Origin of the sequence: Nonomuraea mangrovi, from assembly GCF_042681425.1 — a bacterium.
Taxonomy (GTDB): domain Bacteria; phylum Actinomycetota; class Actinomycetes; order Streptosporangiales; family Streptosporangiaceae; genus Nonomuraea; species Nonomuraea mangrovi.
This window is the reverse complement of record NZ_JBHUFV010000096.1, coordinates 57672-115342: the sequence shown is the minus strand read 5'-3', so window position 1 is coordinate 115342 and position 57671 is coordinate 57672. Positions and strand designations below refer to the sequence as shown.

Below are 57671 nucleotides of genomic sequence, written 5' to 3'. Positions count from 1 at the left end.
GGGTTCCAGATGCCCAGCACCCGGTCGTGCTCCACGTCGTGCAGGACCACTTCGGCGTAGGGGCCCAGCAGCAGGGCGATCGCCTGGCACACCGGCGCCCACGCCCGCACGCGCGGGTCCGCGCCGTCCGTCGCCATCTCCATGTTTGGACTTTACGTCCAGACTGGACAATTAGTCCACAGCGCGTGGGCCTTCTCTCGCGCCCGTCGGCCTGGCCGCCTCCTGTATCGGCGGGGGCCGGCGGGTAGGGCATCCGGGATGGCGCGTCGCCGGCCCGGCGGACGGTGCCCGGCGAGCCCGCGGACAGGCCGGGGCCTTCGGCGCAGGACAGGCTCGGGGCGTCGGGGGCGGAGGTGACGCCGATGAGCTCCCAGCGACCGCCCCGGCCGCGCTGGCGCTGGCGGCGGTCAGGGCCGAGGAGGTCAGCGCATCGGAGCTGTCGCCGTTCTCCAAGGGAATCGGCACGATCCTGCCGCAGATCTTCGAGCGCACCACTGAGAGAATGGACGCGCCGCTTCGGAAGCTAGGCGATGACGAGCAGGGGTCCATCGAGGATGCTCGGAGTGAACACCACACCTGTGATCTTGTCCGCCAGCCAGAACACCCGCGAGATCCCATCAGCGTAGCCGCGCCGTATAACCTCCCACTCCTCGTCTACCGCCTGTAGCGGCAACCCCACCTCATGGATGAGCTCGTTGAGCCGATCCGGATGACTGCCCCAGCGGGTGTCCGGCCAGTAAGGCGAGAAGCCGGTGACGACCTCGCCGTCGATGGCGTACACGAAGCTGTGCTCTGCGTAGTCGTGCCGCCCGACGACCACGACCTCGCACCCCTGAGACAGCCCAGCCAGGATCTCGGGCAGAGTCGCCTGCCAGCCCCACAGCTCGATGGCCACGCTCCAATCACCGGCCTGGATGACCCCGACGTACCCGCCGCCCCCACCCTCGGTCTCCTCCACGAACTGCGCGACCTTCTCGCGGAGCTCGTCGAAGGGCATCTCTGAGGGTTCAGCGGGACCGAAGCGGGCCAGTACCTCGACAGGGTCATGTCGGCGGAAAAAGGAGACGCAGAAGATGTCGCCAAGCAGGTTGTCGCGGCCTTCTGCCACGGCTTCCAGCCAGCGGTACGGGGCGAGGGGGTCGGTCACCGTAGCTCCCTTGATCGTTTCAGCGGAGCGTGGCATACGGCACCGACAGAAGGCAGCAGCATGGAGAACCGCTGCGGCTCGTGATGGAGGATCGGTAGCTGTCGATCGGGGGCCGCATGATCGGAATCGCCACCTCGACCCCGGAGACCGGCTCACCGGACGCTCCGACCCGCCTCGGCCCCTGTGGCGGTCCTCGTCGGCTGGGGAGCAGGAGGCGGATCGCGCAACGTCGCCGCTGGGTACAGTGACAAGATCTTTCACATTCTTCGGCTATGAGTGATAGAAAGATCCGCAACTTGTGAGGTTTGTGAGGTTTGTGAGGTCGATGGGATGAGCGAGGACGCGTTCCGGCTCGCCATGGAGGACATGGCTCGGGAGTACAACCGGCAGGCGGCGCAGCTCAAGCAGGCCTACACCCGGTTGCGTGAGATGAACGCGGTAGGGAAATCTGACGACGGCATGGTGACGGTGACGGTCGGCCCGCGAGGGCAGGTCCAGAACATCGAGCTCAACCCGCGCGTCTACGGGAAGCTGTCGCCCTCCCAACTGGCGCACTCGATCCTCGAGCAGATCTCAGCGGCCTCGGGCGAGGTGGCCGAGCGCACCAAGGAGCTCATGTCGCCGTTCGTGCCCGAAGGCCTGCCGTACGAGGAGTTCTTCGGCGACGAGTCCTCGCTCGACGCGCTCCTTCCCCAGCCGATCAATCTCGAGGGCCGCGAATGACCGCCAATCCGTCTGGCTTCACCGTGAGGACGTCAGGGCTTCGCGCGCGTGCGAGCTACGCCGACGGAGAGGCGGACACCCTGTGGTGGGAGAAGCGCGCGCTGCTGGACGTGTTCATGATCGAGGGCAATCCGCTGGGCAAGGACCAGTACGGCATCGAACTGGAAAGGAAGCTGTCCACGATCCAGGACGGGATCATGGACGCTTTCGATGCGTGCGTCACCGAGGCCGAAGGGATCCGCGACAAGCTCGCCGACACCGGCTCGACATACGACTCGGTCGAACCCGGATGGGAGCGGACAGCCCTCGAGCGGGGATCTGCCTCTTCCGTCCATCCCTCCGGCTTCGGAGTGGTCGGGCCAGTCGTCCAGGGCGTATCCGGCTGAGCAGTACCCGCCGGAGTTCTACCCGTCGGATCAGTCTTCAGGTGATCGTCCGTTGCTGCCCTAGCGGAGAGCTGGCATGGGATTTGATGGGTTTCTGGTGCCGGACTGGGCCAAGCCGTATGTGGGCTGGGTGGTCGGGACGGAGTGGCCGGAGGGTGATGAGTCGGGGTGCTTCCGGCTGGCTGACGCATGTGCGGCCACGGCAAAGAACGTCATGGCCGGAGAGGGGCTGACGCAGGCGGCGCGTCCTGGTGACGACTGGGATGGCGAGGCGCTGGAGGCGTTTCTGACGTTCGTGCGCCAGGTGTGGGGGGACAGGCGGGTCGAACTGGTTGAGCGGTTGGTGGCGGCGGCGCTGGAGTTCAACCGGGTTGGTGTGCAGGTCGAGTACACCAAGCGGATGATCGAGGTGGCGGTCTGGTTTCTGATCTTTCAGATCGGGTGGTTGCTCGCGGCGGCGGTGGGGCCTTGGGGTGGCGTTTCGCTGGCGATGATCGGGCCGCGTTTGCAGTTGACCCGGCTGGCGATCGCGCAGTTGGGCAAGCGGCTGCTGATCAATGTGGGGTTTTTCGGCGTGCTGCTGGGCGGTATGGATCTGGCGGTGCAGGCTTCGCAGAGTCGTCGTGACAACATCGATTGGCAGCAGGTGCTGACGTCGGCGGGTTCTGGCGCGTTGACAGGCGCGTTCTTGACGGCGTTCACGGGGTTTTTCCCCACGCGGTCGATGTGGGGTTTGATGACGCGGTCGGGGTTGGCCGGGGGTGCCACCGCGGCGACGATGGAGTTGTTCAGTGGCCGGCCGTTGGATGAGAAGACGTTGCGGACCGTCTTGATGAATGTGACGGCGGGTTTCCTGGGGGGTGCGGATGCCCATTGGGCTAGCTGGAATCCCTCGACCGGATCGATAGCGGGGACCGGGCCTGGGTTGAAGACGGGTGGAGACCTTTCTCCGACCTCGCACGACGGTCCCCACCCGCCCTCGAGCGGATCGGGGAACAGCGGCCTGCCGCCGTCGTGGCTGCAGAGCTCGACGCCCGGCGCCGTGGGCGGGCCGCACCCGACGATGGGCGCCCAGGCGTCTGGCGTAGCGCAGCACGGTACCCCAGGGGGCTACGACTTCCACTACACCTACGCCGAATCCCCCGTGCACGGCACATTGGACCTCAGCACGAGCTTGTCGCAGGCCACATACGTCACGAAGGGACCCGCCGACAGCACGTTAGGGCCCACCCCTCATCACGTGGACATCGACGCCGCGACGAGCGCCTCCCAACACCACGGCGGTGTCGTCAAGCCTGAGCCGGGCAAGCCGGGACCGGTCTTCCACGCGTTGGGGCAGTCGGACACCACTACCGGGCCGACGCCCAAGCCGAGCATCGATTCGCTGATCAACGGTGCGGGCACGCCGCACGCCCCTGCGCCTGCGTCGAAGGGCCCCGCCGGCGGGGCACCTCCTCTGCCGACGCATCCCGGCGGCTCCGGCACCACATCACCGGCCGGTGGGCAGCACACTGCCCCGTCGGTGGCTCCTCACCCTGTCTCCTCGACCAACGTCCACCCGTCGACCGTCTCTCCGGGCGCTCACCCGTCTTCCGCTTCCCCGTCTGTTGTCTCGCCGGTGGCCGACGGGCATGCCGGCGCCGCAGGCCCGTCGGCGGCCTCTCACACCGACGGCGGTGCCATGGTCGCCGGGCATGCCGACAGTGGCGGCGACACTTCGGTGGCCTGGCATGGCGACAGCGGCGGGCCGGTCGGCGGGGTCAAGGACGCCTCCTCCAGCCCGTTCAAGATCTTGGATGACACCGGCAGGTCCGGTGACGGTTGGGCCGGTCCCGGGCTGTGGGGCAAGTACGGCGCCGCCGGGGTGCTGATCAGGAACACCGACGCCACGGGTGTGGAGCGCTACCTGCTGGTGCAATGCGGTCCGGGTGTCAGCTCGAACGTGGGCAAGTGGCAGTTGCCCGGCGGGGCGTTGGACAGCAAGGAAACACCCGCGCAGGGCGCGGCGCGGGAGATCAGCGAAGAACTGGGCGTGAACCAGGGCTACCTCGACACGCTGGAGCTCACGGGAACCCATGTGGTGGAAGCCGCCAACGGCTGGAAATACACCAGTATCGCCGCCGAAGGCGAAATATTCACCCCCAAAGTCGACAAGATCGAGACTGCCGACCCCAAATGGGTGACGCTGTTCGAACTGCGTGACATGGCCTCCCAGGGCGAGCTGCACCCCGCTCTGGCCAAGTCTTTGAACGATGTGCTGTCGCTGTTCCACGCCGCCAAACACGGCAGTGACCCGGCCGGGCCGGCGGCGTTGTCCTCGACCGACACCTCCCCGAATCCCGCACACACCGGCGCGGACGCAGGCCCGGCCGGCACACACCCCTCCTCCGCCGATCTGGCCGACGGCCCACCGGCCATCAGGGACGCGCCTCCGAGCAAGGGCGAGCAGTACGTGACTGTGGTCAGGTGGGAGGACAGGTTCAACCGCTACGCCCTTGTACCCAAGCTCTCGATGTTGTCCCCGCAAGAGCAGGCGACGGTGCGGGCGAAGCTGCAGGACCCGTCCTGGGTGCGGATGCGGGCCGAGCAGCACATGAAAGGTGACACTAACCACACGCCGTTCATCTCGGTGGCCGTCAGCCAGCAGAGGGCCCTGGCCTCCACGGATGGGTGGCTCAGGGGGATCACCCGGGAAACGCCTGACATCGCCCTGCTCAGGATCCCCGCCAGCAAGCTCTTCGCGCCGGACCCAAGCAACTCGCTGTCCGTCAGGGAGACGGAGATGGTCTTCCTTGGCGAGGACCTGAACGAGCTCAAGAAGTACGTCGTCGGCTGGATACCGAACCCCTACAAGGGTCTCCCATGACCGTCCCGGATGACGTCGGCGAAAGCGCGTAGGCCAAGAAACAGATCACCGAGCTGACGCCTCCGCCGCGCCCGCGGCCTTTTGCGGGAACTGTCCGGCATTGCGCCTGCAGATAATGACGTCCGCCCAGGTCATGACCAGGGGGCGTTACTCCGTCGGTGCACAACACCGCCTGGGCCGGCGCGAACAGCTCATCACGCCGCGCGCGCGGTCTCCCAGTCAGGGTAAGGAGCGGCGGGTGTCACACCCGCCTGATCATCGGCCTTCATCCGTGTTCCAACGCCCGCAACGCGCCCAGATCGCCATCCAAGGCGTGCGAGTCCTGCCCGAAGCACTCTGGGCCGCCGGGCGACGAGACCTGTTGCACCGAGGTGACGAGAACCCCGTCGGCGGCATAGAAGAGCTCGTCAGCCTGGCGGGACGGGCTCGAGCGCCTTCGACGGCGCACGCGGTGCGCCCCGCCACCGACCGATGCGGGTGGAGGTGGCGGGGCGCGGTGATCGCGGAGCGGTCAGGTGCCGGTGTTGCCGGACGAGCCCGGTCGATCACGGTGGCTCGACCGGGCTCGTCGGGTGGAGACAGGTCAGGCGAGGTCGAACCGGTCGAGTTCCATGACCTTGGTCCAGGCTGCAACGAAGTCGGTCACGAACTTGTCGCGGGCGTCCTGGCTGGCGTAGACCTCCGCGAGGGCTCGTAGCTGGGAGTTGGAGCCGAAGATGAGGTCGACCGCGGTGGCGGTCCACTTCACCTCATCGGTGGCCACGTCGCGAATCTCGTACACGTGCTCCTCGGACTCCGATGCCTTCCACCGGGTGCCCGGGGAGAGCAGGTTGGTGAAGAAGTCGTTGGTGAGCGCGCCGGGCCGGTCGGTGAGGACGCCGTGCTGGATACCGCCGAAGTTGGCTCCGAGCGAACGCAGGCCGCCGATGAGGACGGTCATCTCGGGCGGGGTCAAGTTGAGCATGTAGGCGCGATCGACGAGCAGCACCTCCGGTTGGGTCTTCTCACCGGAACGCAGGTAGTTGCGGAACCCGTCGGCCCGCGGCTCGAGGACCCGGAAGGACTCGACGTCGGTCTGCTCCTGCGTGGCGTCGGTGCGGCCCGGACGGAACGGCACCGTCACCGCCAGGCCGGCCTCCTCTGCTGCCTTCTCGACGGCGGCCGAACCGGCCAGCACGATCAGGTCGGCGAGCGAGATCTTCGCGCCGCCGGCCTCGTTGAACTCACGCTGGATGCCCTCAAGGGCGTCCAAGACCGTCGCGAGTCGCTCGGGCTGGTTGGCCTCCCAACTGCGCTGCGGCTCGAGACGAAGCCGGGCGCCGTTGGCGCCGCCGCGCTTGTCGGTGGACCGGAAGCTCGCGGCGGCCGCCCAGGCGGTGGAGACCAGTTGAGCGGTCGTGAGGCCGGACTCCAGGACCTTCGCCTTGAGAGCAGCGACGTCGGCGTCATTCACGAGTTCGTGGTCGACGGCCGGCACCGGGTCCTGCCACAGCTGGGGCTCGGCGACCCACGGTCCGAGGAAGCGGCTCACCGGACCCATGTCCCGGTGCAGCAGCTTGTACCAGGCCTTGGCGAAGGCCAACGCGAACTCGTCGGGGTTCTCCAGGAAGCGGAGGGCGATCTTCTGGTACGTCGGGTCGACACGCAGCGACAGATCGGTCGTGAGCATGGTCGGCTTGTGCTTCTTCGACGGGTCGTGGGCGTCCGGGATGATCGCCTCGGCGTCCTTCGCGACCCACTGCTTCGCGCCGCCGGGGCTCGTGGTGCGCTCCCACTCGTAGCCGAAGAGGATCTCGAAGAAACGGTTGCTCCACTGCGTCGGCCGGTCGCTCCACGTCACCTCGAGACCGCTGGTGATCGTGTCACCGCCCTTGCCGGTGCCGTAGCTGCTCAGCCAGCCCAGGCCCTGCGCCTCCAGCGGCGCGCCCTCTGGCTCCGGCCCCACGTGGTCGTCCGCGATGCCGGCGCCGTGGGTCTTGCCGAACGTGTGGCCGCCGGCGATGAGAGCGACAGTCTCCTCGTCGTTCATCGCCATCCGGCCGAAGGTCTCGCGGATGAAATGCGCCGCCGCAGCCGGGTCCGCGTTGCCGCGGGGACCCTCCGGATTGACGTAGATGAGACCCATCTCGGTCGCGCCGAAGTTCGGCACCATCTCGGTACCGGTGACGTAGCGCTCGTCACCGAGCCAGGCGTCCTCCGGCCCCCAGAAGATCTCCTCTGGCTCCCAGACGTCCTCGCGGCCGAAGCCGAAGCCGAAGGTCTTGAAACCCATCGACTCCAGGGCGACGTTGCCGGCGAGCACGAGCAGGTCGGCCCACGAGATCGTCTGGCCGTACTTCTGCTTGACCGGCCACAGCAGCCGGCGGGCCTTGTCGAGGTTGGCGTTGTCGGGCCAGCTGTTGAGCGGGGCGAAACGCTGAGCGCCATCGCCGGCCCCGCCGCGACCGTCGTGGATGCGGTAGGTGCCCGCGGCGTGCCAGCTCATCCGGATCATGAGACCGCCGTAGTGGGCGAAGTCGGCCGGCCACCAGTCCTGCGAGGTGGTGAGCACCTCGATGATGTCCTGCTTGAGGGCCTCGACGTCGAGCTTCTCGAACTCCTTGGTGTAGCTGAACCCCTCTGCCAGTGGGTTGCCCTTGGACGAGTGCGCGCGCAGCACCGAGAGGTCGAGCTGGTTGGGCCACCAGTCCCTGTTCGTGCGCGGACGACCGCCGGTCTTCGGAGTCGGCGAGTCGATTGCGGGGTTCTCGCTCTCGCTGCCATGCGCGGTCACGGAGTCCTGCGCGACCGGGTATCCGGCCGCCGCCTTCTGGTCCACGCCCTGCGCGCTGGAGGGGGCGTTGTCCTGGATGTCGCTCATCTGCTTCCTCCGAACTGCCGGATCACTGGGCAATGCGTCTGGTCGCACAGCCGCGATAGGTGTCCCAATAGACGACCTCCGCCTCGTCGACCACGAAGCCCTGGCCATGCGAGGCGGTGAGACAAGGGGTGTGGCCGACGGCGCAGCCGACGTCCGCGATCGCAGCGCAGGAGCGGCACACGACATGGTGGTCGTTGTCCCCCACCCGTGACTCGTGGCGGGCGGTCGTACCGGCGGGCTCGATGCGCCGCACCAAACCGGCGTCGGTCAGCGCACACAGCACGTCGTACACCGCCTGGCGGGAGACCTTCCGCCCGTACCAGGGCGATCACCGTGTCGGTGTCGACGTGCGCGTGATCGCGCAGCGCGGCGGGCATTGCCAACCGCGGCCGGGTCACGCGCAACGGAACCGCTCTCAATTGCGCCTCGAAGTCAGACGCCATATGGCCAACATAGTCGCCCCCTTCGAAGAGCAGATACGCGGCCGTGCCCTGTCGTCTGACTCGCAGCTTCGGCCAGGGGCCGGGCAAGCGAGCACGTGCTCGCGCCTGTGGCTGCAGTCCAGGCGGCCGTAGACAGCGCAGGCGTCCAGGGCGCGGCGAAGTCCGCGGGCTCGGCCACGACAGCAGCCACGAGGTCAGCGCGACACCTGCACCGGATCGATGGCGAATGCCTTGTAGAGCTGGGTGATGTCCAGTACCCGCCGAAGCACACCCTGGACATGGGCCAGGCGCAGTCTGGATCCCGCTTGCACAGCAGCTCGAGCATCGCGGGCAGAACGAACGCATACGAGCCGATGGATTTCAGGTGGGCGGGGTCCAGGCCAGGAGGTCGTCCAGCGGACCGGTCAGGAGGCGCGGAGCGAATCGCCAGGTCGTCGCCACGCCGAGATCGCGCAGCCGTACGGCCAGCGGGTTGCGCAGCCGTACGACGCGGCAGATCGCGGCGGACTGGGCCACCACCTTGGCGGTGCGTGCCAACCGGGCGGCGGTGTAGGCGGCCAGGCCGTGCTCTTCGCCTGCGACATGGGCCAGCACGACGGCGTCCTCGATCGCCTGGCAGGCGCCCTGGCCCATGTTGGGCGTCATGGCGTGGGCGGCGTCGCCGAGCATCGCGATTCTGCCCCGGTGCATGGCGGGCAGCGGGGCAGGCAGGTAGTAGACGTCGTTCCTGATGATGTTCGCCGGCGGAGTGGCGGCCACGAGGGCGGGGATGGGCGCATGCCAGTCGCCGAACAGCTGTAGCAGTTCCGCCCGCTGGTCGCCCCCGCCCCCGCCGGCAGGAACGGCGTTGGTGCCGTAGCAGTAGGCCAGCTCGTCGGCGAGCGCCATGTAGCCGAAGACCTTGCCGTCGCCCCATGTCTCGAAGGTTTGGCCCGGCACGCCGTGGCCGGGGACGAGCATTCGCCAGGCGGTGATGCCGGCGTAGCGAGGTCCCGGGTGACTGGGGAACAGGGCTGCCCGGATAGGGGAGTGGATCCCGTCGGCGGCCACCACGAGATCGCCTGTCACCTCGCCCGTCCCGCCCGGCCGTACGTCCTGTCCTTCCTGGCCGGTCCGGAAGGTCACGCGGCCGGTGTCGGGATCGGCGCCGGTGACCGTGGTGTTCAGCCGGATCGTGCCCGGCTTGAGGCGTGCCGCCAGCGCTTCCACCAGGTCGGCGCGGCGGAGGAGCACCACCGGGTCGCCGTGCCGGGCGGCGGCCTCCTCGGTCATGTGCACCAGCCAGCGCCCGCTGCCGGCGCGCCGTACACCTCCGACACCGCGGATCGCCGACAGCGCCCGTACCTGATCGCCGACGCCGAGCACATTCAGTGCCTTGAGCGCGTTGGCGAAGACGGACAGTCCCGAGCCCACGGGTTCGATGGACGGCGCGCGCTCAAAGGATGTCACCTCCCATCCTCGCTGCTGGAGCGCCACCGCAGCCGCCAGCCCGCCGATCCCCGCTCCGATCACCACAGCGTGTCCCATGGCAATCTCCTTACTACGATCGTAGTTGGATTTACTATGATCGTAGTATCACATCGAAGGAGGCGCCATGAAATCGCAACGTGCCGAACTGGTCGCCGATACGGCCATCACCGTGCTGGCCGAGCGAGGCGTCCACGGCCTGACCCACCGCACGGTGGACGAGACGGCCGGACTCGCTCCAGGCTCGGCCTCCAACGTGGCCCGCACCCGACTGGCGTTGCTGGAACTGGTCTTGGAACGGCTCGCCGAACTCGACACGGTGGCGTTCGGGTTCGGCGCGGAGCCGGTGGTGCCGGAGGGGACGGCCACGGCGGCGGTGCTCGACATGTTCGCCGCGATGACCGCCAGGACGCTTCACGTCCGGCTCACGTCGGAGCGCCGCCAGAGTATCGCCCGCTATGAGTTGGCGATGGAGGCCACGCGGCACCCGGGACTGCGCGAACTCTACGACGCGGTGGGCCGTCGGCTTCGCGATCCGGTGGTGGCGATGTTCACCGCGCTCGGCTCACCGGATCCGGCACGGCACGGCCAGCAGGCGGTGGCGTTCCTGGAAGGTGTGATGTTCGACGCCCTGGTCGGGGCCGGGCCCGAGCCGGCCGAGGAGGGCATCAGGCTGGGAGTCCGGGAACTGTTCAGGGGCATGCTGGGCCAGTAGCCCGCAGACGCGAGGGCCGGCCCCGCTGAGCAGCCTGGATCTGGCCGGCGTGGTGGTCACCGCCGATGCCCTGCGTACCCAGCACGAACATGCCCGGCAGATCGTCGCCGCGCGCGGCCATCCTGCGACGGCCTTCAGCTACTCGGCTCGCCGCACGAGAACGCTTCGGACCTGGGCATGCGACGTCGAGAAAGAGTTTCTGGGCTGGCCGATCGGCGCTGACCCCACATGGCATGTCAGTTGGCGGACGAGACTGACACGAGCTCGTTCAGTTGCAGTCATCCCCGCATTTGCTCGACAAGACTTGCGGGTCGTAGATCGGTCCAATGTTCGCGGATGTAGTCCAGGCAGCGGGCACGACCTCCCGGCCCATATATCACGGTCCAGCCAGCCGGTAAATCGACGAATTCCGGCCAAAGAGAGTAGTGCTTCTCGTCGTTGACGAGCACGAGGAAGCCACCCTCGAGATCATCGAATGGATTGCTCATGGAATCTCTTTCAATGGGAAATGGAGCGAGGCTGTAGTTTCTGGAGTGAATAGGAGAGGTGATACTTGACCAGCGCCCCCGCGACGGAAGCTCGCCGGTGATCTATGTGTCGGAGAGCCTTCGGTGACCGGGCGGGGCACCTCCACTCCCATTCGGTCAGTATGTTGAGCGCCGATGGGCCCTGCGGCAACCGACCGTTCGCGACCAGGGGACGGCCAGGCGGCCCGCTGTGCCCCTGCCTGTGCGCAATGCGTATCGGGCCGACTCCTGTCCGGCGTTCATGGGCTGCGGTTGAACCGCTGGACAGTCGCCAGGATCGTCCCCGCCGGCGAGCAGGCCGTCTGGGCGCGACCGCCGGCCTGATGTCGCGTCGCGGGCGACCGCCTCATTCACGGTGACGGTCCGGTCACGCTCCGGAATGTTTCGGATTCTTTGACGGAACAACATGTGTTCGACGGAGGAGAAAGCTGATTGTGGCGACGAAAGACCTGCTGGCCGCCTTGTGGTCAATGTCAAGTGGTGGAATTGGCGTACATTTCAACTAAGTCCGTCTTCTTGAGGCTTAACGCTAATCGTTTACCGCGCCTTGACGAATCTTCCGTTTGTGGGATGCTCGACCGTGTTGAGCGATCATCGTCGCCGGGGCGGATTGGCCCTGATCCGGAAACGTGCACCCGGTGTTTTGAACACAACCTGCTTTGATAGGGGGACACGTTGGTACATTCCAACGGACAAGCCCGTTCTGTGCTCGCTATCGCCCACCTATCGGCGCAGCCACCCGGTCACCACGAAAGCCTGCCGATCGAGAGTGTGCTGCCGGCTGATTCTCCGCGGCTCGACGGTGAGGACGTGGAACATATCTGCCTGCTTGCAGAGGCGGAGGACCTCCCGCCGATTCTCGTCCATCGCGCGACGATGCGTGTCATCGATGGCATGCACCGCCTCAAGGCCGCGGTCTTACGCGGTGACGAAACGATCAGGGTCATCTTCCACGACTGCAACGACGCCGACGCGTTCGTGATGTCGGTCAAGGCGAACATCCAGCACGGCCTGCCGCTCTCGCTCTCGGATCGGAGAGCGGCGGCGGCGCGGATAGTCATGCTCTACCCGCGGTGGTCCGATCGTGCCATCGCGGAGGTGGCGGGACTGTCGGCGAAAACGGTGGGGGCCATCCGCCGAGACTCGCCCGCCGCGCTGACCGAGGTTCGCGAACGGGTCGGTCGGGACGGGCGGGTCCGCCCGCTCAACACGGTCGACGGCCGGCGGTACGCCAGCGAGCTGATCACCCTGTATCCGGAGTCCTCGTCGCGAGAGATCGCACGGAAGGCCGGTATCTCGCCCAGTACTGTGCGAGACGTCCGTGATCGGCTTCGCAGGGGAGAGAACCCCGTGCCCGAACGCCGGCGCCCGGGTAACCCCAACGAGCAGCTCACGCCGGAGTGCAAACTCCAGGAGCGGATCAAGAGCCTGCAGTCGTTCGACTGCCGTGACGAGATCCTGCAGAAGCTGAGCAAGGATCCCACGGTCCGCATGACCGATAAGGGGCGTGCCATGTTGCGCTGGCTGAGTTCGCAGTGCCAGCAGGTCGAAAAGGGTAGGGAGTTTCTGGCCGACAACGTCCCTGATCACTGTTCGAGCCTCATCGCCGACCTTGCCTGCTCCTTCGCCAACTCATGGCTCAGCATCGCCGGTGAGATGCGAAGTCGCAGCCAGGCCCAGCCATGACGGCCCATCAGCCGCCAAGGTGCGAACCGGCCACGGCCGCGGCCCTGTTCGAGCAGTGCGTCCGCCGTCATGCGGCTCGGGCCGCAGTAGAAGACGACGGCCACTCGCTGACCTACCGTGAGCTCAATGCCCGGGCGAACCAGCTCGCCCGCCGACTGGTCGCCTCGGGGGTCGGTGCGGAACAGGTCGTCGCGGTCGCGCTGCCGCGCTCGCGGGACTGCGTCGTCGCCGTGCTGGCGGTGCTCAAGTCCGGCGCCGCCTACCTTCCGCTCGACGTGACCTACCCTCGGGAACGCCTCGCCTTCATGATCCGTGATGCGCGGCCCGCGCTGGCCATCACCACCACGTCGGCCGGCCGGCTTCTCGAAGATGCCGCCGACGAGGTCGTCTGCCTCGAACTCGATCGGCCCGAGACCGTGGCGGCCCTGGCCGAGCTGAGCGCCGGCGACCTCACCGACGCCGAGCGAACCACACCGGCGCACCCGGCTCACGCGATGTACGTGATCTACACCTCCGGGTCCACCGGCACCCCGAAGGGCGTCGTGATCACCGGCCAAGGGATGGCGGGGCTGGCCGACACCCAGCGCCGCACGCTGTGCGTAGGCCCGGGCAGCAGAGTCCTCCAGTGGGCCTCGATCAGCTTCGACGCGGCGTTCTGGGACTACTCGTCCGCCTTGTTCTCCGGCGCGACACTGGTGCTCGCACCGGCACAGGGCGACAGGTCCGTCCCCGATTCGCGGCTGCATGATCTGCTCCGCGATGGCCGGATAACCCACGCCACCCTCCCGCCCGCGGTGCTCGCCGCTCTCGACGACGATGTGCTGATCGGCGCGACGATCGTGTCCACCGGTGACTCCTGCACGGAGGCGATCGCGAAGAGGTGGGCGCGCGGCCGCCGGCTGCTCAACGGATACGGCCCGACGGAGACCACCGTCGGCGCGACCATCAGCGAGCCGTACGGCGGAGCCGGCGTTCCGATCGGCAGGCCGTTCACCGACACCGTCGTGCACCTGCTCGACGACGCTCTCCGCCCGGTTGGCGCCGGGGAGATCGGCGAGATCTATGTGGGCGGCCCTGGGCTCGCGCGATGCTATCTCGGGCAGCCCGAGCTGACGGCCCAGCGGTTCGTCGCCAGCCCCTTCGAGGCCGGCCAACGGCTGTATCGCACGGGCGATCTGGCCTCGGCGGCCGAGGACGGGCAACTCGTGTTCCACGGACGCGCCGACGACCAGGTCAAGATTCGGGGCTTCCGGGTCGAACCCGGTGAGGTCCAGTCGGTCCTTGCCCGGCACCCTGGCGTACGGCAGGCTGCCGTGATCGCCAGAGACGACGAGCACCTGGGCAAGCATCTGGTGGCCTATGTCGTCACCGACGGTGGCGATCCGGAGGGGTTACGCGAGTACCTGGCGCGCAATGTTCCCGACTACCTGACACCCGCCGCGATCATCGAGGTACCGGACCTTCCCCTCACGCCCAACGGAAAGGTCGACCGCCAGGCTCTGCCGGAGCCGGAGCGGCGCACCGTCTCCGGCCGTCAGGCGCGGTCGGCCCATGAGCGCTACCTGTGCACCGTCGTCGCCGAGCTGCTCGGCGTCGACCAGGTCGGCCCCTCAGACGACCTCTTCGTCCTCGGCGGGCACTCGCTGCTCGCCGCGAAGCTGATCGGGAGGATCAGGAAAGACCTCGGCGTACGGCTGCCGTTGCGGACGCTCTACCGATCCGGCCGGATCAGCGACATCGCCGCCAACCTGGCCGAGGTGGCGCCGGACTCGCGCGGGGTGCCTGACTGAGCGTCATCCGCATTCGCGCGCCAAGGTTCCACCGTTGTGTTTCACAAGGCTCTGCGGCCATGGTGGAGCAATCCGAACGTACGAAAGCGCATCCAAGGCACCACGAGAAGCAGCGAGCCGGCCGTTGAGGAGATCATGAACTCTCGAGCGCTAGTGATCGCACGCCATGAGGCACGCCTGATGAGGACCCAGCCCTGGATCGTGGTGATTCTCATCATCATCCCCGGCCTGCTGCTGGCCTTCTTCGCCAACGGCATCGTCGGTGGCCCGGCGCGGGCCATTCCGGGCCTGGCCGCGCTGTTCGGCTTCTTCGGGCTCTCTGCCATCGGCCTCGCGTTCTACCGCGACCACGGCTGGATGACGTGGGACCGCCTGCGGGCCAGCGGAACCCGGCCGTTCGCCGTCATCGTGGGGAAGCTCACGCCGCTGGCCGTGATGTTCCTGCTGCAGTACCTCGTGCTGTTCCCGCTGGGCTGGGCGGCGTTCGGGCTGCAGATCCGCGGGAGCGTCCTCGGGCTCGCCCTGGTGACGATCGGCCTGGTCGCCGCCGAGCTCGGCATCGGGCTGCTGCTGGCCGTGGTCTGCACCAGCATCGCCCAGCTCAACTCGCTGGTGAGCATCGGGACGCTGCTGCTGGTGGGGGGTGCGGGCGCGTTGGCGCCGATCGAGACCTTCCCCGGCTGGGTCCAGGCGATCGCACCCGTTTCCCCGGTCTACTGGTCGTTCCAGGGCTTTCAGAGTGTCATAGCCGAGGGCCGCGGCCTGGCCGACGTGCTCGGCCCGGCGGCCGTCCTGTTCGGGATGGCCGCCGTCTGCTTCGTGTTGTCCGGGATCTTCTACAAGCACGAGCAGCGCAAGACCTTCTTCTCCTGACGGCTACGGCAGGTCCGACGGTCCAGTTCCCCAACGCCATGCGAAAGGACGGAAGAAGTGGGAAACCTCGCCGATGACATGGTCGTCAAAGGGGCTGATGGTCGATACCAAGCCGAGCTCTCGGCGGACTGGGACTTCTGGGGGCCCAACGGAGGTTATGTCGCGGCTCTCGGGCTGCGCGCGGTCCAGGCGCACAGTGCGCTGCCGCGGCTGGCGTCGATGTCCACCCACTTCCTGTCCGGCGCCCGCCATGGCCACGTGGACATCGACGTCACTACGCTACGGACCTCCAGAAGGGCGGAGTCCATCCGGGTGTCGATGTCCCAGGAGGGCCGTCCCGTCTGCGAGAGCCTTGTCTGGATGGTCGCCACCGACCTGGTGGGACTCGTCCACGACCACGTGCGACGGCCGGACCTGCCCGGCCACGAGCAACTGCTCTCGATCATCGATTTGGTGGGCCCGGACATGGAACCGCCGATGCCGATCTTCCGCAACATCGAATGGAAGCCCTTCGCATGGCAACACCCAGGCGTGCCCGACCCCGCGGCCGCCGAGGCACGGTGGTCCGCCTGGTGGCGCTTCCTCCCGCAAGCGACCTTCGACGACGCCTTCGTCGACGCGGCCCGAGCGGTGATCCTCCTCGACCTCAACACGTGGGCGGCGGGCAGCAAGGGGCGCCCGTACGAGATCAGCTACCTCGCGCCGACCATCGACCTGTCCATCCAGTTCCACCAGGCCCAGCCGGACTCCGAATGGCTGCTGGTCGACGGCATGGCCGACATCGCAGACGAGGGGCTGGTGTCCGGCCAGAGCCGCCTGTGGAGCTCGGACGGCACGCTGATCGCCTCCGCTTTCAGCACCCTGCTCTGCAGGGAGATCCGGTCCTGAGCCGTCTCACCTGGCAGGTCACGGCCGGCCGTTCGACCTCTGGAGGGCGGCCAGCGCCAGGTGCCACGGGAACGCGCCGGCTCCCTCGGGGGTGCGCACCACGTGGACACCCTCGGCCCGCAGGCTTTCCACTGCGGCGCGGAACGGAACGCGCGCTGCCAGAGCGCTGTTCACCGCGGGCAGGACCACGAGCGGGATGCCCAGGCCAGGAGCCTCGGCCATGACCCCCAGGGCATAGGAGTCCGTGATGCCCTGGGCGAACTTGTTGATCGTGTTGAAGGTCGCCGGAGCCACGACGATCGCATCCGCTCTGGGGGACTTCGGCTCGTTGGGTTTGCGGTACGTGCTCCGAACCGAGCGGCCGGTCTGCTTCTCCAGCGCCGGGACGTCGATGAAGTCGAGTGCCGACGGCGTGGCGACGACCTGGACGGCCCACCCCTCGTTCTGGGCCATCTCGACCAGGCAACCGACATCCCCGGCCACACCGGCCGCGCATATGATCACGTAGAGCACCGGCACCTGCGGCTCACCAGTCGTCGTCGAGGCGGTAGGAGGCCAGGAACTCCTCCACGTCGGCCAGCGACTCCTCGTACCCGAAGTTGCGGTACGCGTATCCCTTCGCCACATACGGTGCGCCCGCGTAGAACATCTCGTACTGATGGTGGCGTCCGCCGAACTCGCTGCCGACAGCGTCCCAGGCGAGCTTGAACAGCTTCACGCGCTCCTCGGCCGGGACACCGGGCGACTGGACGTATCGGTCGATGTCGGGACGTGTGGCAGGATTGCGAAACTCGGCGACCGACGACGGCACCTGCAGCACGCCACCGCCGGTGAGGTCGCGCAGGATGGCGAGCACCCGCGGGTACAGCTCGGCCTGCATGGCCATCGCGCCGTAGAGCGGCCGCGGCCGCGGCAGCCACACGCCGGCGTCGTCGGGTTCGGCACCGTACTCGGCTGCGAGCACCGCCGACTCCACGAGGGACACGATCGCGGCGAGCTCGCCGAGCTTCTCCTGTACGCCGGGGACGCGGTCGACGCCGGTCGTCTGCGCGACCTTGCGCGCGATTCCGGCGAGGAACCGGAGCTTCGTGGCGAACCTGATCTGTGCCTGCGAGTTGCCCAGGACGTGGGCCCCCGTGGCGAAGAACTGGCGCCTCAGGCCGTCGATGTCCCGGTAGACGAAGACCCGTTCCCACGGCACGAACACGTCGGCGAAGACGACCAGCGCGTCGGTCTCGTCGTAGCGGCTGCTGAGCGGGTAGTCGTACGGTGAGGTCGCCGCGGGGGCGTAGGGGCGCCGGCAGTACAGCTTGAGACCGGGTGTCGCGATCGGCACCACGAAGCCGAGCGCGAAGTCGCGGTCCTCCGGCGTCAACGGTTTGATGCACGACACGAAGATCTCGTCCGCGACCGCCGCGCCGGTCGCGAGCATCTGGGCGCCGCGCACCACGATGCCGTCGTCGCGCTCGTCGGCCACGCCGACCTGGATCAGGTCGCCCTCCCACGCGTGCGCGGTCGCGATCCGGGAGACCTGTGGCGGGATGATGGCGTACGAGACGTAGAGGCTGTCACGCAGCAACCGCTCGTAGTACGTGGTGACGTTTCGCGAAAAGTCGTGTTTCTCGGATCGGAACGCCTCGGGATGAGCGGCGAAGCCGGCCAGGAACGAGCCGACGTGATCGGGGCCGCGGCCCACCCAGCCATAGGTGTGCCGCGCCCACGTCTCGATCGCTTTGCGCCGCGCCACCAGCTGCTCGTGACTCTGCGGCATGGAGTACACGATGTTGGCCGGTCCGTCGATCTCCCTGGCGTACGCGGTCATCCCGCTCGCCGGGTCGGCGGCGATGTCGTAGAGCTCCGACACCGTCCGCGCGATCGGCGCGAACGCCGGATGTCCGGTGACGTCGCGGACGCGCTCGCCGTCGACGTAGACCTCGCGCTCGTCCCCGATCGCGGACAGGTAGTCCGATCCCTTACGCATGGGCTGTCCCTCGGCTCCCTGCCGTCACTCCTCTGTCAGCTGGAACCACGACTTGCCCAGGCGCTCCGAGGTCTTGGGCTCCGCGAAGTCGTGGTAGGTCATCTTGGAGTTGGCGGTGGCGATGAAGTCGCCATCGCGCGTCCAGAGCCTGGTCTCCGCGCCGAGGATGCCGTCGCCCGCGTAGCTGCCGACGGCGTCCGCCAGCAACCATTGCGCTTCCGGGTGGAAGGTGTGGAAGTCGACGGTGAGGCTCATCGTCGGCGCGATGAACTGCAGCGGCGGCGTGAAGGGGTCGGCGACCGTCGCGAACTGCATGGCCGCGGTGATGATGATGGAACGGCAGGCGTCGACCCACGGATCCTTCTGTCCCTCGCCACAGGCCATCCGCTGCCATCCTCGGATGTGCGCGTCCCGCCTCGGGGTGAACTTGAGCTCCTCCTGCGTGAGGTGGTCGATCCCCGGGTAGTTGTGCGACCCCATCAGTCCCTTGATCATGCGGAACTCGAGGTTCTTCCAGAACGGTTCCTCGCCCATCAGCGCGAGCACGTCGTCGTCGAGAATGGTCGCCTCGGAGTCCTCCGGCGCGGGTGCGGCGGGAGCCTCCTGCCAGTTGAGTTTCGGCCCGACATCGACGGCGGGTGCGGCCGCCACCAGCGCGGCGAGGATGTCCCGGCCATCCTGGGTCATCCGTACGAGGAACGACGACGCCCGGTCGGTGCTGCGCAACGTCGTGACCTCGAGGTCGGCTGGGCCGACCCTCGCCTCGTTCAGATAGTGGCACGACACGCTGACCGGCTGGGTCGTCGTACTCGACGCGTGGGCCTGAGCCGCGCGCAGGGCGATCGAGGTCAGGTACCCGCCGACCGGTACCCACATCCTCCAGTCCTCGACGATCTCGCCTCTGTAGGTCCCGTCGCCTGTCCGTTCGACCGCGGTTTGCCGCTCCAGATTCGACATACGGGACACCTACCACGGGCGAAATACCAGCCGACAGCAGCGCTTTTCGCGCGGGGACGGTGCCGACTGTGGGAATGCCGCAGTTGGTCACTTCTTCGTGCGTCACAGGGAATGGCAGGATGTGCGGGCCGTGGGGGTTGCCCCTACTAACGGTCTGGAGGCTCGTATGAGCGTTGACGATGAATCCGGAGAGGCTGCCCTAGCCTCGACTCGGCCCGCCGCGCGGGTCCGGGGGCTGCGGAAGACCTACGGCGACGTGATCGCACTCCAGGGACTCGACCTCGATGTCATGCCTGGGTCGGTGGTCGGTCTGATCGGGCCCAACGGCGCCGGCAAGACGACCGCCGTGCGGTGCATGGCCGGGCTGCTGAAGCCGGATTCCGGCGACGTGGGCATCGCGCCGAGCAGGACACCGGGCCGATCGCCTGTGGCGATCGCCGCCCAGGAGATCGAGTTGTATCCGGGGCTGCCCGTCGAGACGAACCTGATCTTCTTCGGTCACCTGTCGGGGGTCGAGAACGCGGAGGAGGTGCTCGCCGAGCTGGCCGTCGAGCTCGAGCTCGGGCCGTTGCTCGGCAAGCTGCCCAAGGACCTGTCGATCGGACAGCAGCGGCTGGTCCACGTCGCCGCGGCCATGGTGGCGGTGCCGGACCTGCTCCTCCTCGACGAGCCGACGGCCGCGCTCGACGTCGGCTCACGCGAGACGCTGTTCGCCGCGGTGGCGCGCCGTCGCGAAGCCGGTGTCGCGGTGCTGCTGTCCAGCCATCAGCTCCAGGAAGTCGAAGCCACGTGCGACTCGATCGTGATGATCAACCATGGCGAGGTCATCGCCGCCGGTGACGTCGACGACCTGATCGGCAAGCACGGGGGCGGCCAGATCGAGATGACCGTGGACGGGACGGTGCAGGTGGTCCAGGGCGATGACATAGCCGCGGCGATCGCTCAGGTGACCGCCGGCGGCGGCCGGTTGGAGGCTGTGAACGTCATCAAGCCATCCCTCGAAACGGTGTTCATCAACCTCACCGGCATGCGCAGCATGGATGTCGAGGCGTCCTGATCGTGGCTGGATACCACGAGTATCTCGAACTCGACCGTCTGCTCAGCCTGCAGCGGCCCCGCACCGGGCACACCGCAACCGAGCTGCCCTTCATCGTGGTACACCAGGTCAGCGAGCTGTGGTTCAAATTGATCATCGAAGACATCCAGGGTGCGATCCAGGCCCTCGGCGCCGACGAGGTGGGTGCGGCCCTGCAACGGCTGCGCCGCGTTCGTGAGGTGGAACGGCTGCTGATCGACCAGTTCGTGTTGATCGACCAGCTCCCTCCTGGAGGCTTCGGCGCGCTGCGCCCGGCCCTGGGCACGACCTCCGCCGCCGAGTCACGGCAGTTCGCCGTCATCGAGCGGCTCTCGTGCCCGCCCCCCGGCCCCGGAACCCCGGCTGCCGACCCGGGAGAGGATCTCTGGTCCGCGCTGTGCTTGCACGCACAGGGCGACGGCCACGACATGCCCGTCGACGACACCGGCGAGGCCCGCGCCCGGCGGGCGCGCGCCCTTCTGGAGATCTACCGGCAGGCAGGGCCCATGTTCGCGCTCTGCGAAGCGCTGCTCGACCACGACCAGGCGTTCAGCATCTGGCGGCAGCGGCACGCCCTGGCCGCCGCACGGCAGATCGGCAATGCTCCCGGCACCGGCGGTACGACCGGCGTCGCGTTCCTGGAGCACCGTTGCAACCGCAGGTTCTACCCCGATCTGTGGTCGATCCGGCCAGATCTCCAGTTCTCCGGCTGAATCAGAGGCGACCTGTCATGATCGTCCGACCCAAGATCGAGCTGTACGCCGAGGAGCACACGAGCCCGCCCTCGCCGCTGCTCGCCAAAGTGGCCGCCGCCACCAGATCGACGATGGAACGACCCGAGATGATGATCGGCGCGGTCGAGGGCGCGCTGCTCGCGATGCTGGTGGCGATGGTACGGCCGCGGCGCATCCTGGAGATCGGCACGTTCACGGGTTACTCGGCGCTGTGCATGGCCGAGGCCATGCCCACCGGCTGCCGGATCGTGACCCTCGAGGCTGACGCCCCCACCGCCGCGATCGCCCGCACTCACATCGCGGCCTCGCCGTACGCGGATCGGGTCGAGGTGCGAGAGGGACTGGCCCTCGACACCCTCGCCCAGCTCGGCGGGCCTTTCGAGCTGGTCTTCCTCGATGCGGACAGGCCGTCCTACATCACATATCTCGACGCCGTGCTTCCCCTGCTCGGCGAACAAGGGTTCATCGTGGTCGACAACGCGCTGCAGTTCGCCATCACCCCCGACCCGGAAGAGGCGGCGGCCGTCCACGCCTTCAACGCTCACGTGGCGAGCCGGGCCGACCTCGTCCAGGTGATGCTGACGATCCGCGCCGGAGTGACCGTGATCCGCCGTGCCTGCCCCGAGCCGACCACTCGGTGATGACTGGAGCACACATGACCGATGCGATCACCGGCGAAGCCACCACCGGCGAAGCCACCACCGGCATGGTGCCGGACGCGTCCGGCACAGCCGCAGAACCGCTCGCCCGCCTGAACGCCCCCAGCCCGCAAGCCTCGTCACTGCCACCGGGCACTCTCCTCCCGCTGCCAGGGGGGTTCACGGTGCTCTCGCAAGGCGTGCTCCGCAGCGCCGGGTTCCCGATCGGCGGTCTGCTCGAACTCGGCGACGCCGACTACGCCGCGGCCGTGGACCGCCGGCTGGACGAGGCGGGCGGCGATCTGGACGCGATGGTCGCCCGGGCCGGCGCGCGGCAGGCCGAGCTGCTGCGCAGGATCGCCCGCCGCAGCGATTTCCAGGAGGCCATGGCCTGGCAGAACCCCGACCTCATCGAGCCGATGATCATCACGCTCGGACAGTCGGGCCCGGACACCCCGAACAACCACCGGCTGCGCAAGCGCCAGCGGCTCGTGGCCAACTACTGGACCAGGTACTGCGCGAAGAACGAGACGATCGGCTTCTTCGGCCCGGTGAGCTGGTTCGGCCTCCGGTCGAGCGGGGAGACGCTGCGCATGAGACCGGGCCCCGCCCTGGCGAGCCACGGCGAACTCTTCCTGGAACCCTGGGCCATCGACGTGCTGGCGGCGACCCTGTCCCAAGACCCAGAAGTGCGCCCGTGGATCGCACCGCGCCGCCACCCCACCGTCTACGTCTCGGGCACGCACGCCCGGACCATGGCGGGGCCGGTCGAGCTCTCCGCCGACGAAGCCCGGCTGATGGCCCTCCTGGACGGCGGGCGGGCCGCGCGGGAGATAGCCGCCGAGTACGGCTCCGACCCCGCCGAAGTGTACGCAGAGCTGGACCGCCTGGCCGCCAAGGGGCTCGTGCTGTGGGACCTGGAGCCGCCGCTGGTGCAGAACGCCGAGCGTGAGCTGCGCAGGCGCCTCGACGCCATCGGCGACGCCAAGGTCCGTGAGCGGGCGACCGAGAAGCTCGACCGGCTCGAACAGGCGCGTGACGCACTCGCGGGCTACCGCGACGTGGCCGACCTGCTCCGCCTGTACCGGAGCCTGGAGCGGGAGTTCACGACGCTGACCGGAGTCGATCCGATGCGGCGCCCCGGCCAGGCCTACGGTGGCCGGCGTCTGGCCTACATCGAATGCGGTCGTGACGTGGAGCTGTCGTTCGGGCCTCAGGTGTTGGAATCCTGCGCCGTCCCGCTGTCGCTGCTGCTGACGAGCGCCCGCTGGTTCGCCAGTGAGGCGGCACGGCAGGTGCGGGCCGTGTTCTCCGAGGCGTTCGACGCGTTGGGCGTCGAGACCGTCGGCCTGGCCGAGCTCGTGTTCGCCTGCGCCGACAAGGTGTTCGTGCCCGGTGATCGCCCGGTGGACCATCTGGCGAAGGAGTTCGTGGCGCGCTGGCGCGCGGTCCTCGACCTGGACACCGACGCTCACGTGGTGACGCGCGCCGGCGACGAGATCCGCCCGCAGGTCGAGGAGTCCTTCGCGGACGCGACCCCGAGCTGGGGATTCGCCTGGACTCACAGCGTGGACCTGCTCATCGCGGCCGACGACGCCGAGGCGTTCGCGCGCGGCGAGTTCCAGCCCGTGATCGGCGAGCTCCACGTCGCCTACTGCCCGTTCGAGATGCCCGTCTTCGCAGGGGGACACCCCGACATCGAGGAGCTGCGTGCCACGCTGGCGACGGTCATCCCCGACAGCCGGGTGCTGCTCAGCCCGGTCAAGGACTATCCCCGGGTGGCCGCGCGGATCTATCCGTGGCTCCACGACGAGCACGACTGGTGGCTGTGTGTGTCCCCGTTCCCTCCGCGCGGTTCCGACCGGCTGCTCCCGCTGTGCGGGCTGGAGGTCCGCCGCGAAGACGGCAGGCTGGTCACCGGGCTGCCCGGCGCCGACCGGTGGTTCGACATCGCCGACGTCCACGGCACCTGGCTGATGTACGAGTTCATGGACGTGTTCAAGCAGGTGGTCAAGGGATATGACCACACGCCCCGGGTGGTTGTGGACAACACGGTCGTGTTCCGCGAGACATGGTCCTTCCGGGTCGCCGAGCTGGACTGGATCTCCGTGCGCAGCGACGCCGAGCACTTCCTGGCCGCCCGGCGCTGGCGGCGCGAGCACGAACTGCCGGAGATCGTGTTCGCCTCGGTCAGTTCGGAGACCAAACCGGTGTTCGTGGACCTCCGCAGCGAGGTTCAGGTGGCCAACCTGGCCAGGCTCCTGCGGGCCGTCGCCGTGAACCAGGACGCGTCGGTGACCTTCTCCGAGATGCTGCCCGGGCCCGAGCAGTCGTGGCTGGCCGACTCCGAAGGGAACCGCTACACCGCGGAGCTGCGGCTGCTGTTCGTGGACCGTGCCACGGCCGACTGAGCGTTTTCCCCACTCGAACACCGATACAGACGCGTTCTACAGTGCACACCGGACACGCGAGAAAGGACGGGCGTGAGCGATATCGAGTCAGACGCCCACCCCGCCGAACTGGTCGATCGGCTCGAGGCGGTCGGTGTCCAGCTCTGGGCGGAAGCCGGTGAACTGCGGTTTCGAGCGCCCCGCGGGGTGCTGACCGATGACGACCGAGCGGAGCTGCGGCAGCACCGGTCGACGCTGCTGGAGTACCTGAGGCAGGACGTCGGCCCGAGCCTGCTCGTGGCGGACCCGGCCAACGCCGGCGAGCCCTTCCCGCTCACCGACATGCAAACCGCCTACCTGCTGGGGCGAAGCGACGGCCTGGACTACGGCGGTGTGGGCTGCCAGGTCTATCTCGAAGCCGACCTCGCCGACGTCGACCCGCGACGGCTGCCCGCCGCCTGGCGGCAGCTCATCGAGCGGCACCCGATGTTGCGGGCAGTGGTCGATGAGCGGGGATTCCAGCAGGTACTGTCCCACGCTCCCGCCTTCGAGATTCCCGTTGTGGACCTGCGTTCCGAAGCGGCGGAAGACGTGTCCGCGGTTCGCGAGCAGATGTGCGACCGCTCGTATGAGCCAGGCCGTTGGCCGATGTTCGACGTCAGGTTGTCGCTGACGGCGCAGCGCTCGGTGCTGCACCTCTCGTTCGACTTGCTGATCGCCGACTTCATGAGCGTCCAACTGCTGCTCGACGAGTTGCACCAGCTCTGCCAGGCCCCAGACGAACCGCTGCCCGCACTGGATCTCACCTTCCGTGACTACCTCGCGGCGCAGACGCGCCTTGCGGATCGGCGGGGTCACCGCCGCGCGCGTGACTACTGGTGGGCACGGATCGACGATCTTCCGCAGGCGCCGAGGCTGCCGATGAGGGCCGACCCGCGCAAGCGCGGGCACGCCCGCTTCCACCGGTGGCAGGCCCGGCTGGCTCCCGCGCAATGGCGGCGGCTGCGAGAGCTGACCGCGAGCCGCGGACTGACGCCGTCGGGTGCCGTGCTGGCCGCCTACGCGGAGACGGTCGCACGCTGGACGTCGCAGGACCGCTTCACGCTCGGCGTGACCATGCTCAACCGGCTGCCGGTGCACCCGCAGGTCGACCGGATCGTCGGCGACTTCTCCTCCGTGGACCTGCTGGAGGTGCGGCCACGTGCGGCTGACTCCTTCACCGAGGCGGCGCGCGCGCTGCAGGCGCAGCTGTGGATGGACCTGGACCACATGGCCTGCTCCGGCGTCGAGGTGTTGCGTGAGCTCGGGTCGCGCAGGGGACGCGGCGAGGCGCTGATGCCGATCGTGTTCACCAGCGCCCTCGCGCTCGACGGGGAGTCGGCGTTCTGGCGGGACGCCACGCTGGTGCACGGCCTGACCCAGACCCCGCAGGTGTGGATCGACTGCCAGACGCTGGTGGCCGACGACGCGTTGCTCGTCAACTGGGATGTTCGCGAGGGGATCTTCCCTGACGGGCTGATCGACGACATGTTCGCGGCCTTCGAAGGCCTGCTGCACAGCCTGGCGGACGGCGACGACGGCTGGGAGCGGCCGGTGCTCGTGCCGCTGCCTGACGCTCAGTCCGAGCGTCGCCGGGCGGCGAACGCGACCGCCGCACCCGACCTGCCCGCGCACCGGTTGCTCCACGAGCCTGTGGTCCGCCAGGCCCTCCGCACACCCGATCTCCCCGCCGTCGCCGGCTCCTGGGGCACCCTGAGCTACGACGAGGTCCTCCGCCGGGCGGTCGGCCTCGCCGTAGAGCTGACGGGTACGGGCGCGCGGCCCGACACGCCGATCGCGATGATCTCCGATCGCGGCCCCGACCAGCTCATCGGCGTGCTCGGCATCCTGCTGGCCGGCGCGCCGTACCTGCCGATCGACACCAACCAGCCGCCCGCCCGCCGCGACCGGATGTTGTCCGACGCCGGTGTCACGACCGTGGTGACGCAGGAACATCTGCGCGCGGGGACGTCCTGGCCGGCCGGATCGACCGTCGTGGCCGTCGACGCGCCGGGCGGGCGCGAGACGGACGTGGACCTCGCCTCGTTCTGCCGTGAGGCGCTCGCGCGGCCCGTCCCCGACCTCGCCTACGTCGTCTACACGTCCGGCTCCACCGGGTCGCCGAAGGGCGTGCGGATCAGCCACAGAAGCGCGCTGAACACGGTGGAGGACGTGAACCGGCGGTTCGGAGTCGGTCAAGGCGACAGGATCCTCGGGCTGGCGAACCTCGGTTTCGATCTCTCGGTCTACGACATGTTCGGTCCGCTCGCCGTCGGTGGCTGTCTGGTCGTGCCCGACCACGACCGGCGTGGCCTGCCCGCGCACTGGGCGGAGCTGATCGCCAGGCGCAGGGTGACGCTGTGGAACTCGGTGCCCGCTCACCTGCAGATGATGGCCGACTTCCTCTCCGCGTCCGGCGCTGACGTCTCGTCGTTGCGGGTGGCGCTCCTGTCCGGCGACTGGATCCCCGTGAGCCTGCCCGAGCGGATCCGCCGCCTCGTTCCCGGCCTCGAGCTGATCAGCCTCGGCGGGGCGACAGAGGGGTCGATCTGGTCGATCCACTACCCGATCGGTGCCGTCAAGGAGGGGTGGCGCAGCATCCCGTACGGTAAACCGCTGTCCAACCAGCAGATGCACGTGCTCGACCGGCGCTGGCAGTCATGCCCGGACGGTGTGACGGGGGAGATCTTCATCGGCGGCGCGGGTGTCGCCGAGGGCTACCTCGACCCCCGGCTCACGGCGGAGCGGTTCGTCGTGCACCCGCTGACCGGTGAACGGCTCTACCGGACGGGCGATCTCGGCCGGTACCTGCCGGACGGGAACATCGAGTTCCTTGGCAGGCAGGACGACCAGGTCAAGATCAGGGGGCATCGGATCGAGCTCGCCGAGGTCGAGGCGGCACTGGCCGCCGATCCGCAGGTCGGCAACGCGGCCGTGATCGTGGACGATGCCAGGGATCGACGGCTGGTCGCGTTCGTCCAGCCCGCGGCCCGAGCCCGCGGCGCCGCCGAGCCGGCGTCCGCCGTGGCCGAGACGGCCGCCGCGACGGCCGACGCCGGCGCTGCCGACGTCGACCGCGCCCAGTACGTCGCCTATCTCCGGCGGCTGGACGAGCTCGCGTTGTTGTGCATGCTGCGGACGTTCCAGGACGACGGCCTGTTCCAGGACCTGGGGGAGGTGCACTCGCTGGAGCGGATCCTCGCCGGGACTCAGGCGCCGCCACAACACCATCGGGTGGTTCGCCGCTGGGTCCGGGTGCTGACCGACCACGGCCTGCTGGTCGAGGAGGGAGCCGGTCACTATCGCGCGGCTCTCCACGTCGAACCGTCCGCCATAGCGGCGGGCTGGTGCGAGGTGGACGATCTGGTCGCGCGGCTGGACCCTGCCTCGGCCAAGGTCCACGACTACTTCAAGGCGTCTACGGAAAGCCTGTCCGAGGTTCTCAGAAGCGAGGGGGGCGACGCCGTACAGCTGCTGTTCCCCGAAGGCAGGATGGACATCGGTGAGTCGCTGTACAACGTCACCCTGTTCAACCGCTGGGCCAACGAGGTCCTCACCTCCGCGGTCACGGCCGTCGCAGCCGACGCCGCGCATCCGCTGCGCGTGCTCGAGATCGGCGCCGGAGTCGGCGGCACCAGCATGGACGTCATCCCGGCCCTGGCCGACTTCGACGTGGAGTACACCTTCACCGACCTGTCGCAGTTCTTCCTCAACCGGGCCAAGGAGACCTTCGGGGAGTATCCCTGGGTGCGCTACGCGATCCTGGACATCAACACCGACTTCCGCGCCCAGGGATTCGCGCCCAACTCCTTCGACGTCGTCGTCCTGGGCGACGTCTTCCACGCGACCAGGCATGTCGGCGAAAGCCTCGCTGCGGTACGTGAGCTCCTGGCTCCGGGGGGCTGGTTGTTGTTCGCCGAGATGACCCGCGACCACTACCAGATCATGACCTCGATGGAACTGCTGCTCGGCCAGGGCGAAGACTTCGCCGACATGAGGCGCGGCCGGGACCAGACGTTCGTGTCGCACCCGGACTGGCTGAGGCTGCTCGGCGACGAGCTGGTGTTCGCCATCCCCGGGGAGCACGACGCCTTCACCGAGATCGGGTTGTACGTGTACGGCGTGCAGGTCAAGACCGACCGCGTGCCGCTACGGCCGCAGCAGATCACCGAGGCCGCCGCCGGGCGACTGCCGCCCGCGATGGTGCCCAGCCTGGTGCAGATCCTGGACCGGCTGCCCGCTTCCGCCACGGGGAAGGTCGACAGGGAGAGGTTGCGTGGCCTGATCCCCAAGCAGGCCGGGGTCGCGGACCTGTCGGCCGACGGGCCGGCAGACGATCTCGAGCGCCGGATAGCGGTCCTGCTCTGCGAAGTGCTCAACCTGCCGGCGGTGGGACGCTCCCAAGGCTTCTACGAGCTCGGCGGGGACTCCCTGCTCGCCTCTCAGGCGGCCGGGCTGCTCATCGAGCGGGTCCTGGAGGCGAAGCCGTTGTCGTTCAACACGCTGCTCCGAGTCCTGCTGGAGGGTCCGTCCGTGATGGCGCTGGCCGCATACCTTCGAGATGGCCCATGACCGCGATCGGGGTCATCGGCGGGTACGGATCCGTCGGCCGCGCCGCGGTGGCGCAGCTACGGGCCTGGGGGCTGGGACCGATCGTGGTCGCCGGCCGGGATCCGGCGCAGGCGGACGTCGTGGTCGACGGGGACGAACCGGCCGGGCTGGACCGGTTCTGCGCGTCATTGAGCCTGGTCGTCAACTGCACAGGCTCGCCGCCTCGGAACAGGGTGGCGGTGGCCGACGCGGCGGCGAGGGCGGGCATCCCCTACATCGACCCGGATGGGGACGAGCCGCTCCACACGCTGCTGTCGGACAGATCCTGCGCCGAGCCGGTCGTGTTGTCGGCCGGCATGCTGCCCGGCCTGACCGGGCTGCTCCCGCGACTGCTCGTGACGGAACCTGGCGGCCGGCTGGTTTGCTACGTCGGCGGACAGGACCTGTTCACGATCGCGGCGGCCACCGACTACCTGGCCGCCGTGGACAGGTCGGCCGGCCGTACGTTCGCCGTGTGGCGCGGCGGTTCCCGGGTGGAGCGAGCCGGTGTCCCCGTCATCGAGGGCGATGTTCCGCACTTCTCGGAACCGGCGAGCGGCGTGCCGTTCCTGAGTCCCGAGATGGAGCGGCTCGCGAGCCGCCTCCACCTCGCCGAGCTCGTGTTCTATTCGGTCTTTCCTGGCAGGCGGCTGCGGGCGGCCCTGGTCGCCGCCCAGCGTGACGCGGTGGACGCGGAGGCGGTCGTCAGGGCCAGCGAGCTGGACGCCTTCGGGCGTTCGCGCTACCACCGCCTGGTGTTCCAGCTGCGCGGCGAGCCGACGATGCCGACGATCGTCCTGTCGGGCCGGGGCTCCAGCGAGCTGACCGGGGCGACGGCGGCGATGACGGCCCTGGCCGTACTGGAGGGCGCGGTCGCCCCCGGCCTGCACTTCGCGGCCGACGTGCTCGATCCCGCGTGGGCCAGGGAGCGGCTGCTCGCCGCCGACGCCGTGACCGGGTTCCGGATCTTCGAGGCGGGTGCTCCGGTGGATGCGCTGGAGCCGGAGGAGGGCACGATATGACGGGGCAGACTCCGTGACCGTCACCCTGCCGCCGAAGTACGACGCGGTGGAGTTCGCGGTGCTCGACGATCCGTACCCCGGCTACCGGCGGCTGCGCGAGGCCGGGCCGCTGTGCAGGGGAGGCCCGGCGCAATGGGTGGTGACCAGGTACGCCGACGTGGCCCCGCTGGTCGGCGACGACCGGCTCGGCGCGGAGTTCGACAGGGAATACCACCGGATCGCGCTCGGCGACGGGCCCCTGGCGGACTTCTTCGGGCACGTCATGTTGAACCGCGACCCGCCCGCGCACACGGTGCTGCGCCGCCTCCTCGGCCCCGAGTTCACCACCCCGGCGGTGCGGCGGCGGCGTCGCCGCATCGACGCGCTGGTCGCCGATCTGCTCGCGCCGGTCGCCGACGGGGGCAGGTTCGACGCGGTGACGGTTCTGGCCGACAGGCTGCCGATCCGGGTGCTGGCCGAGTTCGTGGGGTTGGAAGCGGAGGACATCGACGCGGTACGCCCGCGGGCGAGGACGCTGTCGCAGGCCTTCGCCACCTACCTGGCGCAATCGGAACGAGCGGCGACGGTCGAGGCGCTGGTGTGGATGCGGGAGCTGGTGAGCGCCCGGTTCGAAGCGAGGGGAAGCGCCGCCGGCGACGACCTGATCTCCCGGCTGCGCCAGGTCGATCCGGCTGTGGCCGGCCGGCAAGCCCTGATCGACAATGTGGTGTTCCTCCTGTTCGCCGGCTTCGCGACGACGACCGACCTGCTGTCGAACGGCTGCGCCGCGCTCGCGGCCCACCCGGGTCAGATGGCGATCCTTCGCGACGACCCGGGACTGGTCCCCAGAGCCGTCGAGGAGCTGTTGAGGTTCGACGCCCCCGTCCAGGTGAAGAGCAGGCTGGTGCACCGGCCGGTCGAGATCGGCGGGCGGATGATCCGGCCGGGCCGGGTCCTCGTGCTGCACCTGGGCTCGGCCAACCACGACGAGGCCCGCTTCGAGCGGCCGGGCGAGCTGGACGTGACCCGCCATCCGAATCCGCACCTCAGCTTCGGAGGCGGAGGGATCCACCTGTGCCTCGGCGCGGCGCTCGCCCGGGCGGAGGCGGCGTCGGTGTTCACGTTCCTGGCCAGGCGCTTCGCGTCCATGGAGCCTGCCGGTCCCGCCGTACGGCGGCACACCCCGAACTTCCGCTCCTACCTCAGCGTGCCGCTTCTGGTCCACCCGTCCTGACGGGGGAAACGACCTCGGTTCCGTCGAGTTCCCCTGCGACGTACGACGCCCACATGTCACCTCGTTTGGGCTTGCCGCTGGTCGTCCGCGCGATCGATCGGCGCGGGACGTCGAGGATCACGTACGACGCGTGCTCCGTCATGCGCCGCAGCGTCGCCGCCGCAGCCGCGATCCACTCGGCGGCGGGCCGTTCGAGGAGGACCACGCCCGTCGCGCCACTCGCCCGCGAGCCGAGTAGTACGGCCGCGCGCAGCCGCGGCACGCCTGCCTCGAGCAGCGCGCTCTCGATGTCCTCCGCGAAGACCGTGCGGCCGCGGACCTTCATGGCATCGCCGAGGCGGCCGATGACGAACAGCTGCCCGTCGTCCAGGAAGCCCGCGTCGCCGGTCCACAGCACGTCGTCGCGCCATTCCGTGAGGCCCGTCGAGCCCTCGTCGGCGGGGCTCGTCGAGCCTCCGCGCCTGAAGTACCCCTCGGCCAGCGAGGCGCCGCGTATCACGATCTGCCCCAGATGCTGGTCGGGCAGCGGGTCGCCCGCTTCGTCCACGACCGTGACCTCGACGCCGTCCAGAGCGCGCCCGCACCCGACCACCCGCGGCACGTCCTTGCCCGCCGACGCCACCGGTTTGCCCAGCCGCAGTTCCTGCGGCACGACCGGAATCGTCGTGAGCTCCTCGCGCAGGGCCAGCCCGGTGACGGCGAGGGTCGCCTCCGCCAGCCCGTACGCAGGCAGGAGCGCGCGCCGATCGAATCCGAGCGGGCTCAGCAGCGCCGTGAACCGATCGAGCACGTCGATGTCGATGCGCTCCGCACCGACGATGAGGGCCCGCCAGCCGGAGAAGTCCAACCCGGCGAGGGACTCGGCCGACAACCGGCGGAGGATGTATTCGGGGCCGAAGGGCGGCATCGCGGTCATCGTGGCACCGTGCGCGCCGAAGCAGGCCAGGTAGCCGGCCGGGTCGCGGATGAACTCGGCCGGCTCCAGCAGCCACAGGTCGCGCTGGTTGGTGACAGGTGTCAGCAGGCACCCGATCAACCCCATGTCGTGGTGCACCGGCAGCCACGACGCCGTCGCGTCGCCTTCACTCATCTCCAGCCAGCTGCCGATGGCCGCCACGTTGGCGGCGAGGGCGGAGACCGGCACCCGCACACCCTTGACCCGCCCGCTCGATCCCGAGGTGAACTGCAGCAACGCCGCGCTCGCCGGCGGGCGGTCCACGCTGCCGCCGACGGCGGCGAGCTCGGACGTGGTGCTGACCCGGCAGTCGAAGTCCAGCCGCTCCACGAGGTCGGACGCGGTGGCCACCAGGGCCGGCCGCGCGATGTCGAGGATCGCGTGGAGGTGCCGGGCGTACAGCGTGGCGTTCTGGAAGAGGTACGGCGGTGCGACCGGGCAGGGGATCGCCCCGGCGAGCATGACGGCGTAGAGCGTCGCGACGAAGTCGGGCCCGGTGGGCTCGACGATGACGACGCGGTCGTCGTGCCCGACGCCCGAGGCGGACAGCCCTCCGGCGATCCTGCGCGCCAGGCCCGCGAGGTCCGCGTACGTCCACAACTCCCACTCGCCGCCCCGCAGGAAGCGGATACCCAGGTGTGCCGCCGGCGCGTCGATCCAGGAGATGAGCGGATTGGCAATCACTTCGGGCCCTTCCTTCGTGGCGTCGGACGCAGGAGATGCTCGGGCGTTAGGGGCAGGATGTCGGATCAGCAGCGGTTCAGGCATCATGTGCGCTAAACGGTCCGCTGTCGCAAGGGCATGCCGGAGCCGGCCGAGGATGAGAACGGTGGCGAAGACTGAATGAGCAGCGAAGCCAGAGCCGATCAAGACGTTCGAGCCAGAATCCGATCGATCATCCTGCAGGTGGCGCCGAACCCCGAGGGCGTTCGCGCAAGCGAGACCAGGCTGATCGAGGACCTCGGATACCATTCGCTCGCGCTGCTCGAACTGGGCTTCACCATGGAGGACGAGTTCGATCTGCCTCCGCTCGACCAGGCCCAGGTGCAGCACATCACCACGGTCGAGGAGGTCGAGGACCTCGTTCTCGACCTGTTGCGGGCGAGCGCCGAGGGCTGAGCCAGGCGTCAGCGCAGAAACGAGTCCGAGCCCAGGTCGATGGCGTGCATGCCGTGCCTGTTCGCCATGATGGCGAACAGGCCGTCGCCATGATCGGTCCGAGCCACCAGCGTGGAGGCGACGATGCTCGTCAGCAGACCGCCGAAGGCGTACCTGCGGTAGTCGCGCCAGCAGTCGTCCACCCGCAGCTTGACGCCGTGGTCCGCCAGGGCGCGAACGTAGCGGCGTACCACGGCTCGCTCGATCGCCCGCCGCCGCGGGACGTCGAGGCTGCCGCCGAGGAAGTAGGCGAGATCGGTGGCCGCGGGCTCGTACGCGGCGGTCTGCCAGTCCAGTACGGTGATCCGGCCCTCGTCGACGACGAGGTTGTCCGCGCGGAAGTCGCCGTGGACCACTGTTCGCGGGCCGGGGCGATCACGAAGGTAGCGCTCGACCCTCGGTACGAAGAAATCGAGGAGGTCGAGGACCTGGGTGCTCAGCCGGTCGCCGAACCGGCGCAGGAAGCGGGGGTGGACGCGCTGGACCAGGGAGGCCATCCAGGCGGCGTCCGGGCCGTCGTGGCGCGGCAGCCAGGTGAGCGAGGCCGGCGCCGGGTCGCCCCACATCGGCCCGTGCAGCGCCGCGAGCTGGTCCACGGCACGCTCCACCTCGCCGGGAGCACATCCCGCTGCCTGATCGGCGACGCGGCCGTCGCCCGCGTCCTCCAGGAGCAGGGTGAACGCCTGGGTCCGCTCGTCATAGCGGGAGACGTAGCAGCGCGGGCTGCGCACCGGCAATCTGGGCGCGAGGTGCTGGTAGAAGCGCGCCTCGATCTCGTACGCACGGGTCACCTTGGCCGCCGTGCGGGTCGCGGGCGAGGCGGAGGCGAGCTTGGCGATACAGGTGGCCGGCCCGGCGCCCGCGGGCCGGTAGCTCAGCCGTACCCGGTAGGTGTCCGCCATCTGACCCGTGCCCACCGCGGTGGCGGCGACGTCGGTCACCCGGGCGGAACCGATCCATCCGGAGAGGGCCGCCGAGCACCACTGCGGGGTCATCTCCTCGATGGATCGCAGTGCTCTCACAGGACGAGGGGTAACGCGTAGAGCCCGCGCAGTCCTGCGGCGGGCTTCCACCTCAACCGGCTCGCGTCACCGCGGAAGCCGGGAAAGCGCTCGAGCAGTCGCGACAGCGCTGCCGCCCCTTCGACGCGCGCGAGCCAGGGGCCCGCGCAATAGTGCGAGCCGAGGGCGAAGCCGATGTGCTGGTTGTCGGTGCGTGCCAGGTCGAGCCGGCGCGGCTCGTCGAACTCCGCCGGGTCGTTGTTCGCCGCTCCGATCAGCACCGTGACCGCCCGCCCGGCGGGAACCCGCACGCCGGCGATCTCCAGGTCCTCCGTGGCGATCCGCCAGGCAGCCTGGATCGGCGACTCGTACCTGACGAACTCCTCGATCGCCGAGGGCATCAGGTCCGGGTCGTCGGTCAGCAGCTTGCGCTGTTCCGGGAAGCGCAGCAGGGCGGCCACGGCGTTGCCGATGAGGTTGGTGATGACCTCATGCCCGGCGATCATGAGCATCATGATCAGGACGCGGAGCTGGACGTCGTCGAACTCCCCGTCGCGGTGGCGCTCCAGGAGCCGGGTGATCAGGTCGTCGCCTGGCTCGGCGCGCTTGCGGTCCAACGTCTGGACGACATACGGGTCGAACTGGTGGAAGGCCGCATTCATCCTCGCGATGCCGGCGCCTTTGATCAGGGGGTCGACCAGCACCAGATAGCTGTCCGACCACTCCTGGAGCTTACGAGCGTCCTGCGGCGGGAACCCGAGCAGCTCGGCGGCGACGAGGACCGGCAGCTTGGCCGAGAAGTCCTCGATGAGGTCGAACTCCTGGCGGCCGGCGGCCTCGTCGAGCAGCTTGTCCACCCAGAACTCCATCCGGGGGAGGAGCTCCGTGATCCGCCGCCTGCCGAAGTCGTGGGCGATCGCCTTGCGCATGCGCTGGTGCACCTCGTCCGGCACGGCTCCCAGCGTGTTGTCGAGCGCGTTCCTCTCGACGGGGGTGAAGCGCGCCAGGCGGAAGAACATGCGGCTGCGCAGCGAGGTGTCGAGCCCGCGGTTGCTGCTGTAGCTGCGGTCGAGGAGCGCCTCGGACGCCAGCGCGTAGCTGCTGATCACGTAGGAACCGGTCACCCTGCTGTGGTAGACGGGTGCGGCCGCGCGCAGCCGGTCGAGCTGCCGATACGGATCGCGGATGTACGCCGGGTCGTACGGGTTGTACCGGCCGGCGAGCGGACCTATCGGAAGCCGCCATTGCCGGTCCACCGCACGCTGTGCAAGTCCGAGCACAGGACGGTCCCTTCTCGGTGGTCGCGGTAGCTCCGCGTAAAGGATGGCCGCGCGCCGCGGCAGGCGGCAAACGTTCGCCCTCGGTCATCCCGCCACATGAGGACGTGATCCTTGACCGCCATTTTCCGGGACGGCTAACGTCCGAGGCGATCCGGGAGGCGGTCACGACGTGAAACCTGCCCCATTCGCTTACCACGCCCCCACCTGCACCGAGGACGCCGTCGCCTTGCTGGCGGAACACGGCGACCAGGCCAGGCTCCTCGCCGGCGGGCAGACGCTGATGCCGCTGATGGCGAGCCGGAAGGTGCGCGGCGGGCATCTGATCGACCTGAATCGGGTGCCGGAGCTGTCCTTCGTGAGCCGGACGGACCGGTTGAGGATCGGCGCGCTGACCCGGCTGCGTCAGCTCGAGAACGACCCGGCGGTCCGTAGCGCAGCGCCGCTCCTGTCCCGGGCGACGGCGCTCGCCGGGCCGGTCCAGGTGCGCAACCGGGCCACCGTGGGCGGCGCGCTGGCGTACGCGGATCCCGCCGCCGAGTTGCCCGCTGTGGCGGTCGCGCTGGGAGCCCGCGTAGAACTGCGCGGATCGCGGGTCAGGAGCGTGCCGGCCGAGGACTTCTTCCTCGGTGCGCACCAGACCGCGTTGAGCGGCGCGGAGGTGCTCGCCGCTGTGGAGTTCCCCCCGTCCGACTCGGCGTGCGCCATCGAGAAGATCTCCCCGCGGCCCGGTCTCGCGCTGGCCGGCGCGGTGGCGGTCCTCGGCGGCGACACCTGCAGGCTCGTGCTGTTCGGCGTCGCGCCGACGCCGGTGCGACCGGCGGCGGCGGAAGCGGCGCTGGCCAGGGGCGCGCCACCGGATGAGGTCGCGGACGCGGCCGTGGCCGGGCTGGACCCGCACGGCACCGGTGCGGCCTCCCGGCACGTGCTGGCCCGTGGCGCGGTCGCGCGGGTGGTGGCGACGGTACGAAACGGGGTGACGCATGGCTGAGCGCATTTCCGTCGAGATGACCCTGAACGGCCGGCGGCTGCGCGCCGACACGACGTCCCGTACGACGCTGGCGGACTTTCTGCGCGAGGAGTGCGGGCTCACCGCCACCCACATCGGCTGCGAGCAAGGTGTCTGCGGGGCGTGCACGGTTTCGATGGACGGCGCCACGGTCCTGTCCTGCCTGGTGCTCGCGGTGCAGGCGGACGGCGCTGAGATCCGGACCGCGGAGGGCCTCGGCGGCGGGTCGCCGCTGGCTGAGGCCCTGCACGCCGAGCACGGCATCCAGTGCGGCTACTGCACGCCCGGGATCCTGATGCGGGGCACGGAACTGCTCGGTGAGCAGGCCGCGCCGAGCGAGCAGGAGATCCGCAGCGGGCTGTGCGGGAACCTGTGCCGCTGCACCGGATATGCCACCATCGTCAAGGCGGTCGCCCGCGCTTCCTCCGCCGGCCCGGCCTCGCCACCGGCGCAGGACGAAACGGGGGCTCCGCGGCGGCGGGAGGACGAGCACCTGCTCGCCGGGCGCGGCGAGTTCGTGAACGACGTGTCCCCGCCCGGGACACTGCACGCCGCGTTCCTGCGGAGCGCCGTCGCGTCCGGGCGGATCGCGCGCGTGGAGGCAGGCGCGGCGCGGGCGCTCGACGGGGTCGTCGCGGTGTTCACAGCCGACGACCTCAACCAGCACGCCGGCTCGATGGTGCCGACACCCCTGCTGGGCACCGACGAGCCGCCCCTGCGGCCGCTGGCGGGAGACCGGGTGCACTACGCGGGGGAGCCGCTGGCCCTGGTCGTGGCGCGTGACCGCTATGTCGCCGATGACGCGCTGGAACTGATCGAGGTCGAGATCGAGCCGCAGCCCCCCATTCTCGAGCCGGAGACCGCGGTGGACGACACCGCGGGCCTGGTGTACCCGGAGGCCGGATCGAACCTCTGCCAGGAGCTGGCCTCTCCGGTGCGGCCGAAGCTCCGGCGCGCGCTGGAAGACTCGCCGCACGTCGTGCGCGTCACCTCCCGCCAGCAGCGCCAGACCAACGCGCCGCTGGAGCCGCGGGGTGTGGTGGCCTCCTACGACCCGGACACCGGGGAACTGGTGGCGTCCATGTCGACGCAGAATCCGCACGAGGCGAAGCTGGCGATATCCAGGGTGACCGGGGTGGCGGCCGAGCGGGTGCGGGTCACCGCCCGCGATGTGGGCGGCAGCTTCGGGCTGAAGGTCTGGACCGGCCGCGACGAGCTGACGGTGGCTCTCGCCGCACGCGTGCTCGGCCGTACGCTCAAGTGGATCGAGACCCGGCAGGAGAACCTGACCGCGTCCGGCCACGCCCGGATGGACATCGGCGCCGCGACCTTCGCGCTGGACCAGGACGGACACTTCCTCGGTACCTACCTCGACCATCTCGAGGACACCGGCGCCTACCCGACCGGCGTGGTCGGGAAGGCCGGTCCGTTCGTCGGCATGATGTTCACCGGCCCCTACCGGGTTCCCCTGCACGCCTTCCGCTTCCGCTCGGTACGCACCAACACCTGCCCGCGCGGCGCCTATCGCGGGCCGTGGGCGTTCGCCACGGTCGCACGCGAGCAGATGGTGGACGAGGTGGCCCGCGCGGTCGGGCTGGATCCCCTGGAGCTGCGCCGCCGCAACATGCTCACCGCCGACGAGCTGCCCTACACCATGCCGACGCGGCTGGTCCTCGACCACGTGACCCCGGCGGAAACCCTGGAGCAGGTCGCGCGGTGGCTCGACCATCCGGGGCTTCGACGACGCCAGCGGACGCTGCTGGAGGAGGAGGGCCGCCTGATCGGCATCGGGCTCGCGATGGGTCTGGAACCGTCCAGCATCGGCACCATGGAGCCGATCGACAGGGACACCGCGCGGCTGCGCGTGGAACAGGATGGCACGGTCACCGCGTTCCTCGCGACCGGCGCGGGCGGCCAGGGCGTCGAAACGACGATGGCCCAGGTCGTGGCCGCCGAACTCGACCTCGACCTGGGCGACGTCAGGGTGGTGCAGGGCGACACAGGAGCCACGCCGTACGGCCGGGGCACCGGCGCGAGCGGCACCGCGGTGATCACCGGCAGCGCGTGCAGGGCCGCGGCCGCCGAGCTGCTGGTGACGGCGAAGCAGCTCGCGTCCGAACTCCTCGACGTCCCCGCCGGCCGCGTCGAGTCGCGCCGTGGGGTGCTCGTGGACCGCCTGAACCCGGGCGTCGCACTGTCCTGGGCCCAGCTGGCCAAGGCGGCCACGGCCCAGGAGACCGCGGAAGGGCTCGGGGCGGCGCCGGGAGTGCTCGAAGCTTTCGGCCACTACAAGGCGCCCATGATGACCTGGTCCAACGCCTGCCACGGCTGCGTGGTGGAGGTCGACCGCGACCTCGGGAGGGTGCGGATCGAGCGGTACGTCGTCGCCGAGGACTGCGGCAAGATCATCAATGCGAAGGTCGTCGAGGGGCAGATCGCGGGCGGGGTGCTGCAGGGCATCGGCGGCGCGCTGTCGGAGGAGGTGCGCTACGACGCGCAGGGCCGGCCGCTGACGCTCGGGCTGGCGGAATACGTCCTTCCCACCGCGACCGAGGCGCCCCCGATCGACTTCCTGCACATCGAGACCCCCTCCCCGACGCCCGGCGGTCACAAGGGCATGGGCCAGGGCGGTGCGGCAGGCGCCCTGGCATGCGTGTTCAACGCCGTCGCCGACGCCCTGGCGCTGGTCGGCGCGCGCGTGGACCGGACACCGCTCGACCCGGAGAGAATCCTCACCGCGCTCGCAGAAGCCCGTTCCGGATCGCCGCGGCCAGCCGCTCGGCCACCATCACCGTCGTGAGATAGGGCGGTACGCCACACGGCACCGGCATCACCGAGGCGTCGGCCACCCACAGCCCGTCCACCCCGAGGACGCGCCCTTCCTCGTCCACCACGGTTCCCCCCTCGCCGGCCGGCCCCATCCGGCAGGTGCCCGAGGGGTGGTACAGCGTGCGGCAGTTCTCCCGTAGCCACTGGTCGAGGGCTCCGTCCGGCCGTGCCTGGCGGCCCTCGACGACCTCGCGGAAGGCGGGGTGATCGAGTAACTCGGCGGCGTGCAGGACGGCGTCGCGCAGCCGGTCCAGGTCGCCGCGATCGCTGAGCAGGCGAAGGTCGAGCGAGGGGTCGTCGGCAGGATCCCGGCTGCGCAGCCGTACGCTGCCGGTGGACTCGGGCCGCATGAGCGAGACCATCAGCCCGCCGGAGGCGGGGCCGACCGTCCGATCCAGAGGGAGGACCTGGATGTCGTCGGCCCGGCCCGCGCGCAACAGGCAGCAGCCTGAATCGGTCTCCAGCGACCGCGCGGCGGCCGCCTCTGTCAGCCGGAAGCCCAGCATCACCGCGGGATGGTCGCTCAGCCCTGCGCCGACGCCGGGAAGCGGGGCGACGATCTCGATGCCCAGCGCGCCGAGCCGGTCCGCTGGACCGACCCCCGATCGCAGCAGGATGGCGGGGGAGTACACCGCGCCGGCGCACAGCACCACAGCCGGCGCGGACACCACCTCGCGGTGCCCCTCGGCGGCCAGTTCGACGCCGCGCACCCGGCCGGCGGAGAAGAGCACCCGCGACACCAGGTGCCGGCCGGCGACCCGCAGCCGGGGGCGGCTCCTGGCCGGTTCGAGGTGGCTGTCGTTGCTGGAGACGCGCATGCCGTCCCGGCGATGCCACGCCGCCGGGGAGATCCCGGTGCTGCCCTCCGCGTTCAGGTCGCGATGCTCGGGGTGGCCGAGTCCGACCGCGGCGGTGTACAGGGCCGTGCTGACCGGCCCGCGCCGGTCAGCGGGCACGCGAGAGATCGGCACGGGGCCGCGCGAGCCGTGGCCGGGGTGGCCGCCGAAGTCCATGTCCCGTTCGAGGCGGACGAACGCAGGCTGTACGGCCGGCCAGGACCAGCCGGCGCAGCCGGCTCGTACCCAGGCGTCGAAGTCGGCCGGCGTGCCGCGCACCGCGAGCTGGCCGTTGATCGCCGAGCTTCCGCCCGCACCCCGCCCGCACGCGTAGGCGCGCGGCGGCTGGTGCTCGGTGAGCCGGGCCAGCAGCCCAGGCCAGCGCAAGGAACGCATGGCCAGCGCCCTGCCGATGTCGGTTCCCCGCACCGCGGCAGGGGCGTCGGCGCTGCGATAGTCCGGCCCTGCCTCGACCAGCAGCACGTCCGCTGAACCTGCCTCAGAGAGCCGGGCGGCTACCACCGCACCGGCCGCTCCTGCCCCTACTACCACGACATCGGCGGCTCGCGGAACCCCGCAGTCTCCGGCTGGCACGGTGCACATCATGGCGCTCTCAGCCCTCCGCCACCAGACTGATCGTGGTAGCGAGCACTTGCTGCGCGAAGGACACGAATCATGCGTGACATCCTCGAACCGATTCTCGATTGGTACGACAGCGGTATGACCTTCGGCCTGGCGACGGTCGTCCACACGTTCCGCAGCGCACCTCGGCAGCCCGGCGCGGCGATGGCGGTCTCGGCGCAGGACGAGGTCGTCGGCAGTGTCTCAGGAGGATGCGTGGAGGGGGCCGTCTTCGAGGCCTCCAAACAGGTCATGGAGACCGGCGAGCCGTCGTACGAGGAGTACGGCTTCAGCGACGACGACGCGTTCGCGGTCGGCCTCACCTGCGGCGGAATCCTGCACGTGTACGTGGAACAGGTGAACCGGCGGATGTTCCCCGAGCTGCGCGCGGTCGCCGATTCGGTGAGGGCGCACGAACCGGTCGCCGTCGCGACCGTCGTCAACGGAGCAGGGAAGACGGGCGCGCGACGGGTGATCTGGGCGGACCGGGCCGGCGGCTCGCTCGGCTCGCCGGGACTCGACTACGCGATCGACGACGACGCCAAGGGCATGCTCGCGCAAGGTCTCACCGGTCAACGCCACTACGGGCTTGACGGCCAGCGTCGGATGGACGAGGTCTCGGTCTTCGTGCAGTCCTTCGCGCCACCGCCCCGGATGCTGGTGTTCGGCGCCATCGACTTCGCGGCGGCCGTCGCCAGGGTCGGCAAGTTCCTCGGCTATCACGTGACGGTGTGCGACGCGCGCGGGGTCTTCGCCACGGCCAAACGATTCCCGGACGCGGACGAGGTGGTGGTCCGATGGCCACACGACCATCTCAAGGAGATCACCGTCGACGAACGGACCGCGATCTGCGTTCTCACCCACGACCCGAAGTTCGACGTGCCGCTGCTCCAGGTCGCGCTGCGGACGCCGGCCGGCTACATCGGCGTGATGGGCAGCCGGCGCACGCACGACGATCGTCTTGCCAGGTTGAGAGAGGTGGGGGTCGCCGAGGAGGAGCTGGCCCGCCTGCACTCGCCGATCGGGCTCGACCTGCACGCGCGAACCCCCGAGGAGACGGCGGTGTCGATCGCCGCCGAGCTCATCCAGACGCGCTGGGGCGGTTCCGGCAGGTCGTTGTCCCGGACGCGGGGCCGTATCCACGGTCCGGCGAGCTGAGACCGGCGCGTCGATGCGCCGCCGGCCGGCACGGGAACCTCGGCGCGCGAGTGAGGAAAACTCTCAGTCAGGCACGGCGGGCCGCGCGCTCGGGCATGTTGCGCTCCCGCCATCCGATGCCGTGCCGTGTCGCACCGGCCCGCACCCTGGTCATCGCCCGTCGCAGCCGGCTCTGCTCGCCGTCCGGCGAACGCAGGTCGATCGTGACGTGAGCGACGTCCGCGAACTCCAGCAGGGTGTCGTTCATCCGCAGTGCGTCGGCGCCGACGGCGACGTCGCGTACGGGCTCAGGCGGGCCACCCGGCGCCATGAGGTAGCCGTCCGGCGGGATCCGGCCACGCGCGTCCAGATGGGTGGCCTGGAACCGGGTGCCATCGGAAAGCCGGCCCGCGCACCACGTCCAGCCGATCCGCCACCAGTCGCGCACACCCCACGAGTGGTCCCGCTGGCCGGGGCCGTCCAGCGGGAACGACCGTCCATCGAGGGTCACCTCGCCGACCGCCCAGCCCGGCTGCTCCATCCTGCTGCCACGCGCGTAGCCGTACTCGGGAGCCTGCTCCCGCCAGGTGACATCCAGCCCGAACCCGTCGCCGCCCGCGGCGATGCTCCAGCCGCCCGCGGCCGGCTCGGCCACGAACCGGAGCGCCGGGTCCGCCGCCTCCCAGGGGACGTCCCTGAGGGTGGGCAAGGGGAGATCCAGCGCGTGCCCGGTCGCGTGCGCGCCGGCCACCACGTAGGCCCAGTACCAGCGCCGGCCCAGACGGGGATAGTCCCCGACCCGGACGAAGCCGCCGGCGGAACCGTCCACCGCGGCGAAGTCGAAATACCACGACTCGCCCCACAGGCGGTCGGTGCCGGGCCGGTGCACGCCGGCCGGGGCCGCACCTACGGCGTTCTGCTCGGAGTCCATGTCCCCCACACGGTAGAGGAGCCTCGCCGGCCAGGGGTGGGTGGAAGCGCGGCCGTTGTGGAGGGCAGCCGATCCTGCTGAAATTCGACCGTGAATGACGGCAGCCTGAGGCCCCTGGGCGAGGCGTCCGGGCATGCCACGTGGTTGGTCTGCTGTCCGCATGCCGGCGGGACGGCCGCGTACTTCCGGGACTGGCCGCGCCGGTTCCCTCCCACGATCCAGGTTGTGCCGGTGCAGTACCCCGGGCACGGGGACCGCCTCGACGAGCCGTGCGTGAGCGACGTCCACGAGCTGAGTGCGATGATCGCCGACGAGGTGGCCGGCCGGCCAGAGGTGATCGTGTTCGGGCACAGCTTCGGCGCCGCTGTCGCGTTCGAGCTGGCGGTACGGCTTGCCGGCGCGGGATCGCCACCACAGGCCGTGCTGATCTCCGCCCGGGAGGCGCCACACCACCAGCGCGTCAGCCCGCCGCGCACCGACGCGGCGATCTGGGAGGAGATGGTCCGGCTAGGCGGGACGCCGACCGAGATCGCGGCCGATCCCGACTGGCGCGAACTGCTGACCCCTCAGTTCCGCGCCGACTTCCGCGCCGACGCCTCCTACCGGCCCAGCCGTACCCGCCTGCCCTGCCCGGTCACGGTCATGTTGGGCCGGGACGACGAGGATCTGTCGCGCGCTTCGATCGACGCCTGGCAGGAGTACACCGCGTCGGAGTTCGCCGTCCGGGTGTTTCCCGGAGGGCACTTCTATCTGGCCGATCACGTCGGCGACATCGCGGCCGAGGTCGCGCGGCACGCGTCGGCGGCCACCCCTCCCCGGCGTCCCGGCGCACGGTCGTCCACCTTCGAGGCCTCCCGTGATTGACACCGCCGGCCTGACCATGCGGGAGCTGCGCGAGATCGACCTTCTCGATCCGAGCACCTTCGTCGACTACGACCTGACGTCGCTGTGGCGGACGATGCGCCGCGAGGCGCCGGTGTACCGTCACCCGCGTGGTTTCTGGGTGTTGACCCGCTACGCGGACGTGGTCTCCGTCTACAAGGACCCCACCCGGTTCGGCTCCGACGGCGGCAACGTGCTCTCGACGCTGACGGCGGGCGGCGACTCGGCCGCCGGCTCCATGCTGGCGGTGACCGACGGCGCGGGCCACCGGCGCATGCGTGCGGCACTGGTCGACGCGCTGCGGCCCAGGACGATGAGCGCCCTGGCGGAAAGGCTCAGAGCCCGTGCGCTCGAGCTGGTGCGGAGGATGGCCTCCGGCGAGCCCTTCGACTTCGCCGCCGAGGTCGCCGAGCGGCTGTCGATGGGCACGATCTGCGATCTGATGGGTGTCCCCGAGGGTGATCGCGCCCAGTTGCTGGAATGGAACAAAGAGGCGTTGAGCTCGGACACGCGGGGAGCCACCGAGTCGGACGCGCTGCTGGCCCGTGCCGAGATCCTGACGTACCTGACCGAGGTGGTCCAGGAGCGGCGGGAGAGCGCCGGGACCGATGTGGTGAGCGAGTTGATCGCCCACCGGCCCGACGACGGAAGGCCGCTGACCGACGAGGAGATCGTCTACAACTGCTACAGCCTGCTGATCGGGGGAGACGAGTCCAGCCGGATGTCCGCCATCTGCGGGGTGCTCGCCTTCTGCGCGCGGCCGGACGCATGGCGTCGTGTGCGTGCGGGTGACGTGAGCATCGAGTCGACGGTCGAGGAAGTCCTGCGCTGGGCCACGCCTGCCATGCACGTCGGGCGGCGGGCCAGACGAGCTGTCGACTTCCGCGGGCAACGGATCGACGAGGGCGACGTCGTGACACTGTGGAACATCTCCGCCAATCGGGATGAGACGGTTTTCCAGGCGCCGGACACCTTCGACCCCGCACGGCAGCCGAACCGCCATCTCGCGTTCGGGTACGGACCACACTTCTGCGTCGGTGCCCAGCTCGGCAGGCTCGAACTCGGGATCCTGCTGGAGGCGCTGCGGGCGTCGGTCGAGGAGATGGCGCTCGCCCGGGAGCCGAAGCGGGTCTACTCGAACTTCCTGTTCGGCTACAGCGCGCTGCCCGTGGTGTTCTCCTGACACCCATCGCAGGAGTGCAGGAACCCCGTTACCAGGCGCATGAAGGTGGCATGGTCACCCCGGTGGATCTCGTGTCCGCAGCCGGCGACGTCGTTCGCGCTGGAGCCGTGGGGGAGGTGCTTCAGGGCGAGCTGCCAGTCCACATCGCTCAGCATGCCTCCGCGCCCGGGACTCCCGCGCAGGACCAGCGCGGGTTCCGCCAACCGCCCCAGGAGGGGAAGGAGCGGGCCGGCGGCGGCGCCGTCGTCGATCGTGCTGAGGTAGACGTCCGGATCGGCGCTGTAGACGTTCTCCAGCAGGCTCCGGCGATCGACGACGTGCCAGTCGCGGCACACCAGGTCCACCCATTTCTCCGCGTACTCCCGAGGGCTGCGCATCAGGCGCAGGAAATCCTGGACGACCGGCTGGGAGCGCGTGGAGGCCATGTCGGGGGGCAGCTCTTCGAGGACGAGGCCGCTGAGGGAGGGAGGAACCCGATCGCTCAGGGCGCCTGTCGCCAGCGCGAGAGCGATCGCGGCACCCCAGCAGTGCCCGATCAGCAGGGGTGCGCGGATGCTCAGGGCATCGATGAAGTCATGCAGGTCGGCGGCCGCGTCGTGCAGGCCGTACGAGCCGACGGGCGGTTTGACGCTGGATCCGTTGCCGCGCAGGTCGAGGGCGAACACGTCCATGTCCGCAGCGTTCAGCGCCGGTGCGACCCTGGACCACGTCGCCCAGGTGCCGCCGTTGCCGTGCACCAGGATCGCGGTGGGAGCGCCGATGTCCCGTGCCCATCTGCGGTAGTGGAACCGGCCGGCGGGCAGGTCCACGTAGTGAGAGCTCCCTGATGCGGCCGCGGCGCCGATGTCCTGATTCATCTACCGGCTCGCGATCAGGTGGGACGGCTTACGGCAGGCCGCCTCCCCGGGCTGCGCCGGCGCGGCCACCGTTCGAGCGAACCAGCTCCGCGATGCTGCGGATGTCGTGGAAATTCGTCGCATTGAGCTGCTCCGGCGGGATCGGTGAACCAAGCTCGTCCTGAATAAAGGCTACGAGCCTGGCCGTCTTGAACGAATCGAGCACGCCCCACGCGAGCAGCGGGGTGTCGTCGGTCAGCTCGCCCGCGGGATCACCATCGAGAAACTGGGTGCGGATGAACACGAGGAGGTCGGACACTATCTGGTCGTCGGCCACCTTTCCTCCCTTCCTGCTGTCTCCCCGCCGGCGGGGTTGTGATGGGCTCCACTGCCGAGCGCGGCCCGGTCGACCTTTCCGTTCCCGGTGCGCGGGAGCCCGGTGACCAGGTGGATCCGGTCGGCGATCATGTACGGGGGGAGGCGCCCGGCGCTGTGCCGCTTGAGCGCCAGCAACCCGGGAGCCCGGCCTGCCACGGGCACCACGAACGCCTCAAGCCGCGCGTCCGGGCCGTCACCGACCACGACGACCGCGGCTTCGTCGACATCGGCGTGGGCGGTCAGCGCCGACTCGACGTCACCCAGCTCCACCCGGTGCCCGCGCACCTTCACCATGAGGTCGCGCCGGCCGACGTAGTCGAAGGCGCCTCCCGGCAGCACCCGGACGATGTCACCCGTGGGATAAGGCCCACGCTGCGGTTCGCGTCCCCAGTAGCCGAGCATCACGCTCGGCCCGTCGACCCACAGCTCGCCCTCCTCGCCCGGCCGGGCGCGGCCGCCGTCGGCTCTGACGGCCCAGAGCGTGTCGCCGCTGGCCGCGACGCCGATGGGCGCAGGGCGGTCACGTTCCAGGTCGGCGGGCTCGACCTGGTGACAGGCGCACACGTTGGTCTCGGTCGGGCCGTACAGGTTGAGCAGCCGCGCGGGGCTCCACGCGGCCAGCCGGCGTACCTGGGTGATGGGAAAGGGCTCGCCGGCGAACAGCAGGGCGCGCAGCGTGCTCGGCGCCGGCCGATCCAGCAGGCCGCCTTCGCGGATCATCAGGGTCAGCGCCGACGGAACCGAGTACCACACGCTGATCCGCTGCTCATGCAGCAGCTCGACCAGGCGTTTCGGCGAATAGGCCAGGTCGCTGGGGACGAGATGGACCATGGCGCCGCTCGTGAACGCGGCGTAGAGGTCCAGGACCGACAGGTCGAAGGCCAGTCCCGCGTGGTTGGCGAACCGGTCGGCAGGCGCGGCGGCCAGTTCGGCCGCCGCCCAGTCCACGAACGCCCGGGCGTTGCGATGGCTGATGCACACGCCCTTCGGCACGCCGGTGGAACCGGAGGTGTAGAGGATGAAGGCCAGGTCGTCGCCGTCAGCGGGCTCGTTGACGGGATCCGCGCCGCCCGGCACCGCCTCGGTGACATCCAGGCGGCGGGGGGCAGGGCCGTACTCGCCGGACAGCAGCGACAGCCGCGGCCCGTCGCCGCACACCAGCCGCGCGCCGCAGTCACGCACCACCGCGGCACAGCGGGCGACCGGGGCGGCCGGGTCCACCGGCACGTACGCGGCGCCCAGCCGGAGCACGGCCTGCATGGCCGCCACCACGTGCGGCGACTTCTCCGCCCAGATGACCACGCGATCGCCCCGGGCGACGCCGGCTTCGCGCAGCCTGGCGGCGAGGGCGTTGGCCCGGCGGTCGAGGTCGGCGTAGAGCAGCACGCCGCCGGCACCGGCCACGGCGGGCCGCTCCGGGTACCGGGCCGCCGCATCGATGGCCAGCTGGTGCAGGGTCATAGCCCGGCTCCATTGGCGATGATCTCCCGCTGGATATCGCTGGTCCCGGAGAAGATGACGCTGGGCACCGAGTCGCGCAGTTGTCCCTCGCTCCCGGTGCCCGCGAGGTAACCGAGGCCGCCGAAGATCTGGATGGCGTCCAGGCTGTTGGCCACCGTCGCCTCCGAGACAGCGAGCTTGGACAGCGCGGTCGCCTGTGTGTCCGGTCTGCCCTGGTCCAGGAGCCAGCAGGCCCGGTAGAGGAGCAGCCTCGCCGACTCCAGCCGCTGGGTCATCGTGGCGATCCGGTGCGAGACCGCCTGGAAAGCGCCGATGGGCCGGCCGAACTGCCGGCGCCGCTTCGCGTGGGCCACGCAGTCGTCGAGCTGGCGGCGCATCTGGCCCAGGTAGATGGCGAACAGGCAGTTCCGTTCCCAGGTCATCGAGTGTTTGAAGATCGTGTGGCCTTGGCCCTCAGCGCCGAGCCGGTATCGCACCGGCACCCGGCATCCGGAGAACTCCACCCGCCCCGCCGGGCAGGCATGCAGGCCCATCTTGGTGAACGGTTCGCCGACCTTGATGCCAGGCAGATGCCTGGGCACCGCCAAAGCGGTCTGGCCCAGGAAACCGGCTTCCCGATCGGAGGTCCCGTAGACGACGAACACATCGGCGGCCGAGGCGTTGCTGACGAAGGACTTCACGCCGTCCAGCACGTACTCGTCGCCGTCACGGACGATCGTGGCACCCAGCTTCCCGACGTCCGATCCGGCCCCGTCCTCGGTCATCGCGTTCGCGGCGACCAGCGCCCCGCCGGCCATGCCTTCGAGCAACTCGGCGCGCAGGGGGTCGGCGCCGTAGTCACGCACAGGGACCGCGCAGGCCAGCAGGTGGGCGCTGGCGGCGAAGGCCAGGCCCGTATCGGCTCCGCCCTCGGTGAAGGCCTCCAGGCACAGCGCGGTGTCCAAGGCGCCCAGGCCGCCGCCGCCGTACTCGGCCGGCAGGCACAGACCCGTCACGCCGAGGCCGGCGGTCGCCGACCATTCGGCGCGGGAGAACGGCACGCGCGGTTCCGCCAGGCCCGGACCCTGCCCGCGGACGCCCGCGAGTACCTCCTCATAGCGCCTGCGCTGTGCTTCGCTGAGGTCGAAATCCATGCTTGCACCATCTCGTCAGAGGCGAAGAAGGGCACGGTGGCCGACAAGACGTTGGCAATGTGGCACAGGGGCCACCGTCTGTCGAGCGTGTCGGCGCATACCTAGGTCGGATCAGCGGCGGCGTGCCATGATGGGTCCGCAGGATCGGGCTCTAAGGAGGGCAAGGTTGTCCGAGCGATCGAGAACCCCAGCCGAAGATCCTCTCAGCGGCCGCCCCCTGACCAGTCACGAACGGCAGGCGGGAGAGCCGTGGGACGCGTCCTACCACGACGGCCCAGCGCCGTGGGACATCGGCGGGCCGCAGCCGGCGATCGTCCGTCTGGCGGCCGAGGGTGCGATCACCGGAACGGTGCTCGACGCGGGCTGCGGGAGCGGTGACAACGCCCTCCACGTCGCCTCGCTGGGTCTGAAGGTCCTGGGCGTGGACGTGGCCGTGACGGCCCTGGAGATCGCCAGGGGCAAGGCGCGCGAGCGCGGGATCGAGGCCGAGTTCGCCGCGGCCGACGCGCTCCGCCTCGAGACGTTGGGCCGCCAGTTCGAGACGGTGCTGGACTGCGGCCTCTTCCACGCCTTCGACGACAAAGAGCGGCTGGAGTACGTCGCAGGTCTGGCGTCGGTGACCGCGCCCGGCGGAACCCTGTACGTGTTGTGCTTCGGCGACCATGGCCAGGAGCCCGGCCCGCACCCCGTCAGCAGGGAAGAGCTGAGAGCGGCGTTCGGTCTCGGGTGGGATGTCATCGCGATCGAACCGGACCTGGTCCAGACCAGACAGCAACCTGACGGTGCGCCGGCCTGGCTCGCCACGATCAAGCGCGCCTAGGCGCTCGGGCCCGCCCGGCGACGAGAGAATCAAGGGTGATCACGATGGGAACCTCAGAGTCCTGGCACCGGCCGACCGTCACGCCGCGAATCATCACCGGCGACCCGGCGGGGCTCGTCGGGTTCATCCGGCAGGTGTTCGGCGCCCAGGGCGAGGTCCAGGGCGATCGCCCGGTGGAGATGCGCCTGGGCGACTCCCTCGTCATGGTCAGCGATGGCGGGGGAGTGCACGCGGCCGCGCCGGCCTTCCTCATGGTCTACGTCGACGACACCGACGCCGTCTTCGCCCGCGCCGTAGCGGCAGGGGCCGGCGTGCAGGAGAAGCCCGAGGACATGCCGTGGGGCGACCGGCGCGCGACCGTCCGGGACAGCTGGGGCAATACGTGGCAGATCGCCACGTCACGGTCCTAGATTCCCGCCGACGTCTGAAGATTCCCGCCGACGATCACCACAGGCTGCCGGAACGAGCCTCGGCGCGCTGGGTGATCGTCTGGGGTCACGCCTGGAACGTGACCGGGAGCGAGGCGAAGCTGCGCACCGTCGTCGTGGGGAGCCGGATCGGGGTGCCGGTCAACCGCAGCGGTGCGGGTGCGTCATGCAGGGCACGAGCCAGCTCCCCGAGGGCGAGCTGCCCGAACAGCGACCCGAGGCACGAGTGCGGCCCCCACCCGAACGACAGGTGCCTGTTCGGGGCGCGGTCGAGCACGAGCTCCTGAGGCCGCGGGAACTGATCCGGATCGCGGTTCGCGGCGCCGAGCACGATGAAGACCGGGTCGCCCTCCTTGATCGTGACACCGCGGACCTCGGTCGTGCGCTTGGCGATCCTGCTCGTGGCCTGCGACGGTCCGTCGAACCGCAGGAACTCCTCGATTCCCGAGCCCAGCAGGCGCGGGTCGCGGAGTTGGTCGAAGACGTCGGGCCGCTCCATGAGCATGAAGGCGAAGCTTCCGGAAGAGGCGAAGATCGTCCCGAAGCTGCCGATGAACAGCAGGCCGATGAGGTTCTTGACCACGCCCACGTGGACGCCCATCTCCTCGGCCCGGTTCTTGAGGGTCAGGACCGTGCCATGGGTTTGCGGCGAGCCGAGCCACCCGTCGATGAGGCCGCCGAACGCCTCACGGACCCGGCGCTCCGCCTCCGGGTCGTCGCCGGCGAGGTCCGCGTCGAACTTGCGGGCCATGCCCTCGACGATCGTCTTGAAGACCTGGGGGTCGGGTTCGGTGACCCCGAGGAAGTCGGCCGTGATCGTGCCGGAGAGCCGCGCGCCCACCTCGATCATCCAGTCGAACGACGGTCGTGACGCGACGCCCTCGAAGATCCGGTCGATGCTCGCCCGGACGCTGCGGCCGATCTGCTCGAGGTCCTGGGCGTGAATCGAGCCGGTGACGAGCCGCCTCAGCTCGCTCACCGCCTTGCGATCGAGGGCCTGGACGCTCTCCTCGGACTCCGTGGAGACCTCGCTGACCCGGCGGGGGTCTCGAACGAACCGCTCGGAGTCCATGAGGATCTCCCGGCAGTCGTCGTAGCGGGTGACGACCCAGGCGCCCACCTTCTCGTCCCAGAAGACGGGGTGCTTGGCCTGGAGTTCCGCGTACACAGGGTAGGGGTTCTCCAGCATGGCCGGGCTGAGCGGGTCGAAGTCCGGAGCGGAACTCATGGGTTGGCCTGCCTTTCGGTGACTTCCGGGTCGTTGCTGGGTTCGCGCTTCCCGACGGGGTCAGCGGACGGAGATCCTCACCCGCGTCGGGCCGCGCCGGTTCAGCAGGCTGTTCCACGTCGGCTCCTCGACGAGCTCGAGGCGCGGGAAGCGGCGGACCATCCGGCCGAAGGTGAGCTGGCCGTGGAGGCGGGCGAGCGCGGAGCCGAAGCACGTGTGGATGCCGCGGGCGAAAGAAAGGTGCTCGTTGGCGCGGTTCCGCCGCAGGTCGAGATCGTCGGCGGTCGGTCCCCACCTGTTCTGGTCGTGGTTCGCCGACGCGAGGGACATGACGATGGCCGTGCCCGCCTCGATGGTCTTGCCGTGCAGTTCGACGTCCTGCAGGGGGTAGCGCCCTGTGAGCTGGAGAGGCGCCTCGTAGCGCAGCATCTCCTCCACGGTGTTGCGGTCGAGCGAGGGGTCACCGCGCAGCTCGGCGGCCTGCTCGGGATGGCGCGCGAGAGCCAAGGCCCCGAAGGCGAGCAGGCTCGCGGTCGGTTCAGGGGCGGAGACGTGGAGCAGCATGACGTGGCTGATGAGTTCGTCGTCGGTGAAGGCGTCGGTGGCGCTGAGCAGCCTGGACAGGACGTCGTCACCCGGGTGGGCGCGTTTGTGGGCGCAGACGTCCTGGAGGTACTCCCGCATCTCGTCTCTGGAACGGACGATCGCGCGGGTGACCTCCGGGCTCGCCACCGGCTCTGTGAGGTTGACGATGTCCGAGACCCAGGCGTGGACCTGGGCCCGGTCCGCCTCAGGCATCCCGAGGAGCTCGAAGATGGCCTGGAACGGGATCGGGATCGCGACGTCGCCGAGGAAGTCCACCTCGCCCTTGTCCTCGAGCAGGTCGAGGTGCTCGTCGACGAGCTGGGTGAGGCGGGGGCGGTACGCCTCGACGCGGGTGGGGGTGAGCCCATGGGACAGATGCTTACGCCACCTCGTGTGCTCCGGGGGGTCACGGAAGAGGATGACGGCGAAGTCGTCGTACGCCAGGTCCTGCTCGGGGCCGCGCTTGAGGTTGCGGTGGTCGACGCTGAACCCGTCCCTGTCGTGCAGGATGGCGTCGATGTCGTCATAACGCGTGAGCAGCCACACGCCGTCGGCGGCGGTGATCTGGTGGCACGGGTCCACCTCCCGCAGCTCCTTGAAGAACGGGTAGGGGTTGGCGACGAACGCGGGGTCGAACGGGTTGTAGACGACCGTCATCATGGACCCCCCACCTTGTCGGCGTTGCGGGGCAGGCCCGCCGCCGCCAGATCGTCGACATAGCGGACGACGTCGCTCTGCGGATGGATGCGGTCGAGCGAGGGGATGAGCTCCTTGGCGATCTCGGCGGTGATGTCCGGGTTGATACGCAGGATCTGCTGGGTCAGCTCGTGGGCGTACTTCTTGTCCCCCTCGCGCTGGTGATAGGCGGCCAGCCCGATCCGGACCAGGATGTTGTCGTCGTTCTCCCGGCGGACCTTCTCCAGCAGTTCGTACGCCTCGGTCTTACGGCCTGCGCCGATGTTGATGTAGGCGAGCGCCATCAGCAGTCCATGCGGCGGGAAGGGATCCAGGCGCAGCGCCCGGCGGATGGACCGGCTGGCCTCGAGGCGTTGATGTCCCATGGTGAGCGCGACGCCGCGCATCGCATGCGGCCAGGTGATGCACGGGTCCGCGGCGATGGAGCGGTCCTCGTGCTTGACCGCCTCCCGCCAGTTGCCCCGCACGAGCTGGACGACGCCGAGGATGCCGTGTCCCACCCCGGAGTCAGGGTCGAGTTCGACGCCCCTGGAGGCGAGCTCCCACGCGCGGTCGAGGTGGCTGTCGTCGAGGCTCCAGCCTTGGGTGTGCTCCTGGGTGTAGGTCCCGGCGAGCAGGCCGTAGGCGCTCGCGAGCTCCGGGTCGTCGTCGATGGCGCCCTGGAACAGGGCGCGGGCGGCGAGGAGGTCTTTATGGTGAAGCTGACGCATGTGGTAGTAACCCCGCCACACTGCCTCGACGGAGCGGATGCTGTTCGGCGGCCTGGTCAACCGGTCCAGCTCGGCCGACTCCAGCTCGAAGCCGACAGCCCCGAGGATCCTCTCGACGATCTCGACCTGGACCGCGTGCATGTCCGTGAGCCCGCACTCGAACGACGCCGACCAGAGGGTGGTGCCTGGGGCGGCCTCGATGAGCTCCGCGTCGATCCCGAGCCGGTCCTCGCTGCGCGCCACCGACCCGCGCAGGATGTAGCGGACACCCAGTTCGGTGCCGATCCTGGTGGGCTCGGGCTTGGTGCCCTTCAAGGAGAAGGCGCTGTCGGCGGAGATGACGAACACGGCGTTGCTGCTTCGCGCGATGCTGTTGGTCAGGTCCTGCGTCACGCCGTCGGTGAGGTACTCGTCGTCGGTGCTCGCGGTCTCGAACGGCAGGACGACGATGGACGGGCCTTTGTCCGGCGGCGCGGGGTTCTTCGGCGGCTTGCTGATCCCCAGGGCGTCGATCACGAGGCCGCGAAGGTATGGGCGGAAGTCCCACCACATTCTGGTCATGAGCTCACCCTCAGTCGTCGGGGAAAGAAGCTCGTCCGCATGGCTTTCGCCGCTTCATGGTTATCGCGGCGCTTGTTCGGCCACAACAGCGGTGGAATGCGCGCGCGAGCCGGTCGCGGGCGGGGCGTCCACGCCCGGCCGGTCGGCCCGGGCGGACGCCTTGCCGCAGAACGGGTTTCGTATCAGGATCTCTTGCATCCGCAGCGAGGGAGATCAAGATGCCCGACGGTGTCAGCACGGCTGGTCGGCCCCACATCGACATCACATCGATCCAGCGGTTGGCCGAACTGGCCGACTACATCGTGCCCTTCGCGATCCGGGCGGTCTGCACGCTCGGCGTGGCCGATCACCTCGTCGAGGGACCGCTGCCGATCCCCGACCTCGCCAAGCGTTGCGGCGCGGAACCCGATGCGCTGACCCGCGTTCTTCGCGCGCTGGCCGGCAAGGGCATCTTCACCGAGTCCGAGCCGGGCGTCTTCGGCCTGACCCCGCTGGCCCAGGTGCTGCGCAGTGATCATCCCGTTTCGTTGCGCGACGCCTATCCGCTGCTCGTCGGCGATCTGCAGGCCTGGGCGCACTTCGACTACACCTTGCGCACGGGGCGTTCGTCATTCGAGTACGTCCACGGGATGGGCTACTGGGAGTACATGGCCGAGCACCCCGAGGAGAGCAAGCGGTTCGACGGCTCTCAGGCGGCCGGGACCCGGATGGAAGTGCGCACGGTAATGACGGCCTACGACGCGTGGGCGGGGCTGACCTCGGTGGTCGACGTCGGCGGCGGCAACGGGACGTTCCTGATCGGCCTCCTGAGCCGGCTGCGCCATCTGCGTGGCACGCTGTTCGACCAACCGCACGTCGTGGCCGCCGCGCCCGACCTGCTGCGCGAAGCCGGGCTGGCTGATCGGTGCACCGTCGTGGGCGGCAGCTTCTTCGACGGGGTACCGGCCGGTGCCGACGCCTACCTGCTCAAGCGCGTGTTGTGGTCCTGGGGGGACGACCGGGCCCACCAGCTGCTCAGCGAGATACGCGCGGCGATGCGCGAAGACAGCAGGTTGCTGCTGCACGAGCCGGTCGCCGCCCCCGGCGACAGCGACGAGGTCGGCAAAGCCTACGACCTGATCCTGCTGGCGATGGGTGGTGGCTGCGCCCGCACCGAGGAGCAGCTCCGCGTGCTGCTCGGCGGCGCCGGGTTGCGCATCTCCAGGGTGATCCCGACGCCGATGTTCCCGCTGGTCGAAGTCGTTCCGGCGACCTGACCACGTCACGTCCTGTTCGGACCCGAGCCCGCCTTGGTGATGAATTCCGCGCGCAGACGCTGCTTGTCGATCTTGCCGACGGTTGTGCGCGGCAGCGCGGTCACGGCCTCGACCCGGTCGGGAAGCTTGTACGGCGCGACACCGTGCGAGGTGAGGAACGCGCGAACCTCGGGCAACGAGGGCGCCGCGCCATCGCACACGGCGAAGACGCACGGGACCTCCCCCATCAGCTCGTGCGGCACTCCGACCACGACCACCTGGCGGAAGGCGGGGTGCAGGCCGAGGACGTCCTCCAGCTCCGCCGCGACGATCTTCTCGCCACCCTTGTTGATGACGTCCTTCAACCGGCCCTCGACGACCATGTTCCCGTCCGGGGTGATCCGTACCAGGTCGCCGGTGCGCAGAAAGCCGTCGGTGGTGAACGCCCGGGAGTTGACCTCGCCGGCCCGGTAGTAGCCGCGGATGGTGTACGGCCCGCGCGTGAGCAGCTCGCCCACCTCACCACGCGCAACCTCGGCATCGGTCTCGTCGACCACCTTGATCTCGTCGGCCGCCGCCATGGGGCGGCCCTGCGTCCCGATCACGACGTCGTACGGGTCGTCGAGGCGGGTATAGGTGAGCAGCCCCTCCGCCATCCCGAACCAGTGCGTCAGCCTCGCCCCCATCTCGGTCATGATGCTGCCCGCCAGGTCCGGCGACATGTGCGCGCTGCCGACCTGGATCACCAGGCGGGACATGTCGACGTCGAAGAACTCCCTGGCCTCCCGCCACACCTGGACCATCGGCGGCATCAGTGTTGTCAGGGTCACCCGCTCCGTCTCCAGCAGGTCGAAGACGACGTCCGGGCTGGGGTTGCGGGGCAGGACGACCTTGCCGCCGACCGCCAGCGTGCCCAGCAGGCCAGGACAGCCGAGCGCCGCGTTGTGCGCGATGGGCAGGGAGGCCAGATAACAGCCGTGCTGGTCCGTCCCGGTCGCCGCCGCGCTGGCACGAAGCTGATAGGCGTAGTCGTCGTGGGTGCGCGGAATCAACTTGGGCAGGCCGGTGGTGCCACCTGACAGCAGGAAGAACGCGACGGCCGACGGGTCAGGCCCCTGCATGGGCACCGGCTCGGCCAGCACGTCGTCGAATCCGAGGAACTCGGCGGGCTCGCCGACCACGATGACGTGCCGTACCGAGGAGGCCTCCTTCTGGACTTCGCGTGCGAGGTCGGTGTAGGAGAAGCCCTGGTACTCGTCGGCCACGACGAGGCCGACCGCTGCCGAGACCTCGGCCAGGTAGCTGATCTCCCTGCGCCGGTGGCCGGGCAGCCCGTAGACCGGAATGGCGCCCAGCCGGTAGCAGCCGACGCTGACGGCGACGAAGGCGGCGATGTTCGGCAGTTGGACGACGATCCTGTCGCCACGCTCGATGCCGAGCCGCGCCAGCCCGGCCGCGAACCTGTCGGCCTGACGGTCGAGTTCCGCATAGGACCATCGCCTGGCCGCCGGATCGACGACAGCGATGCGGTCGCTCTGGTTCCAGGGCCGGAGCAGGTCTCCCAGGACCTCGCCGCGCCAGTAGCCCTCGGCCCGGTAGCGCTCGGCGAACTCCGGGGGATATCCGGCCACACCCGACATCGGCACCTCAGTTCCCTTCGTTAGGAGGAGTCAAATCCCCAGGTAAGCCGTGAGCCGGCGGACACCCTCGATCGTGGAGTCCCGTTCCGCGCACAGCGAGATCCGCGCCAGGCGGTCCGCCATCGGGTGTCCAGCCGGCAGGAAACCCCGGCCGGGGGCGATGCCGACGTCGATGTCGGCCAGCGTTCGCTTACTGAACTCGTACGTGTCGTCGACGAAGGCGCCCAGGTCGAGCAGGGCGTACCAGCCGCCGGCCGGAGCCACGGGCACGAGCTTGTTGCCGAGCAGGTTCACGACCGAGTCTCTGGTCTGGCGCACATACTCGCGGTGCGCGGCCAGATGGCCCGTCGCGCCGAGCGCGGCCAGCCCGGCGTACTGCACCGGCGTGCTCGGAGCCACCAGGGTCGCCTCCTGAATCCGGGCCAGGAGCGCGGCGCGATCGTCGTTCGGGGCGGTGGCGTAGCCGAGACGGCAGCCGGTCATCGAGTAGCCCTTGGAGAACGTGTGCACCGAGAAGACCACCCGGTCCTCCGGCGGCAGCTCCAGGTCGAGGTTGGCCATCCGGCTCGGCTCGCCGTCGTACACGAAGTCCTCGTACGCCTCGTCGCTGATGACCACGACCCTTCTGCGTACCGCCCAGTTATGGAGTTCGCGAAGCTCCTCGGCGGACCAGACCCGTCCTGAGGGGTTGCTCGGCGAGTTCACCAGGACCGCCACCACGCGGTCGCTCGCGCAGGATTCCAGGGCGTCCGCGATGGACCGGCCGTCGTCGCCGAAGGGGGCGAAACAGGCCGTCATGCCGGTCATCGCCACCTGCTGAAAGTGCATCGGCCAGTGCAGCTCCGACAGCACCACCTGCCCGCCGTCCACGGCGATGGACTGCAGGATCGCGCTGATCGCCTGGCACGAGCCCGGGGTGACGAAGAAGCGGTCCGCCGGCGGCCGGCCGTTCCCGGCCAGTCGCTCCGCGAGCGCGTCATGCAGCGCGCCCAGCCCGCGCGCGTCCAGGTACGCGGTGTGGCCGTCGCGGAGCGCCCTGCAGTACCCCTCGACCGCCTCCTGCGGCATGCGGATGTGCGGCTCACCCACGTGCAGGGCGATGACCGGCCGCGGATGCGCGCCGACCAGCCG

46 protein-coding genes and 1 pseudogene (2 of these 47 cut by a window edge) are annotated in these 57671 nt (G+C 69.7%); 24 read left to right on the top strand and 23 right to left on the bottom strand.

From position 1 onward, the window contains the following. Both ACFSKW_RS51025 and ACFSKW_RS51020 read right to left on the bottom strand, forming a co-directional pair. Window positions 1-143, bottom strand: the 5' end (the start) of a protein-coding gene (locus ACFSKW_RS51025; RefSeq protein WP_379582450.1) for a helix-turn-helix transcriptional regulator. Its footprint begins 502 nt before the window's first position; 143 of the gene's 645 nt are visible here — the first part of the coding sequence; it begins with the start codon at window positions 141-143; its stop codon lies off the left edge, out of view. A gap of 380 nt (window positions 144-523) precedes the next feature. Then, window positions 524-1147, bottom strand: a complete 624-nt coding sequence (locus tag ACFSKW_RS51020; protein ID WP_379582448.1) for a DUF6461 domain-containing protein — start codon at window positions 1145-1147, stop codon at window positions 524-526. 330 nt (window positions 1148-1477) lie between these two features. Between ACFSKW_RS51020 and ACFSKW_RS51015 the strand changes: the two genes are divergently transcribed. From ACFSKW_RS51015 to ACFSKW_RS51005, 3 genes are all read left to right on the top strand, one after another. Next, a complete protein-coding gene (locus ACFSKW_RS51015; protein WP_379582446.1) occupies window positions 1478-1870 on the top strand; it encodes a YbaB/EbfC family nucleoid-associated protein in 393 nt (130 codons plus the stop codon). Next, window positions 1867-2256 (top strand): hypothetical protein, encoded by a 390-nt coding sequence (locus ACFSKW_RS51010; RefSeq protein ID WP_379582444.1) that lies wholly within the window; start codon window positions 1867-1869, stop codon window positions 2254-2256. The genes ACFSKW_RS51015 and ACFSKW_RS51010 overlap by 4 nt, the downstream gene beginning before the upstream one ends. Before the next feature lie 76 nt (window positions 2257-2332). Further along, a complete protein-coding gene (locus ACFSKW_RS51005) occupies window positions 2333-5122 on the top strand; it encodes an NUDIX domain-containing protein (RefSeq protein WP_379582442.1) in 2790 nt (929 codons plus the stop codon). Between the two features lie 583 nt (window positions 5123-5705). On the opposite strand, the gene katG is transcribed toward ACFSKW_RS51005, so the two are convergent. The 3 genes and pseudogenes from katG to ACFSKW_RS50990 form a co-directional block, all read right to left on the bottom strand. Next, window positions 5706-7982: a catalase/peroxidase HPI gene (gene katG / locus ACFSKW_RS51000; RefSeq protein ID WP_379582440.1), complete on the bottom strand. Its 2277-nt coding sequence runs from the start codon at window positions 7980-7982 to the stop codon at window positions 5706-5708. A 22-nt stretch (window positions 7983-8004) separates the two neighbouring features. Next, window positions 8005-8425 (bottom strand): annotated as a pseudogene (locus ACFSKW_RS50995) (Fur family transcriptional regulator). 360 nt (window positions 8426-8785) lie between these two features. Next, window positions 8786-9952 carry an FAD-dependent monooxygenase gene (locus ACFSKW_RS50990; RefSeq protein WP_379582437.1) on the bottom strand — a complete coding sequence of 389 codons (1167 nt, stop codon included), beginning with the start codon at window positions 9950-9952 and terminating at the stop codon, window positions 8786-8788. A 67-nt stretch (window positions 9953-10019) separates the two neighbouring features. Here ACFSKW_RS50990 and ACFSKW_RS50985 point away from each other — a divergent pair, with 67 nt between their 5' ends. Further along, a complete protein-coding gene (locus tag ACFSKW_RS50985) occupies window positions 10020-10607 on the top strand; it encodes a TetR/AcrR family transcriptional regulator (protein ID WP_379582435.1) in 588 nt (195 codons plus the stop codon). A 278-nt stretch (window positions 10608-10885) separates the two neighbouring features. Here ACFSKW_RS50985 and ACFSKW_RS50980 read toward each other — a convergent pair whose 3' ends face one another. Further along, a complete protein-coding gene (locus ACFSKW_RS50980) occupies window positions 10886-11095 on the bottom strand; it encodes an MbtH family protein (protein WP_379582433.1) in 210 nt (69 codons plus the stop codon). A 744-nt stretch (window positions 11096-11839) separates the two neighbouring features. Here ACFSKW_RS50980 and ACFSKW_RS50975 point away from each other — a divergent pair. The 4 genes from ACFSKW_RS50975 to ACFSKW_RS50960 all read left to right on the top strand — a co-directional run bounded on the left by ACFSKW_RS50975 (window position 11840) and on the right by ACFSKW_RS50960 (window position 16371). Continuing rightward, the gene (locus ACFSKW_RS50975) at window positions 11840-12820 is read left to right on the top strand and encodes a ParB/RepB/Spo0J family partition protein (protein ID WP_379582431.1); all 981 of its coding nucleotides are present in this window, start codon (window positions 11840-11842) and stop codon (window positions 12818-12820) included. Next, the gene (locus tag ACFSKW_RS50970) at window positions 12817-14610 is read left to right on the top strand and encodes a non-ribosomal peptide synthetase (protein WP_379582428.1); all 1794 of its coding nucleotides are present in this window, start codon (window positions 12817-12819) and stop codon (window positions 14608-14610) included. The genes ACFSKW_RS50975 and ACFSKW_RS50970 overlap by 4 nt, the downstream gene beginning before the upstream one ends. Window positions 14611-14745: 135 nt before the next feature. Further along, complete coding sequence (locus ACFSKW_RS50965) at window positions 14746-15483, top strand: ABC transporter permease (RefSeq protein WP_379582426.1); 738 nt, start codon at window positions 14746-14748, stop codon at window positions 15481-15483. Between the two features lie 57 nt (window positions 15484-15540). Beyond that, window positions 15541-16371, top strand: coding sequence for a thioesterase family protein (locus tag ACFSKW_RS50960; protein ID WP_379582424.1), 831 nt, complete (start codon window positions 15541-15543; stop codon window positions 16369-16371). 18 nt (window positions 16372-16389) lie between these two features. Here ACFSKW_RS50960 and ACFSKW_RS50955 read toward each other — a convergent pair whose 3' ends face one another. The 3 genes from ACFSKW_RS50955 to ACFSKW_RS50945 are packed head-to-tail and all read right to left on the bottom strand — an operon-like array spanning window position 16390 to window position 19309. Next, a complete protein-coding gene (locus tag ACFSKW_RS50955) occupies window positions 16390-16890 on the bottom strand; it encodes a flavoprotein (protein WP_379582423.1) in 501 nt (166 codons plus the stop codon). Window positions 16891-16897: 7 nt separating this feature from the next. Beyond that, window positions 16898-18352, bottom strand: a complete 1455-nt coding sequence (locus ACFSKW_RS50950; RefSeq protein ID WP_379582421.1) for a 4-hydroxyphenylacetate 3-hydroxylase family protein — start codon at window positions 18350-18352, stop codon at window positions 16898-16900. A 24-nt stretch (window positions 18353-18376) separates the two neighbouring features. Next, a complete protein-coding gene (locus ACFSKW_RS50945; RefSeq protein WP_379582419.1) occupies window positions 18377-19309 on the bottom strand; it encodes a thioesterase family protein in 933 nt (310 codons plus the stop codon). Window positions 19310-19475: 166 nt separating this feature from the next. On the opposite strand from ACFSKW_RS50945, the gene ACFSKW_RS50940 reads away from it, so the two are divergent. The 7 genes from ACFSKW_RS50940 to ACFSKW_RS50910 all read left to right on the top strand — a co-directional run bounded on the left by ACFSKW_RS50940 (window position 19476) and on the right by ACFSKW_RS50910 (window position 31010). Further along, window positions 19476-20366 (top strand): ABC transporter ATP-binding protein, encoded by an 891-nt coding sequence (locus ACFSKW_RS50940; protein WP_379582417.1) that lies wholly within the window; start codon window positions 19476-19478, stop codon window positions 20364-20366. Window positions 20367-20368: 2 nt separating this feature from the next. Next, window positions 20369-21097: a tryptophan 2,3-dioxygenase family protein gene (locus ACFSKW_RS50935; RefSeq protein WP_379582415.1), complete on the top strand. Its 729-nt coding sequence runs from the start codon at window positions 20369-20371 to the stop codon at window positions 21095-21097. Window positions 21098-21114: 17 nt separating this feature from the next. Further along, on the top strand, window positions 21115-21759 hold the full coding sequence (locus ACFSKW_RS50930; protein ID WP_379582413.1) for an O-methyltransferase: 645 nt from the start codon (window positions 21115-21117) through the stop codon (window positions 21757-21759). 14 nt (window positions 21760-21773) lie between these two features. Then, window positions 21774-24167, top strand: coding sequence for a lantibiotic dehydratase (locus tag ACFSKW_RS50925; protein WP_379582411.1), 2394 nt, complete (start codon window positions 21774-21776; stop codon window positions 24165-24167). A gap of 72 nt (window positions 24168-24239) precedes the next feature. Further along, window positions 24240-28757: a non-ribosomal peptide synthetase gene (locus ACFSKW_RS50920; RefSeq protein WP_379582409.1), complete on the top strand. Its 4518-nt coding sequence runs from the start codon at window positions 24240-24242 to the stop codon at window positions 28755-28757. Beyond that, window positions 28754-29797: a hypothetical protein gene (locus ACFSKW_RS50915; protein WP_379582407.1), complete on the top strand. Its 1044-nt coding sequence runs from the start codon at window positions 28754-28756 to the stop codon at window positions 29795-29797. The genes ACFSKW_RS50920 and ACFSKW_RS50915 overlap by 4 nt, the downstream gene beginning before the upstream one ends. Window positions 29798-29810: 13 nt before the next feature. Next, window positions 29811-31010 carry a cytochrome P450 gene (locus ACFSKW_RS50910; RefSeq protein ID WP_379582405.1) on the top strand — a complete coding sequence of 400 codons (1200 nt, stop codon included), beginning with the start codon at window positions 29811-29813 and terminating at the stop codon, window positions 31008-31010. Here ACFSKW_RS50910 and ACFSKW_RS50905 read toward each other — a convergent pair. Beyond that, the gene (locus ACFSKW_RS50905; protein ID WP_379582403.1) at window positions 30979-32649 is read right to left on the bottom strand and encodes an AMP-binding protein; all 1671 of its coding nucleotides are present in this window, start codon (window positions 32647-32649) and stop codon (window positions 30979-30981) included. The two genes, ACFSKW_RS50910 and ACFSKW_RS50905, sit on opposite strands and share 32 nt — an antisense overlap. A 159-nt stretch (window positions 32650-32808) precedes the next feature. On the opposite strand from ACFSKW_RS50905, the gene ACFSKW_RS50900 reads away from it, so the two are divergent. Further along, complete coding sequence (locus ACFSKW_RS50900) at window positions 32809-33084, top strand: acyl carrier protein (protein WP_379582401.1); 276 nt, start codon at window positions 32809-32811, stop codon at window positions 33082-33084. Between the two features lie 8 nt (window positions 33085-33092). On the opposite strand, the gene ACFSKW_RS50895 is transcribed toward ACFSKW_RS50900, so the two are convergent. Then, entirely contained in the window at window positions 33093-34145 is a 1053-nt protein-coding gene (locus ACFSKW_RS50895; protein ID WP_379582399.1) for a phosphotransferase family protein, read from the bottom strand. Beyond that, a complete protein-coding gene (locus ACFSKW_RS50890) occupies window positions 34142-35404 on the bottom strand; it encodes a cytochrome P450 (RefSeq protein ID WP_379582397.1) in 1263 nt (420 codons plus the stop codon). The genes ACFSKW_RS50895 and ACFSKW_RS50890 overlap by 4 nt, the downstream gene beginning before the upstream one ends. 169 nt (window positions 35405-35573) lie before the next feature. Here ACFSKW_RS50890 and ACFSKW_RS50885 point away from each other — a divergent pair, with 169 nt between their 5' ends. Both ACFSKW_RS50885 and ACFSKW_RS50880 read left to right on the top strand, forming a co-directional pair. After that, window positions 35574-36392 carry an FAD binding domain-containing protein gene (locus tag ACFSKW_RS50885; RefSeq protein WP_379582395.1) on the top strand — a complete coding sequence of 273 codons (819 nt, stop codon included), beginning with the start codon at window positions 35574-35576 and terminating at the stop codon, window positions 36390-36392. Further along, window positions 36385-39210, top strand: a complete 2826-nt coding sequence (locus ACFSKW_RS50880) for a molybdopterin-dependent oxidoreductase (protein ID WP_379582394.1) — start codon at window positions 36385-36387, stop codon at window positions 39208-39210. Before ACFSKW_RS50885 ends, ACFSKW_RS50880 begins: the two co-directional genes overlap by 8 nt. On the opposite strand, the gene ACFSKW_RS50875 is transcribed toward ACFSKW_RS50880, so the two are convergent. After that, on the bottom strand, window positions 39143-40678 hold the full coding sequence (locus tag ACFSKW_RS50875) for a GMC family oxidoreductase (RefSeq protein WP_379582462.1): 1536 nt from the start codon (window positions 40676-40678) through the stop codon (window positions 39143-39145). The genes ACFSKW_RS50880 and ACFSKW_RS50875 overlap by 68 nt on opposite strands. A 72-nt stretch (window positions 40679-40750) precedes the next feature. Between ACFSKW_RS50875 and ACFSKW_RS50870 the strand changes: the two genes are divergently transcribed. Beyond that, a complete protein-coding gene (locus ACFSKW_RS50870; RefSeq protein ID WP_379582392.1) occupies window positions 40751-41854 on the top strand; it encodes an XdhC family protein in 1104 nt (367 codons plus the stop codon). Between the two features lie 67 nt (window positions 41855-41921). Here the strand turns inward: ACFSKW_RS50870 and ACFSKW_RS50865 are convergent, their stop codons facing one another. After that, a complete protein-coding gene (locus tag ACFSKW_RS50865) occupies window positions 41922-42764 on the bottom strand; it encodes a DUF7065 domain-containing protein (protein WP_379582391.1) in 843 nt (280 codons plus the stop codon). A gap of 90 nt (window positions 42765-42854) precedes the next feature. Here ACFSKW_RS50865 and ACFSKW_RS50860 point away from each other — a divergent pair, with 90 nt between their 5' ends. After that, complete coding sequence (locus ACFSKW_RS50860; protein ID WP_379582389.1) at window positions 42855-43628, top strand: thioesterase II family protein; 774 nt, start codon at window positions 42855-42857, stop codon at window positions 43626-43628. Then, window positions 43621-44829 (top strand): cytochrome P450, encoded by a 1209-nt coding sequence (locus tag ACFSKW_RS50855; RefSeq protein WP_379582387.1) that lies wholly within the window; start codon window positions 43621-43623, stop codon window positions 44827-44829. The genes ACFSKW_RS50860 and ACFSKW_RS50855 overlap by 8 nt, the downstream gene beginning before the upstream one ends. Here the strand turns inward: ACFSKW_RS50855 and ACFSKW_RS50850 are convergent. From ACFSKW_RS50850 to ACFSKW_RS50835, 4 genes are all read right to left on the bottom strand, one after another. Further along, the gene (locus tag ACFSKW_RS50850) at window positions 44799-45638 is read right to left on the bottom strand and encodes an alpha/beta fold hydrolase (protein WP_379582385.1); all 840 of its coding nucleotides are present in this window, start codon (window positions 45636-45638) and stop codon (window positions 44799-44801) included. The genes ACFSKW_RS50855 and ACFSKW_RS50850 overlap by 31 nt on opposite strands. Before the next feature lie 76 nt (window positions 45639-45714). Beyond that, window positions 45715-46002 carry an acyl carrier protein gene (locus ACFSKW_RS50845; RefSeq protein ID WP_379582383.1) on the bottom strand — a complete coding sequence of 96 codons (288 nt, stop codon included), beginning with the start codon at window positions 46000-46002 and terminating at the stop codon, window positions 45715-45717. Next, the gene (locus ACFSKW_RS50840) at window positions 45984-47504 is read right to left on the bottom strand and encodes an amino acid adenylation domain-containing protein (protein ID WP_379582381.1); all 1521 of its coding nucleotides are present in this window, start codon (window positions 47502-47504) and stop codon (window positions 45984-45986) included. Before ACFSKW_RS50840 ends, ACFSKW_RS50845 begins: the two co-directional genes overlap by 19 nt. Beyond that, complete coding sequence (locus ACFSKW_RS50835; RefSeq protein WP_379582379.1) at window positions 47501-48637, bottom strand: acyl-CoA dehydrogenase family protein; 1137 nt, start codon at window positions 48635-48637, stop codon at window positions 47501-47503. The genes ACFSKW_RS50840 and ACFSKW_RS50835 overlap by 4 nt, the downstream gene beginning before the upstream one ends. Before the next feature lie 166 nt (window positions 48638-48803). On the opposite strand from ACFSKW_RS50835, the gene ACFSKW_RS50830 reads away from it, so the two are divergent. Next, complete coding sequence (locus ACFSKW_RS50830; RefSeq protein WP_379582377.1) at window positions 48804-49457, top strand: class I SAM-dependent methyltransferase; 654 nt, start codon at window positions 48804-48806, stop codon at window positions 49455-49457. 44 nt (window positions 49458-49501) lie between these two features. Beyond that, a complete protein-coding gene (locus ACFSKW_RS50825) occupies window positions 49502-49867 on the top strand; it encodes a VOC family protein (RefSeq protein WP_379582375.1) in 366 nt (121 codons plus the stop codon). An 85-nt stretch (window positions 49868-49952) separates the two neighbouring features. Here the strand turns inward: ACFSKW_RS50825 and ACFSKW_RS50820 are convergent, their stop codons facing one another. From ACFSKW_RS50820 to ACFSKW_RS50810, 3 genes are read right to left on the bottom strand one after another with little or no spacing between them, the layout of a single operon-like run. Next, entirely contained in the window at window positions 49953-51113 is a 1161-nt protein-coding gene (locus ACFSKW_RS50820; protein ID WP_379582374.1) for a cytochrome P450, read from the bottom strand. 60 nt (window positions 51114-51173) lie between these two features. Next, window positions 51174-52358 (bottom strand): cytochrome P450, encoded by a 1185-nt coding sequence (locus ACFSKW_RS50815; RefSeq protein WP_379582372.1) that lies wholly within the window; start codon window positions 52356-52358, stop codon window positions 51174-51176. Then, window positions 52355-53665, bottom strand: coding sequence for a tetratricopeptide repeat protein (locus ACFSKW_RS50810; protein WP_379582370.1), 1311 nt, complete (start codon window positions 53663-53665; stop codon window positions 52355-52357). The genes ACFSKW_RS50815 and ACFSKW_RS50810 overlap by 4 nt, the downstream gene beginning before the upstream one ends. A 218-nt stretch (window positions 53666-53883) precedes the next feature. On the opposite strand from ACFSKW_RS50810, the gene ACFSKW_RS50805 reads away from it, so the two are divergent. After that, window positions 53884-54921 (top strand): methyltransferase, encoded by a 1038-nt coding sequence (locus ACFSKW_RS50805; RefSeq protein ID WP_379582368.1) that lies wholly within the window; start codon window positions 53884-53886, stop codon window positions 54919-54921. Between the two features lie 5 nt (window positions 54922-54926). Here the strand turns inward: ACFSKW_RS50805 and ACFSKW_RS50800 are convergent, their stop codons facing one another. After that, window positions 54927-56540, bottom strand: a complete 1614-nt coding sequence (locus ACFSKW_RS50800) for a (2,3-dihydroxybenzoyl)adenylate synthase (protein WP_379582460.1) — start codon at window positions 56538-56540, stop codon at window positions 54927-54929. Window positions 56541-56570: 30 nt separating this feature from the next. Beyond that, on the bottom strand, window positions 56571-57671 hold the 3' portion of the coding sequence (locus ACFSKW_RS50795; RefSeq protein ID WP_379582366.1) for a pyridoxal phosphate-dependent aminotransferase. 78 nt of this gene lie beyond the right edge of the window; the window shows 1101 of its 1179 coding nt (coding positions 79-1179); the start codon falls outside the window, past its right edge; its stop codon occupies window positions 56571-56573.

Coding starts and splice junctions, on each gene's coding strand:
- ACFSKW_RS51015 (WP_379582446.1), top strand. CDS start 1,478: ATGAGCGAGGACGCGTTCCGGCTCGCCATGGAGGACATGGCTCGGGAG.
- ACFSKW_RS51010 (WP_379582444.1), top strand. CDS start 1,867: ATGACCGCCAATCCGTCTGGCTTCACCGTGAGGACGTCAGGGCTTCGC.
- ACFSKW_RS51005 (WP_379582442.1), top strand. CDS start 2,333: ATGGGATTTGATGGGTTTCTGGTGCCGGACTGGGCCAAGCCGTATGTG.
- katG (WP_379582440.1), bottom strand. CDS start 7,982: ATGAGCGACATCCAGGACAACGCCCCCTCCAGCGCGCAGGGCGTGGAC.
- ACFSKW_RS50990 (WP_379582437.1), bottom strand. CDS start 9,952: ATGGGACACGCTGTGGTGATCGGAGCGGGGATCGGCGGGCTGGCGGCT.
- ACFSKW_RS50985 (WP_379582435.1), top strand. CDS start 10,020: ATGAAATCGCAACGTGCCGAACTGGTCGCCGATACGGCCATCACCGTG.
- ACFSKW_RS50980 (WP_379582433.1), bottom strand. CDS start 11,095: ATGAGCAATCCATTCGATGATCTCGAGGGTGGCTTCCTCGTGCTCGTC.
- ACFSKW_RS50970 (WP_379582428.1), top strand. CDS start 12,817: ATGACGGCCCATCAGCCGCCAAGGTGCGAACCGGCCACGGCCGCGGCC.
- ACFSKW_RS50965 (WP_379582426.1), top strand. CDS start 14,746: ATGAACTCTCGAGCGCTAGTGATCGCACGCCATGAGGCACGCCTGATG.
- ACFSKW_RS50950 (WP_379582421.1), bottom strand. CDS start 18,352: ATGCGTAAGGGATCGGACTACCTGTCCGCGATCGGGGACGAGCGCGAG.
- ACFSKW_RS50945 (WP_379582419.1), bottom strand. CDS start 19,309: ATGTCGAATCTGGAGCGGCAAACCGCGGTCGAACGGACAGGCGACGGG.
- ACFSKW_RS50940 (WP_379582417.1), top strand. CDS start 19,476: ATGAGCGTTGACGATGAATCCGGAGAGGCTGCCCTAGCCTCGACTCGG.
- ACFSKW_RS50930 (WP_379582413.1), top strand. CDS start 21,115: ATGATCGTCCGACCCAAGATCGAGCTGTACGCCGAGGAGCACACGAGC.
- ACFSKW_RS50925 (WP_379582411.1), top strand. CDS start 21,774: ATGACCGATGCGATCACCGGCGAAGCCACCACCGGCGAAGCCACCACC.
- ACFSKW_RS50915 (WP_379582407.1), top strand. CDS start 28,754: ATGACCGCGATCGGGGTCATCGGCGGGTACGGATCCGTCGGCCGCGCC.
- ACFSKW_RS50900 (WP_379582401.1), top strand. CDS start 32,809: ATGAGCAGCGAAGCCAGAGCCGATCAAGACGTTCGAGCCAGAATCCGA.
- ACFSKW_RS50880 (WP_379582394.1), top strand. CDS start 36,385: ATGGCTGAGCGCATTTCCGTCGAGATGACCCTGAACGGCCGGCGGCTG.
- ACFSKW_RS50875 (WP_379582462.1), bottom strand. CDS start 40,678: ATGTGCACCGTGCCAGCCGGAGACTGCGGGGTTCCGCGAGCCGCCGAT.
- ACFSKW_RS50870 (WP_379582392.1), top strand. CDS start 40,751: ATGCGTGACATCCTCGAACCGATTCTCGATTGGTACGACAGCGGTATG.
- ACFSKW_RS50865 (WP_379582391.1), bottom strand. CDS start 42,764: ATGGACTCCGAGCAGAACGCCGTAGGTGCGGCCCCGGCCGGCGTGCAC.
- ACFSKW_RS50840 (WP_379582381.1), bottom strand. CDS start 47,504: ATGACCCTGCACCAGCTGGCCATCGATGCGGCGGCCCGGTACCCGGAG.
- ACFSKW_RS50835 (WP_379582379.1), bottom strand. CDS start 48,637: ATGGATTTCGACCTCAGCGAAGCACAGCGCAGGCGCTATGAGGAGGTA.
- ACFSKW_RS50825 (WP_379582375.1), top strand. CDS start 49,502: ATGGGAACCTCAGAGTCCTGGCACCGGCCGACCGTCACGCCGCGAATC.
- ACFSKW_RS50820 (WP_379582374.1), bottom strand. CDS start 51,113: ATGAGTTCCGCTCCGGACTTCGACCCGCTCAGCCCGGCCATGCTGGAG.
- ACFSKW_RS50815 (WP_379582372.1), bottom strand. CDS start 52,358: ATGATGACGGTCGTCTACAACCCGTTCGACCCCGCGTTCGTCGCCAAC.
- ACFSKW_RS50810 (WP_379582370.1), bottom strand. CDS start 53,665: ATGACCAGAATGTGGTGGGACTTCCGCCCATACCTTCGCGGCCTCGTG.
- ACFSKW_RS50805 (WP_379582368.1), top strand. CDS start 53,884: ATGCCCGACGGTGTCAGCACGGCTGGTCGGCCCCACATCGACATCACA.
- ACFSKW_RS50800 (WP_379582460.1), bottom strand. CDS start 56,540: ATGTCGGGTGTGGCCGGATATCCCCCGGAGTTCGCCGAGCGCTACCGG.